The organism is Peribacillus sp. NPDC006672, assembly GCF_050274955.1.
In the GTDB taxonomy this organism is placed as follows: Bacteria; Bacillota; Bacilli; order Bacillales; family DSM-1321; genus Peribacillus.
The window spans coordinates 173,014-230,684 of sequence record NZ_JBNNOR010000008.1 but is presented as its reverse complement, the minus strand read 5'-3'; the positions used below and the strand labels follow the sequence as shown (position 1 = coordinate 230,684).

54 protein-coding genes and 4 pseudogenes (2 of these 58 only partly in view) are annotated in these 57,671 nt (G+C 38.1%); 11 read left to right on the top strand and 47 right to left on the bottom strand.

Going from position 1 to position 57,671, the window contains the following annotated elements:
- The 5 genes in view from chbG to ACQKKK_RS15300 are tightly spaced (at most 16 nt apart) and all read right to left on the bottom strand, a layout consistent with a single transcriptional unit that may run on beyond the window.
- Positions 1-206, bottom strand: partial view of a chitin disaccharide deacetylase gene (chbG, locus tag ACQKKK_RS15320; RefSeq protein ID WP_427617011.1) — the start only. The gene continues 526 nt to the left of window position 1, outside the view; 206 of the gene's 732 nt are visible here — the first part of the coding sequence; it begins with the start codon at positions 204-206; its stop codon lies beyond the left edge, outside the window.
- Positions 203-1,546, bottom strand: a complete 1,344-nt coding sequence (locus tag ACQKKK_RS15315; RefSeq protein ID WP_427617009.1) for a 6-phospho-beta-glucosidase — start codon at positions 1,544-1,546, stop codon at positions 203-205. Before ACQKKK_RS15315 ends, chbG begins: the two co-directional genes overlap by 4 nt.
- The gene (locus ACQKKK_RS15310) at positions 1,543-1,890 is read right to left on the bottom strand and encodes a PTS lactose/cellobiose transporter subunit IIA (protein ID WP_427617007.1); all 348 of its coding nucleotides are present in this window, start codon (positions 1,888-1,890) and stop codon (positions 1,543-1,545) included. Before ACQKKK_RS15310 ends, ACQKKK_RS15315 begins: the two co-directional genes overlap by 4 nt.
- A 16-nt stretch (positions 1,891-1,906) precedes the next feature.
- Positions 1,907-3,256 carry a PTS sugar transporter subunit IIC gene (locus ACQKKK_RS15305; protein WP_427617006.1) on the bottom strand — a complete coding sequence of 450 codons (1,350 nt, stop codon included), beginning with the start codon at positions 3,254-3,256 and terminating at the stop codon, positions 1,907-1,909.
- Between the two features lie 4 nt (positions 3,257-3,260).
- The gene (locus tag ACQKKK_RS15300) at positions 3,261-3,569 is read right to left on the bottom strand and encodes a PTS sugar transporter subunit IIB (RefSeq protein ID WP_427617004.1); all 309 of its coding nucleotides are present in this window, start codon (positions 3,567-3,569) and stop codon (positions 3,261-3,263) included.
- 289 nt (positions 3,570-3,858) lie between these two features.
- Between ACQKKK_RS15300 and ACQKKK_RS15295 the strand changes: the two genes are divergently transcribed.
- Together ACQKKK_RS15295 and asnB are read left to right on the top strand one after the other, a co-directional pair.
- A complete protein-coding gene (locus tag ACQKKK_RS15295) occupies positions 3,859-4,575 on the top strand; it encodes a GntR family transcriptional regulator (RefSeq protein WP_427617068.1) in 717 nt (238 codons plus the stop codon).
- Between the two features lie 361 nt (positions 4,576-4,936).
- On the top strand, positions 4,937-6,826 hold the full coding sequence (gene asnB / locus ACQKKK_RS15290) for an asparagine synthase (glutamine-hydrolyzing) (protein ID WP_427617002.1): 1,890 nt from the start codon (positions 4,937-4,939) through the stop codon (positions 6,824-6,826).
- Between the two features lie 69 nt (positions 6,827-6,895).
- Here the strand turns inward: asnB and ACQKKK_RS15285 are convergent, their stop codons facing one another.
- The 5 genes and pseudogenes from ACQKKK_RS15285 to ACQKKK_RS15265 form a co-directional block, all read right to left on the bottom strand.
- Positions 6,896-7,504, bottom strand: a complete 609-nt coding sequence (locus ACQKKK_RS15285) for a methyltransferase (RefSeq protein WP_427617001.1) — start codon at positions 7,502-7,504, stop codon at positions 6,896-6,898.
- Between the two features lie 127 nt (positions 7,505-7,631).
- Positions 7,632-8,077 (bottom strand): annotated as a pseudogene (locus ACQKKK_RS15280) (SDR family NAD(P)-dependent oxidoreductase).
- A gap of 102 nt (positions 8,078-8,179) precedes the next feature.
- Positions 8,180-8,317, bottom strand: coding sequence for a hypothetical protein (locus ACQKKK_RS15275; RefSeq protein ID WP_427616999.1), 138 nt, complete (start codon positions 8,315-8,317; stop codon positions 8,180-8,182).
- Between the two features lie 259 nt (positions 8,318-8,576).
- Entirely contained in the window at positions 8,577-8,942 is a 366-nt protein-coding gene (locus tag ACQKKK_RS15270; RefSeq protein WP_427616997.1) for a PqqD family protein, read from the bottom strand.
- Positions 8,932-10,824 (bottom strand): OPT family oligopeptide transporter, encoded by a 1,893-nt coding sequence (locus tag ACQKKK_RS15265; RefSeq protein ID WP_427616995.1) that lies wholly within the window; start codon positions 10,822-10,824, stop codon positions 8,932-8,934. The genes ACQKKK_RS15270 and ACQKKK_RS15265 overlap by 11 nt, the downstream gene beginning before the upstream one ends.
- Positions 10,825-11,177: 353 nt before the next feature.
- On the opposite strand from ACQKKK_RS15265, the pseudogene ACQKKK_RS15260 reads away from it, so the two are divergent.
- Positions 11,178-11,690 (top strand): annotated as a pseudogene (locus tag ACQKKK_RS15260) (cupin domain-containing protein); the annotation flags it as partial.
- A gap of 142 nt (positions 11,691-11,832) precedes the next feature.
- Here ACQKKK_RS15260 and ACQKKK_RS15255 read toward each other — a convergent pair.
- Together ACQKKK_RS15255 and ACQKKK_RS15250 are read right to left on the bottom strand one after the other, a co-directional pair.
- A complete protein-coding gene (locus tag ACQKKK_RS15255) occupies positions 11,833-12,102 on the bottom strand; it encodes an IS3 family transposase (protein ID WP_427616993.1) in 270 nt (89 codons plus the stop codon).
- Between the two features lie 313 nt (positions 12,103-12,415).
- A complete protein-coding gene (locus ACQKKK_RS15250) occupies positions 12,416-12,607 on the bottom strand; it encodes a hypothetical protein (RefSeq protein WP_427616992.1) in 192 nt (63 codons plus the stop codon).
- Between the two features lie 314 nt (positions 12,608-12,921).
- On the opposite strand from ACQKKK_RS15250, the gene ACQKKK_RS15245 reads away from it, so the two are divergent.
- Positions 12,922-13,167, top strand: coding sequence for a hypothetical protein (locus ACQKKK_RS15245; RefSeq protein ID WP_427616990.1), 246 nt, complete (start codon positions 12,922-12,924; stop codon positions 13,165-13,167).
- Positions 13,168-15,209: 2,042 nt separating this feature from the next.
- Here the strand turns inward: ACQKKK_RS15245 and ACQKKK_RS15240 are convergent.
- Positions 15,210-16,757: an HNH endonuclease gene (locus ACQKKK_RS15240; RefSeq protein ID WP_427616988.1), complete on the bottom strand. Its 1,548-nt coding sequence runs from the start codon at positions 16,755-16,757 to the stop codon at positions 15,210-15,212.
- Positions 16,758-17,044: 287 nt separating this feature from the next.
- On the opposite strand from ACQKKK_RS15240, the gene ACQKKK_RS15235 reads away from it, so the two are divergent.
- Positions 17,045-17,845 (top strand): SMI1/KNR4 family protein, encoded by an 801-nt coding sequence (locus ACQKKK_RS15235; RefSeq protein ID WP_427616986.1) that lies wholly within the window; start codon positions 17,045-17,047, stop codon positions 17,843-17,845.
- A 100-nt stretch (positions 17,846-17,945) separates the two neighbouring features.
- On the opposite strand, the gene ACQKKK_RS15230 is transcribed toward ACQKKK_RS15235, so the two are convergent.
- Positions 17,946-18,278, bottom strand: coding sequence for a peptidoglycan-binding domain-containing protein (locus ACQKKK_RS15230; protein WP_427616984.1), 333 nt, complete (start codon positions 18,276-18,278; stop codon positions 17,946-17,948).
- Here ACQKKK_RS15230 and ACQKKK_RS15225 point away from each other — a divergent pair.
- A pseudogene (locus tag ACQKKK_RS15225) lies at positions 18,278-18,448 on the top strand (IS3 family transposase); the annotation flags it as partial. The gene ACQKKK_RS15230 and the pseudogene ACQKKK_RS15225 sit on opposite strands and share 1 nt — an antisense overlap.
- Positions 18,449-18,474: 26 nt before the next feature.
- On the opposite strand, the gene ACQKKK_RS15220 reads toward ACQKKK_RS15225, so the two are convergent.
- From ACQKKK_RS15220 to ACQKKK_RS15205, 4 genes are all read right to left on the bottom strand, one after another.
- Positions 18,475-18,825: an HNH endonuclease gene (locus ACQKKK_RS15220; RefSeq protein ID WP_427616982.1), complete on the bottom strand. Its 351-nt coding sequence runs from the start codon at positions 18,823-18,825 to the stop codon at positions 18,475-18,477.
- A 638-nt stretch (positions 18,826-19,463) separates the two neighbouring features.
- Positions 19,464-20,348: a hypothetical protein gene (locus ACQKKK_RS15215; RefSeq protein WP_427616981.1), complete on the bottom strand. Its 885-nt coding sequence runs from the start codon at positions 20,346-20,348 to the stop codon at positions 19,464-19,466.
- Positions 20,349-21,151: 803 nt separating this feature from the next.
- Positions 21,152-21,394 (bottom strand): hypothetical protein, encoded by a 243-nt coding sequence (locus tag ACQKKK_RS15210; protein WP_427616980.1) that lies wholly within the window; start codon positions 21,392-21,394, stop codon positions 21,152-21,154.
- 59 nt (positions 21,395-21,453) lie between these two features.
- Positions 21,454-22,074 carry a hypothetical protein gene (locus ACQKKK_RS15205; protein ID WP_427616979.1) on the bottom strand — a complete coding sequence of 207 codons (621 nt, stop codon included), beginning with the start codon at positions 22,072-22,074 and terminating at the stop codon, positions 21,454-21,456.
- Between the two features lie 663 nt (positions 22,075-22,737).
- Here ACQKKK_RS15205 and ACQKKK_RS15200 point away from each other — a divergent pair.
- Together ACQKKK_RS15200 and ACQKKK_RS15195 are read left to right on the top strand one after the other, a co-directional pair.
- On the top strand, positions 22,738-23,193 hold the full coding sequence (locus tag ACQKKK_RS15200) for a hypothetical protein (RefSeq protein ID WP_427616978.1): 456 nt from the start codon (positions 22,738-22,740) through the stop codon (positions 23,191-23,193).
- Entirely contained in the window at positions 23,190-23,606 is a 417-nt protein-coding gene (locus ACQKKK_RS15195) for a hypothetical protein (protein WP_427616977.1), read from the top strand. Before ACQKKK_RS15200 ends, ACQKKK_RS15195 begins: the two co-directional genes overlap by 4 nt.
- 257 nt (positions 23,607-23,863) lie before the next feature.
- Here ACQKKK_RS15195 and ACQKKK_RS15190 read toward each other — a convergent pair whose 3' ends face one another.
- The 6 genes and pseudogenes from ACQKKK_RS15190 to ACQKKK_RS15165 all read right to left on the bottom strand — a co-directional run.
- Positions 23,864-24,418 (bottom strand): tyrosine-type recombinase/integrase, encoded by a 555-nt coding sequence (locus ACQKKK_RS15190; RefSeq protein ID WP_427616976.1) that lies wholly within the window; start codon positions 24,416-24,418, stop codon positions 23,864-23,866.
- Positions 24,419-24,832: 414 nt separating this feature from the next.
- A complete protein-coding gene (locus ACQKKK_RS15185) occupies positions 24,833-25,258 on the bottom strand; it encodes an ArpU family phage packaging/lysis transcriptional regulator (RefSeq protein ID WP_427616975.1) in 426 nt (141 codons plus the stop codon).
- 93 nt (positions 25,259-25,351) lie between these two features.
- Complete coding sequence (locus ACQKKK_RS15180; protein WP_427616974.1) at positions 25,352-26,509, bottom strand: helix-turn-helix domain-containing protein; 1,158 nt, start codon at positions 26,507-26,509, stop codon at positions 25,352-25,354.
- Positions 26,510-26,545: 36 nt separating this feature from the next.
- Positions 26,546-27,331: a DUF5986 family protein gene (locus ACQKKK_RS15175; protein WP_427616973.1), complete on the bottom strand. Its 786-nt coding sequence runs from the start codon at positions 27,329-27,331 to the stop codon at positions 26,546-26,548.
- Between the two features lie 77 nt (positions 27,332-27,408).
- On the bottom strand, positions 27,409-27,645 hold the full coding sequence (locus ACQKKK_RS15170) for an XtrA/YqaO family protein (RefSeq protein WP_427616971.1): 237 nt from the start codon (positions 27,643-27,645) through the stop codon (positions 27,409-27,411).
- Between the two features lie 495 nt (positions 27,646-28,140).
- Positions 28,141-28,722 (bottom strand): annotated as a pseudogene (locus ACQKKK_RS15165) (DnaB-like helicase C-terminal domain-containing protein); the annotation flags it as partial.
- Here ACQKKK_RS15165 and ACQKKK_RS15160 point away from each other — a divergent pair.
- Positions 28,699-29,139, top strand: coding sequence for a site-specific integrase (locus ACQKKK_RS15160; protein WP_427616969.1), 441 nt, complete (start codon positions 28,699-28,701; stop codon positions 29,137-29,139). The pseudogene ACQKKK_RS15165 and the gene ACQKKK_RS15160 overlap by 24 nt on opposite strands.
- 107 nt (positions 29,140-29,246) lie before the next feature.
- On the opposite strand, the gene mutL is transcribed toward ACQKKK_RS15160, so the two are convergent.
- The 3 genes from mutL to ACQKKK_RS15145 all read right to left on the bottom strand — a co-directional run bounded on the left by mutL (position 29,247) and on the right by ACQKKK_RS15145 (position 34,651).
- Complete coding sequence (mutL, locus tag ACQKKK_RS15155; protein ID WP_427616967.1) at positions 29,247-31,187, bottom strand: DNA mismatch repair endonuclease MutL; 1,941 nt, start codon at positions 31,185-31,187, stop codon at positions 29,247-29,249.
- A gap of 22 nt (positions 31,188-31,209) precedes the next feature.
- The gene (gene mutS / locus ACQKKK_RS15150; protein WP_427616966.1) at positions 31,210-33,837 is read right to left on the bottom strand and encodes a DNA mismatch repair protein MutS; all 2,628 of its coding nucleotides are present in this window, start codon (positions 33,835-33,837) and stop codon (positions 31,210-31,212) included.
- 274 nt (positions 33,838-34,111) lie between these two features.
- The gene (locus ACQKKK_RS15145; RefSeq protein ID WP_089364422.1) at positions 34,112-34,651 is read right to left on the bottom strand and encodes an outer spore coat protein CotE; all 540 of its coding nucleotides are present in this window, start codon (positions 34,649-34,651) and stop codon (positions 34,112-34,114) included.
- Positions 34,652-34,933: 282 nt separating this feature from the next.
- Here ACQKKK_RS15145 and ACQKKK_RS15140 point away from each other — a divergent pair, with 282 nt between their 5' ends.
- Together ACQKKK_RS15140 and ACQKKK_RS15135 are read left to right on the top strand one after the other, a co-directional pair.
- Positions 34,934-35,164: a hypothetical protein gene (locus ACQKKK_RS15140; RefSeq protein WP_427616965.1), complete on the top strand. Its 231-nt coding sequence runs from the start codon at positions 34,934-34,936 to the stop codon at positions 35,162-35,164.
- A gap of 867 nt (positions 35,165-36,031) precedes the next feature.
- On the top strand, positions 36,032-36,208 hold the full coding sequence (locus tag ACQKKK_RS15135; protein ID WP_427616964.1) for a hypothetical protein: 177 nt from the start codon (positions 36,032-36,034) through the stop codon (positions 36,206-36,208).
- Between the two features lie 62 nt (positions 36,209-36,270).
- Here the strand turns inward: ACQKKK_RS15135 and ACQKKK_RS15130 are convergent, their stop codons facing one another.
- The 20 genes from ACQKKK_RS15130 to ACQKKK_RS15035 all read right to left on the bottom strand — a co-directional run.
- Positions 36,271-36,699: a RicAFT regulatory complex protein RicA family protein gene (locus ACQKKK_RS15130; protein WP_289317090.1), complete on the bottom strand. Its 429-nt coding sequence runs from the start codon at positions 36,697-36,699 to the stop codon at positions 36,271-36,273.
- Position 36,700: 1 nt separating this feature from the next.
- A complete protein-coding gene (miaB, locus tag ACQKKK_RS15125) occupies positions 36,701-38,245 on the bottom strand; it encodes a tRNA (N6-isopentenyl adenosine(37)-C2)-methylthiotransferase MiaB (RefSeq protein WP_427616962.1) in 1,545 nt (514 codons plus the stop codon).
- A 387-nt stretch (positions 38,246-38,632) separates the two neighbouring features.
- On the bottom strand, positions 38,633-39,673 hold the full coding sequence (gene tdh / locus ACQKKK_RS15120) for an L-threonine 3-dehydrogenase (RefSeq protein WP_427617066.1): 1,041 nt from the start codon (positions 39,671-39,673) through the stop codon (positions 38,633-38,635).
- Between the two features lie 233 nt (positions 39,674-39,906).
- Entirely contained in the window at positions 39,907-40,215 is a 309-nt protein-coding gene (locus tag ACQKKK_RS15115) for a hypothetical protein (protein WP_427616961.1), read from the bottom strand.
- A 115-nt stretch (positions 40,216-40,330) separates the two neighbouring features.
- Entirely contained in the window at positions 40,331-41,197 is an 867-nt protein-coding gene (locus ACQKKK_RS15110) for a 2-oxoacid:ferredoxin oxidoreductase subunit beta (protein WP_057913339.1), read from the bottom strand.
- Positions 41,184-42,941, bottom strand: a complete 1,758-nt coding sequence (locus ACQKKK_RS15105; protein WP_427616959.1) for a 2-oxoacid:acceptor oxidoreductase subunit alpha — start codon at positions 42,939-42,941, stop codon at positions 41,184-41,186. The genes ACQKKK_RS15110 and ACQKKK_RS15105 overlap by 14 nt, the downstream gene beginning before the upstream one ends.
- Positions 42,942-43,156: 215 nt before the next feature.
- Positions 43,157-44,092 (bottom strand): dipeptidase, encoded by a 936-nt coding sequence (locus tag ACQKKK_RS15100; RefSeq protein WP_427616957.1) that lies wholly within the window; start codon positions 44,090-44,092, stop codon positions 43,157-43,159.
- 138 nt (positions 44,093-44,230) lie between these two features.
- A complete protein-coding gene (gene spoVS, locus ACQKKK_RS15095) occupies positions 44,231-44,491 on the bottom strand; it encodes a stage V sporulation protein SpoVS (RefSeq protein WP_029281188.1) in 261 nt (86 codons plus the stop codon).
- Between the two features lie 180 nt (positions 44,492-44,671).
- Entirely contained in the window at positions 44,672-45,469 is a 798-nt protein-coding gene (locus tag ACQKKK_RS15090; protein ID WP_427616955.1) for a TIGR00282 family metallophosphoesterase, read from the bottom strand.
- Positions 45,470-45,617: 148 nt separating this feature from the next.
- The gene (gene rny / locus ACQKKK_RS15085) at positions 45,618-47,177 is read right to left on the bottom strand and encodes a ribonuclease Y (protein ID WP_289317097.1); all 1,560 of its coding nucleotides are present in this window, start codon (positions 47,175-47,177) and stop codon (positions 45,618-45,620) included.
- 350 nt (positions 47,178-47,527) lie between these two features.
- Positions 47,528-48,574: a recombinase RecA gene (gene recA, locus ACQKKK_RS15080; protein WP_061462474.1), complete on the bottom strand. Its 1,047-nt coding sequence runs from the start codon at positions 48,572-48,574 to the stop codon at positions 47,528-47,530.
- A gap of 348 nt (positions 48,575-48,922) precedes the next feature.
- Complete coding sequence (locus tag ACQKKK_RS15075; protein WP_427617064.1) at positions 48,923-50,155, bottom strand: competence/damage-inducible protein A; 1,233 nt, start codon at positions 50,153-50,155, stop codon at positions 48,923-48,925.
- Between the two features lie 22 nt (positions 50,156-50,177).
- Complete coding sequence (gene pgsA / locus ACQKKK_RS15070) at positions 50,178-50,762, bottom strand: CDP-diacylglycerol--glycerol-3-phosphate 3-phosphatidyltransferase (protein ID WP_427616952.1); 585 nt, start codon at positions 50,760-50,762, stop codon at positions 50,178-50,180.
- 159 nt (positions 50,763-50,921) lie between these two features.
- Positions 50,922-51,830, bottom strand: coding sequence for a RodZ domain-containing protein (locus ACQKKK_RS15065; protein ID WP_427616950.1), 909 nt, complete (start codon positions 51,828-51,830; stop codon positions 50,922-50,924).
- Between the two features lie 8 nt (positions 51,831-51,838).
- A complete protein-coding gene (locus ACQKKK_RS15060) occupies positions 51,839-52,630 on the bottom strand; it encodes a DUF3388 domain-containing protein (RefSeq protein ID WP_427616949.1) in 792 nt (263 codons plus the stop codon).
- A 233-nt stretch (positions 52,631-52,863) separates the two neighbouring features.
- Entirely contained in the window at positions 52,864-53,121 is a 258-nt protein-coding gene (locus tag ACQKKK_RS15055) for a DUF3243 domain-containing protein (RefSeq protein WP_427616947.1), read from the bottom strand.
- Between the two features lie 81 nt (positions 53,122-53,202).
- Positions 53,203-53,928 (bottom strand): elongation factor P 5-aminopentanone reductase, encoded by a 726-nt coding sequence (gene ymfI, locus ACQKKK_RS15050; RefSeq protein WP_427616945.1) that lies wholly within the window; start codon positions 53,926-53,928, stop codon positions 53,203-53,205.
- Positions 53,929-53,947: 19 nt separating this feature from the next.
- On the bottom strand, positions 53,948-55,234 hold the full coding sequence (yfmH, locus tag ACQKKK_RS15045; protein WP_427616943.1) for an EF-P 5-aminopentanol modification-associated protein YfmH: 1,287 nt from the start codon (positions 55,232-55,234) through the stop codon (positions 53,948-53,950).
- Positions 55,234-56,514 (bottom strand): EF-P 5-aminopentanol modification-associated protein YfmF, encoded by a 1,281-nt coding sequence (yfmF, locus tag ACQKKK_RS15040; RefSeq protein WP_427616941.1) that lies wholly within the window; start codon positions 56,512-56,514, stop codon positions 55,234-55,236. Before yfmF ends, yfmH begins: the two co-directional genes overlap by 1 nt.
- A 201-nt stretch (positions 56,515-56,715) precedes the next feature.
- Positions 56,716-57,671: the 3' portion of an ABC transporter permease gene (locus ACQKKK_RS15035; RefSeq protein WP_427616940.1), read on the bottom strand. The gene runs 4 nt beyond the window's last position; only the last 956 of its 960 coding nucleotides appear in the window; its start codon lies off the right edge, out of view; the stop codon is at positions 56,716-56,718.

Here is a 57,671-nt window from a genome sequence, read left to right as displayed (position 1 = left end):
AAAGGTTTTCCCCATGTGAGCACTAAATGTATACCTACTTTCAACGACGGTGTCTTCTTTGCTAAATCAATCGCATGTTCCGTTGCTTTCGCATTCATCATGATGGTTGTTGAATTGACAATTCCATATTTGTGGCTATCCAAAATCCCATAATTCACCGCTTTAGTTAACCCGAAATCATCTGCATTTACAAGGACTTCAATCATGATAAATTATCCTGCAACTCCTTTTTTCCAAAAAACTGCGGCAGATAATCTTTATGTGCCTCAAGCATTTCGTCTAAGATAAGTTTCGCAACCCGATCACTTGGAACGAGTGGATTAATTGTCATGGCAAGCAACGCAGTATCATAGTCACCTGAGACTGCAGCTTCGATGGCAACCCTTTCAAAGGATTTGATTTGCTGAATTAAACCGCGAACAGCGACTGGAAGCTCTCCTACATTGATTGGCTTAGGACCATCCTTGGTTATCACGCAACTGGTTTCAATCGCAGATCCATAAGGAATGCCTTCAATCGCACCATGATTGACGGTATTTACCGCTTGTATATCACGTTTATCCGTATGCATCGAGCAAATCAACCTTACTGCCGCATCACTGTAGTACGCTCCTCCGCGCTCTTCAAGCTGCGGCGGCTTGATGGCCAAATCCTTGTCTTTATAAAGCTCGAATAATCCTGCTTCAAGTCTTTGAACGACCTCAGCACGTGTTTCCCCTTTTTCAGCATCCTTCAATTCCTGGGCCAGAACATCACCCGTTTTATAATAGTAGTTGTGGTATGGACACGGAAACAGGTTCAACGCTCTAAGGAATTCCGGCTCCCAGCCCATTGCATGGATATTCTTCATCGTGACGGCTTTAGCTGGATCTGTAATCAGTTTGATGATTTGATCTTTAACACTCTCCCCATCAACAAATACATCCAAACCGTAAACCATATGATTCAACCCAGCAAAGTCAATCCGGACTCTTGATGGCTCGACATCCATCAAATCAGCAACACCTCGTTCCATACCAATCGGCACATTGCAAAGGCCGATGATTTTGGAAATATTACTGTGACGCAGAACTGCTTCCGTTACCATACCAGCAGGATTCGTGAAGTTAATCAACCATGCATCCGGACATAATTCCTCCATTTCACGAGCAATATCCAGAATGACGGGAATCGTTCTAAAAGCCTTGAAAAGCCCGCCTGGTCCATTCGTCTCCTGTCCAATCACTCCGTGTTTCAACGGAATCTTTTCATCAAGAGCCCTTGCTGCAAGCTGGCCAACTCGCAGCTGGGTTGTTACATAATCCGCCCCTTTAAGCGCTTTCTTTCTGTCTAGCGTAAGATGGACATCAATATTCACACCAGCCTTATCAATCATTCTTCTTGCTAAATCCCCGACAATTTCAAGCTTTTCCTTTCCCGTTTCGATATCCACGAGCCAAATCTCACTCACGGGAAGTTCCTCATGATATTTAATGAAACCTTCGATCAGCTCTGGCGTATAGCTCGATCCTCCGCCAATCGTGACAATCTTCAGACCCTTGCTCATTCAGCAGTCCTCTCTTTCACTACATTTACATGTAAGAATTCTTCGCGCAAATCGATCATTTCTATTGCCAGATCCTTTACAGTCATCGCCGTCATTAAATGGTCTTGAGCATGGACCAGGAGAATGGGAAGATCAAATTGGTCCCCGCCCGCCTCTGCATGGATTAATTGAGTTTGGTATTTATGGGCTTGCAGTAATTCCGTTTCCGCCTCGGCGATTTTCAAACGAGCAGAATCAAAATTCTTTTTCTTAGCTTCCTGCATCGCTTCCATTGCAAAGCTTCTAGCATTTCCACTATATAAAATCAATTGAAAGGATAGCTGGTATAATTCTTCTTTTTCCATTTTCATCACTACTTTCTTAAACGCTTAGCGTTTCTGAATCTTTTGTAAGCTCTGTTTTATTTTTGGTATCTATCTTCACTTGAGCATAAACGAATGGTAAATAAATCACTGTGGAAATGACTAAGTTAACCGCAGCCAAGACCGCTCCGGATACATGTCCGCCTGTGGCTAGGAACCCGCCCACAATCGGTGGGGTAACCCATGGAATCTTAGCAACGATCGGGAAAACCATTCCGCTGCTTACAGCTATATACGAGATCACCGTTGTAATTACCGGACCGAGAACAAATGGAATGAACCACATTGGATTCAGAACGATAGGCAATCCGAATAGGATAGGTTCGTTAATCTGGAACACCCCTGGTGCCCCTCCAAGTGCAATCATCTGTTTATAACGTTTCCGACCGGCAATGATCATTGCGATGATGAGGCCCAATGTTGCCCCAGATCCTCCTAAATAAACAAATGCATCCAGGAAGGAACCTGCCAATACCCCGTATTGGTCCATGTCTTTGACGCCTTTTGCATATAAATCGATATTTTTCACTCCCGAACTTTCAAAAAGCGGTGTCGTTATCCCGCCAAGGATATTTGGTCCATGCAAACCGATCATCCATAATAAATGAACAAGAAATACTAGTAAAATAGCGAATGGCAATGAATCTACTGCACTTTGTAAGGGAGATACAATCACTTTACTCAGCCAGTCATTCAGTACCTGCCCTTCCGTAACTTTACGGAACAGCAGTCCGAATACACCAGCGGCAAAGATTGTTGCCATACCTGGCACTAACTTTGCAAATGAACGGGCTACCGCTGGAGGTACTCCATCAGGCAACTTAATGACTAAATATTTCACCCGGGAAAGTCTCACAAAGATTTCAGTGGCTATTAAAGCAACGACAATTCCTGTAAATAGGGCTGTAGCATTAAAATAGTTTACGCTTACAAAACCCCATGCCCCGCCTGTAACATCCTTATCATCGATAGTTAAAGTGACATTTCCGATTTGAGGTAATAATAAAAAGAAACAGGCTGCGGAAACCAGCATCGCTTCAAAACCATCGTCACCATATGATCTTGCTAGTTTATATGAAATGCCGAATACAGCGAAAACCGTCATAAATGCAAAGGTTCCAAACCAAATATCACCGCCAAGCGTATTCCATGCAGGACCGAAGATAGCCTCCATCATTCTTCCATAAGGCTTGATGACTTGCCCAAGATTATTGAACAGGACGGCAAATGACCCGATCATTGTAATCGCTATCATTCCAATCAATGCGTCACGAATCGCAAGCAAATGCCGGTTATTTCCTACCTTTACCGCCCCAGGCATAATATACTTATCAATAAAAGTCATCATATCCTTATTCTCCTTTTATTAAAGTAGTGGCTTGTTTTAGTACTTCTTCACCATTACATAGTCCATAGAACATTGGATTGATGGTTGCGACCGGAATTCCCTTTTCTTTTCCCGCTTCCTGTAACTTGGAAAGAAGATACCGAACTTGCGGACCTAATAAAATCACATCAGCCTTAGCCATTTCATTGTTCACTTCTGTAGAACCCACCGCCCATATATGACATTCTATCCCTTGTTTTTTAGCGCTTTCCTCCATCTTGGTAACTAATAAACTGGTAGACATCCCTGCAGAACAACATAATAAGATATTCATTGAAATTACCCCCCTTTTTAATGATTGATTATTCAGTATTTTTAAGAAAAATTAAACCATAATTTTATAATAGATGATGTTCCTTTGTTTTATCACTCCCCTTGAAAGGTATTTTTGAACTGGGTATTATTACCTCCATATATATATTGTAGTTACAAATTAAAAAAATATCAACACAATTTTTAATTTGTTATTACAAATTTTTGATTTAAAGTTGATTATTGAACTTATCCGATATAATCTATATGTATATATTGGAATGAGTATAGGGGGTATCACTGTGGAGACCATGAATAAAGAAGCGGCATTGCATTCCATCGTTAAGGAATCGATTATCGATCTCATAAAAAACGGCGAGTATCAAACAAATACAAAATTACCGACTGAAGCTGAGTTTTGTAAAATATACGGAGTAAGCAGGACAACAGTGCGCACGGCCTTACAGCAATTGACAGTCGAAGGTTACATCTACCGCATTCAAGGTAAAGGGACTTTCGTATCAGAAAATAAAGTGAAGCAATTTCTTACAAGCACGGTAGAAAAGTTCTCAGAGCAAATCACGATGCAAGGAAAAAATCCTTCTACAAAGGTCATTAGCTTAAAGGTGATTGAAGCAAATGCTAACCTTGCCAAGCTTTTCAAGCAAAATATTGGAGATCCAGTAAACAAACTGGAACGGATACGTTACGTAAACGATGTCCCCCTTCAATATGAAATTGCCTATCTCCCTTGGTATAAAACACCCGGGCTTAATATCGAAGCCTGTGAAAAATCACTCTTTACAGTACTTGAAACACAATTCAATTTAAAAGTAAAAAAAACGGTCGAACACTTGGAGTTTTCACTAGCCGACGATTCCATTTCTGACAAATTGGATGTACCCAACGGTTCACCTTGTTTTTCATTGGAAACTTACACATATGAGGTTGATGGATCGGTCATTGAATTCTCTAAAACTCTCTTTAGAGGCGATCGTGCACACTTTGTCATCGAACGGAACTATTGAATGATAATAAAAGAAAACGGATGCTTATTTCATTGAGGCAGCCCGTTTTTTGTGTGCTTCCCATTCAGCATTTCGATTTGGATTGAATCTATGTTTTTTTAAAAATATGCGTTCATTTAGAGGCAATCATTAACGATTGCCTCTTTTTATTGCGTGTTTGGATTCTTATACCATATTACTTACAAATCAATTCATTGTATGAGTAAAATTGACAAATATAGCATAATAAACTAACCTAGTAGACTAGAGATATTCTACTACTTAGATCAATATTCAACTTTATACCTATATATTTCATTGTAATCTTGATAAAAGTTACTAGGAAATCTCTTAATAATAAATAATTAGGCAGGTGGATTTTATGTGCGGTTTTGTAGGATGTATTCAAAAATATCCGAAAGCCATAAATTCAAATATGAAAGAAACGATCAAGAAGATGAACACGATCATTACCCATAGGGGTCCGGATGATGAAGGTTATTTTTTTGATGATTTTGTAAATTTTGGATTTAGGAGATTGAGCATAATCGATATAGATAACGGTAACCAACCTCTTTCATATGAAAATGAAAGATATTGGATCATTTTTAATGGCGAAATCTATAATTATATTGAACTAAGGAAAGAACTCATTGATAAAGGATATGAGTTCACGACGGATTCTGATACGGAAGTAATATTGGCTCTCTATAGTAGCCAAAAAGAGCAAACCGTCCAGAAACTGCGCGGCATGTTCGCTTTTGTCATTTGGGATAAAATCGAGCAAAAGCTATTTGGGGCAAGGGATCACTTTGGAATCAAGCCTTTTTTCTATTGTGAACAAGATAATGTCACATATTTTGCATCAGAAAAAAAGAGTATCTTGACAGCAATGAATGAAGAGTTGGACGTGAATTCATTACAGCATTTTCTCAGCTTTCAATATGTTCCCGAACCATCCACCTTATCCAATAACATTAAAAAGTTATCACCTGGGCATTATTTCACTAAAGAGCCCGGAAAGAAAATGGATATAAAAGAGTTCTGGAAACCTATTTTTCGCCCTTCCAATATAGAAGATTCAAAAGTCATAAAAGAAATACAAGAAACTTTAATTGACTCGGTGAACGTACATATGAGAAGTGATGTTCCGGTTGGATCTTTTCTATCAGGTGGGATTGATTCATCATTTATCTGCTCCATCGCAAAACAGATTAATCCTAAGATCAAAACCTTTTCTGTAGGATTCGAAAGAGATGGATACAGTGAAATAAATGTTGCACAGGAGACAGCAGCCGCTTTGAATGTAGAAAATATAAGTTATATTATAAGTCCTGAAGAATTTTTGGCAGAACTTCCAAAGATTATCTGGCATATGGATGACCCTTTAGCAGACCCCGCTGCCGTTCCGCTATATTTTGTCGCACGGGAAGCTAAAAAGCACGTTAAAGTCGCCTTGTCCGGTGAAGGTGCAGATGAATTATTCGGCGGATATAATATATACCGGGAGCCCCATTCCCTGCGTATGTTTTCCCATATACCTGCACCGTTGAACAACGTGTTGAGGACACTTTCCTCAATTTTGCCAGAAGGGGTTAAAGGAAAGAGTTTTATAGAGCGTGGAGTAACACCTTTAGAAGATCGATATATCGGAAACGCAAACATATTCGACGAGAAAGAGAAAAAACTTTTACTAGTGAATTATCTCAATGGTTTAGAAAATGAAAAAGTGACAAGTCCAATCTATTCAAGTTCTTTAGGTTATGATCCTATTACCCAAATGCAAAACATTGATATTCAAACATGGCTGAAAGGTGATATTTTATTGAAGGCAGATAAAATGTCCATGGCGAATTCTTTAGAGGTGAGAGTTCCATTTTTGGATAAATGTGTATTCAATACAGCTTCAAAACTTAGTATGGATCAAAAAGTAAGAAATGGAACGACCAAATACATGCTTCGACAAGCTGCCCGCGGGATTGTGCCAGAACATGTATGGAGCAGGAAGAAGCTAGGTTTTCCAGTCCCTATCCGCCATTGGTTAAAGGATGAATTATATGATTGGGCAGTAAGGTTAATCCAGGAGAGCCCAACTGACTATCTTTTTAACAAAACGCAAATTATGAAATTACTTGAAAACCATGTAAATAATAAAATGGACAACAGCCGGAAGCTCTGGACCATTTTGACTTTTATGATTTGGCATCAAATTTATATAGAAAAACAATATGAGCCACGGCCTCAAAAGACTTTACAATATGCTGTAAATTAAGCATCCATTGGCTCGTTTTTACTCATTTGCACCCAAGCATCAATGTAATAGGCTTGGGTGCTTTTACGTTTAAATTAACAATTGGTATATGACGAATTTCTCATAAGGATTAGATTCAGTCAAGCCTGGTAATTTCACTTCGTCCTTCAGCTCGAAGGCGGTTTGATTTTCGAGGAAAAAAATATAATCCTGTGACCCATAAAATAAAATCAGTTCGATTTGTCGCGGTTCTTTTTCAAAGGAAAGCAATATATTATTGATGATTTTCATAAAGATCTGTACTGAGAACGGATTAAAGAAATAAAACCGATTGTCTTTCGATTCAATATCATAGTCTTCCGCTAAACAACAGTGGAATTCTATATTGCCATTGTTGTTTTTCCTTTTCTTACTATAGTTATTCAGATTCCCGATCGCTTCTTTATAGAAGTTTTCATTCATCTCCACGCCAACCACAGATGATTGATATAAGTGATGGATAAAAAAATTCAATCGTCCTTTACCACATCCAAAATCCACAATGTGATCATTTCTTTTTAGTGGATATTTTTTGAATAAATGTTCTAATGCACTATATGGCGTAGGTTCGTATCGATGGTAATGCAAAGAATCATTGAAAATTTTTTGTTCACCTTCCGTCTTGATGTTTAGCATCTCATCATAACTTGTTTCTTTCATTGTTATATGCACCTGCTTCATGATTATTTCAAAAAGGGATCCCTAACTAAAAACCCCGAATAAGGTTGATCTTATCAAGGGTAAAGTTTTGTTATATGAATGTCCAGACAATTAATTGGATTTTGCTTTAGTTACAATCATTAAAATCAGATATGCTTGGGTTGGCCATATAATGACCGCCTTCCACCTGGATCGTCTGACCTGTAATGAATTTGGACCCATCAGATGCAAGGAATAGAACGGTATATCCGATATCATCCGCTTCACCATGATATGGCATTGCATTAAATGTGGCAAAAATATCGAGTACGGCCTGAGGCATATTCTTTTTCGCTGCAGGAGTTAAAATAAGGCCTGGTGCCAATCCATTACAACGAATATGATCTTTACCATACTGTGAGCGATATAACGGGTCAAATTCCCCGCTTTGGACACACCATATGCAGATCGTACGTAGTCACCTGTAAATCCAGCCATGAAGGCCGTATTGATAATCGAACCTCCTCCTGCTTTAAGCATGTGAGGAATCGCAAACCTACTCCCCAATAGAACACTTTTTAAATTCACATCCATAAGTCGGTCCCATTCTTCCAAATCTAAATTCACAACATCCAGATCTTTATGTAGGTTGTCAAACCCACATTATTAACAAGTACCGTAACCGTTCCATATTGTTCAATTGTAAAGTCGACTGCTGCCTAGATAGAAACTGCTTGTCCAGCATCCAAGATTACTCCAGCCGCTTCCCCCACCTTGTTTTTTAATGTTTTCCGCCGCTTCTTTTGCTCCTGCTTTGTTAAAATCAGCAATCACGACTTTACCTGAAGCTCCACTGTCACTAAGGCTACTTTACCTGGGTACTCTTCCCATAGTAACCCTCCTGCTCTACAAATATATCTGCCTTATTAATCATGACTAACAGTACAAGAATACAGCACATATAAAGGTATTACACTTATGGTCCATTTCTGTAAAATGTAGATTATTACAATGTCATAAACCTAATAAAAAAATTTTCACCAAATCAAAAACAAAAAAAAGCTGAAGCATCAAAAAGAGCTCCAACTTTTTTTCATTTTTCTTCTTCATCATCCCATATGATCCAATCATGGACCTCAAGGATTTCCAAAAATTTGATCAAACGCGGTAAGGCTGGTTCTGCTTCCTCACCAAAATGTTCACTCATCGCTTCAGAAATCTGTATGACATTGCTTTGGAACTCCATTTGTTTAATGGCAAATGCCCCAAACTTATCAAGCTTGATTTTACGGACTGATGGTTGTTTAAGGAAACGAATCGTAATTCGTTCCACAAAATTGGTCCGTTGAATGACTAAAAAAGTTGCTTCCAAAGATTCTTGTTCCATTGTGACGCGTTTTTCCAAAAGGGGAACCATAGTTAACAGGTTCCTCTTTTTTGATTGGCGTTTACGAAACATCTTCTTTTTTCCCTTTGCTGGATACGAACCATAGCAATCCAGCCAGAGCAAGGAATAGTAAGAATGGTATCAAATTGCTGGCTAATTTAGCCGCGGCCGGGACTTGGACACCTGCTGCAATCAAAATGGCAATAAGTACACCAATCAATGATTCACCTGCTATTAAACCAGATGCAAATAATACTCCTCTATCAACACGTGCTTTAAGCGCTTCTTTCGTTTTCGAGAAGAACTCAACGAAGAAACGAATAAATCCACCGATCATGATTGGGGTACTAGTATGAACCGGCAAGTAAATGCCGACTGCAACAACAAGTGAATTCAGACCGAAAAACTCTAATGTGATGGAAATAGCCGCACCGATAAAGATAAGGGTCCACGGTAAGTCTCCCCCAAGAACACCTTCAGCAAGTATTTTCATAAGTGCCGCTTTAGGTGCAGGTAGTTCTGCAGATCCCATCGTATAAGCGTTGTTCATTAGAACCAGGATAAAACCAATGACAGAAGCAGACGCAACGACACCGATCATCATGGCAACTTGTTGTTTCCATGGTGTTCCGCCCACAATATATCCTGTTTTTAGATCTTGAGAAACATCACCTGAAACCGCAAGAGCAGTACAAATGATCGCAGCAACGGTTAAAGCCGCTACCATTCCATTCGTACCAGTAAAACCAGTAGCTTTATAGACAATCGCTACAATCAATAGCGTGGCTATGGTCATCCCGGAAACAGGGGAAGAAGAACTTCCGACGATCCCAACAACCCTTGAAGCCACCGTCACGAATAAAAATCCAAAAAGCGCAATTGCAATCGCACCGATGATTCCTACATCTGTTATAGGTGCGAAAGCAATGATTAAAATAACGATGATCGTTCCCAACCAAACGTACTTAGCCGGGATGTCTTTTTCAGTACGGATCGAACCTGATTTAAGTTGCCCTTTATTGGCTTTTACGCCTTTAAGGGTATCAAGAACTGAACTGAAAAGTATAGGTAATGTTTTGATCAATGTGATCAATCCGCCAGTTGCAACAGCACCAGCTCCAATATAACGTATATAATTATCCCAAATTCCCCATGCATCCAATTCACCGATCGGTACATCAGAAGGGAAAATGGCTGTTCCATTGCTGCTGCCAAAGAAGCTGATTGCCGGTATGAGCACGACCCATGCTAATAACCCTCCACCTAGCATTTGTCCTGCAACACGCGGTCCAATGATATAACCTACACCCAAAAGGGAAGGAAAGGCATCAAGACCAACCACCGCATTTTTAAAATTTGTGATTCCTGTTTCAACCTCTGTTTTAAATAGCTTAAAACCATCACCAATCCCTTTAACCATACCGCCGATAACCAAGCCGGCTCCGATTAGTTTGGCACTTGTACCACCTTCTTCTCCTGACTTCAGAACCTCGGCACATGCCGTACCTTCAGGATATGGTAATGTTTCATGTTCCCTTACAATCAAAAGCTGGCGAAGGGGAACCATCATGAAGACCCCTAAAAATCCCCCAGTTAATACAACGAAAATGATGAATGCTTGACTCACGTCCATGTCCCACATGAATAATGCTGGAATGGTAAATACAGCACCGGCACCAATTGCCTCACCTGCCGTGGTCATCGTTTGCACAATATTGTTTTCTAATATTGAATCCCTGCGAAAAACCCCTCTTAAGATAGCCATTGAAATTACAGCTGCGGGTATTGAAGCAGAGACAGTTAAACCAATAAGTAGGCCTAAGTATGCATTTGCCGCACCGAATACGATTGCAAGAATGATCCCTAGAATGACTGCAGTTGCAGTTAATTCCGGTAGAGATTTTGATGCAGAGACGTACGGGACGAATTTACTTTCTTTCGAATTGTTCGACAATTTAGCCACTTCCTATGTTAAACTTTAAAATCACAGAGAACATTATATCACTGTAATTTAAAGTCATGCAATGGGAAAATTTCGTAAATTAAAAGTTTGATTATACCCAAAATTCAGATTAGTAGTTTCGGTTTTAAAGTATATAAAAATAATATTTTTCTAATTACCATCCGGTTTGATTCAATTGCTTTCCAACCAGCTATTAAATTTCCCTGTGTCCTTTAACGGATATGTAGCATTCATATACAATCATTAGGAACAATAAGCAAATTACCCACTGGGTGATTGCACATTAAAACAAAAACTAACATATCTTGGAAAAACCGAGTCTTCAGAAAAGGAATGATATATTCATGGTCTCCTATATGGACTATACTTCACCATCAACACAATACTTTTTCGATGTTAACAATAGCACCTTCGTTAAAAAAAACAATCAAAACTATATAAATGTATTAGGTATCAAACAATTGAACACACTCGAAAATGTTTCATTATTAGATATTTACCTTAGTAACGGCAATGTCATAGAACCGCATTATCACCAAAATGCTGCAGAGCTAGTGTACTGCATTTCTGGAGCTGCAACCGTTTCATTACTGAATCCATTTACAAAACAAATACAGAATTACCCTATAACACCTGGTCAAGTAGCCAACGTTCCACAAGGTTGGTGGCATTATGAAATAGCCAATACTGATAACACTCATCTGCTTGCCATTTTTAATGCACCAACACCTGAGGTGATCCTGGGTTCGGATATTTTGAAATTGACACCTTCGGATATTATGGCGCATACCTACTGCATGGATGAAAACCAATGGAAAAATGCAATTGCACCGATTCAACCATCATCATTCATCGGACACACTTGGATACAATTAATTAAAACTAGGATTTATCATACTCCGCCTAGTTTCTTCTATAATATATGAGAATCTCAAATTGATTCCTCTCTATAATTTTATCACTAGTTTTTATATACGCTTCAAACCTTCTTGAATACATTCAAAAAAATCGCATGCTCTGTATTAAAATTGATCTGACCCAATAAACGCCCATTTCGTTCATGAGGCGGTTGATGGTCTTTGGATTGTGAGAAAAACCATATTTTTTTATCTCTTTTGTAATACGACGATACCCGTAACGTCCTTTATGTTCATGATAGATAGACTGAATAGCGGCTTTTACCTTTGAATACTTATCTTCTCGATTCAAGCGTTTTTCCCAATAATAGTACGTGCTACGTGGAATACCAGCGACTGTAATTAAGGCCACAACCTCATAAATGGACGTTAGTTCATAAATTACTTGCGCAATTGTTAAGGGTGATAACTTTTATTCAATTGCTAAAAAGTATAGATACTTTAGTGCATACTATGAAACTAACGCACTCTTTAGTTGAATAAGAACAGAACATCCAGCTATTTTACTCATTTTCCAAATTATTCATCAACAAATTCAACTGTTACATATACAATCTTGGATCAGGGTTAATCCAGGCGCATTCAAACACGTAGGCCACTTTATAATTTTCGTTATCAGTATAAGTGACATAGCACATAGCACATTCCTGCTTGCTCCTCTGCACTTACAGGTTCACCACTCCCTTCAACTCAGATAAATGAATGGTTTGCAGCTGCGGAGCTAAATCATCAAAAGCGGTAATCGTTTTTCTACCTGTTGAATCGTCATAGAGGAATCGAACATTACGGCTCCAATAATTGGCTGCAACGGTACTTAGATCTTCCAGTGGCCCCCAAGATTTTTCTGCTTTTTTCAACGAATACCAACAGAAAAAGGTCCACTGTTAATGGTTTTTTTGGATTCATAGGCTAAACCCCTGATCTGTAGAATCAAGAGATCATTCCGTATTACTCTGGTACCTCATAGGGAAAAAATGTAACCGAGTTAAGTATAATCATGGAGCGGTTCCCTTGAAATAGGAATCAAATTAAAAAAAACCGACGAATACAGGTCGGCATAACAGAAGGCGCCATATCCGTAACACCGACGAATCCACTGGCATAACAAGACAAGACATATAGAAACACCACTTTATTTTTGTTCTAAAGAATATTAAATTGGGCATTACCTATGAAGTATTCCCTCAAATGGGGACTTCTGCATTCGCTTTATTCAATGGTGCGACCCAAATACCAGGTTCTAATTGGATCAGGCTCTGGTAACGAAACTTATGGTGGCCAAATTATCACAATATTAGCCGCAGGGGATATTATTACCTTACGCAACATTGATGGTGGGACTGTTTTGAAAAATATGGTTTCCGGTTCGGGTCCTTTGGTTGTAAGTGCATCTATTGTGATTGAAAAGCTAGCATAAAACAAAATGTAAGATATCGCTGAAAAGAATCACCTCCATTCCATCTAATTAAATGGTGATGGTTCTTTTTTTAGATAAAATATCCATTTAAAGGAAACGAATCATGCGGATGCAGAACTTGCCGCTATTGCCCGTTTCGTCACAGTAACAAATCCTTTATGTTCTTTAAGAGTATTACAAATATCAATTCCTAAAAAACATCACCACCATAAAAATTAACGGTAGTTATAAAGATAAATATAAAGATACAGATTCCTCAAGCAATTCTAAAAATGAACCTTTAAAGGAAGAAGTGTATCCATCATCGGGATACCAGGAATTCATTAATCGTGCCTTCCGTATTCCCATATTTTTAAGCACAACAAATACGTTAAATCCAAAACATAACAGTTTCCAAAACCGTCTTTTGAGAACGCATTGCTTTTTCCACGTACATTGCCTGTAATTGAACAAAATCCAGAACTATTTTAACAAGTATTCGTCGGTTGGTTTCATCAAGCTATGGAATGTTGGCAATCAACTTTCGTCGCTTCCTTGTTGAGATTCACTCTAAACCATACACTACAGCTACACTACTAACCGTGCCACTTGTAAACGATCATGTAGTTATGAATGTGCCGCAGTAGTTTTTATAAACAGCAGTAAACAAAGTTAAAATAATATTCAAAAGAACAGTAATCATCACATTTTGTCTGGTTTACAGTGAACAAGAAAGGTCGCTCGGCCATACTCCAAGCAACCACGAATAATAACCATTCAGGTAAAAAGGGAAAAGGTGCAACAGCTAAAAACCATCACACCTTATTTAGAAGTCTTCTTCAAAACTTCTGTACTCAGAACATACAGGAATCATCAGCAGAGAACTTTTCATAAGCTCTAAGTAAAAAGAGCCCTTAGCAATAAATGTAGTCACTTAGTGGTCATTTCATAAAAATAACACTGGAGAGTCCTTGTAAATAAGGGTTCTCCAGTGTTATTTATTACATGATCCTTTTAAAAAGCTGAATTCATTTAACCTCGTAACATCTCACATGTTGCGTTTGTTGATTTATTTGAATTTATCCATCCCTCGAATTCAGGATATTTCATTTCCTAATAGAAAATTTGTGGTCATTTTGGTGGTCAATCATATTTTGGTGGTCATCCAATGTGATTTATCGGCATAAAAAAACAGTACACACTTGGATACAATTATTCAATACTAATATTTTCTTTTCTATATTCCACCGAGTTTCTACTATTATAATATGAGTTCTAAATTGCTTAGTTTCTATTTCATTTTCATTTGGCCTATTCTAGATGTGAAGAACCGTTGTATCTTTTTTTCTCAAGACACTGGTAGCATTCCCTTCTATTATCAATGCCTGATAAAGTTCTAATACATGGACATATATTGTTCGCGTTCCCATGGGTGAACTTGTGTGCGGAACATATCTTATAGAATAATCAGGTATCATAAAACATCACAAATGCCTGTTTAAAAGCATTCTCAAAAAAAGAGTCGGCATGAACAACAGTAAAATATCATGAATTGGTGGGCAAGTTGGTGGGCAAAACAAACGCACTTATTTTGAGCAACTTGATATACACTATATATATAAATAAAAACGAAAAGAGCAAAATGAATGGACATACATATAAAAATTTACTTACATTCCAAAGGGATTAACTTTTTACAAAGCGGTGGCTTCCCTGTCTTAGCACCTGACTTCAAAAAAGACCCAGATTGAACAGCAGCCATTGCCGCATATGAATGGATCCATCAAATTAAAATTGATTTCGCCGCGAGTGATGATTTTCGAATAAATCAGGTGACTCATAATGAAGAAAAAGACATTACAGAGTTAGTAAAGAAGGTTAGGCTTATAGTTCAGGATGATTTGCCTTTTTAAAACGATAAAGCCCCTACTAAAACGAGTAAGAGTAGTGAATGAATATTAAGCAACTAATGCAAATAAAATATACCCCTCTCACTAAGAGAAGGGCTAATTTTATTTATATAATAAATTTCTTCTTTATTATTCTTATTCAATTGTATGGTTCTACAATTTACCCCATATCGATTTACCACCAGTATGACCAGTTTTTTTATGAATTGTATAATCAACCAATTGCATGTTTCCTCGTTTTTCGTGGTGATGCCATGTATATCCAACGGGATTATTTCCCTTTCGTATAGAAGCAATTTGTCCAGTTGTAAATTGACTCTTTAACTTAAAATCTTTTTCTATTTTTATCGCTAGTTGCTGATTACAATATCTAAATTGCCTATCATTAGATGATTTTATCATATCATAAGGCAATTTTATTTGTGATTTATACTTAAAAATTGGAAAACCCATTCCATTAAATTTCACTCCAGTAACAGGATGTACGCTATTAGCTAGTTTACCATTTTTAACGTCAATATTTTTATATGATTTTCTTAAAGTCTGTTTAACTACTCTCTTGGTTCCTTTTTTAGTTTTAACTATCTTAACTACTGCATCAAAAGCAGGTTTAAGCCAACCACGCTTAGTAGTATAAAATGAATTCTGGCTTAACCATTCTTGATATTCCTCATCAGTTTTAAAATCTTTTCTGGTAACGTTGTTTGTAGTGTCATCAAAATAAGAATAATCCTCAAATAAAACTTTTTCTACACTCTCTATTTCATCTTCAGGTATAACTTCATCTGGTTCAATAGTAGGTTTTGTAAATCCTGAATAAACCGTTTCGCCTAAATTATTATAAGCAGTAATTCTAAGCTTATAGTTTTTACTATCGGCACCATAATCTCCTTTTGAATTAACATATACTGGGCTAGGATCTATAGCTAGGTCTTCTCCCTCACCATCTGTATGTAATCTATATCTACCATTTGATATTTCTTCTTGTGTTGGCCATAATCCTTGTGCAAATGTACTCCATTGTGTAGTATCCCCTACATCAATACTTTGGTACGATTTTCCGTTAAAGATCCACACTTTATAACCAGTTGCATTTTCGACAGGTTCCCATTGTAAATCTACATATCCTGTAGGTCTTTCTGTATCTTCTGAAGTATTAGGATCGGCTTCGGGAGTAGTTGGCAAAATCATATTAGGCATGGTTTGCTTATAAAATTTTGTTGAGTAAGCACTTTCTCCTTCAGAATTATAGGCACTAATTCTAAAATAATAATTTTTATTAGTTCTATATGCAGTACCAGCATTTGCATATACATAAGATGGATTAAGAACTAATTCACTGCCTGGCTTAGAAGAATCTCTATGAAGGTTAAACTTTCCTTGTGAGATTTCTGTTTCAGTTGGCCAGATAGCCTTTCCCTTTGTTGACCAATTAGTCTTATTTCCAACATCAAAGGATTCATAAGTAACTCCGTTCCAAACCCATACTTTATAACCAGTTGCATGTGGGACGGAATCCCACGTTAAATCAACATACCCTTTACCGTCACCGTATGTAAAAAATTTACCTTCTGGTCCATTTGGAACGGTTGCGATAGTAGGTTCCGTAGCATAAGCTTCTTTGTTACCAATATTTAATGGCGATAGAACATTTAATAAAATAATGAGTGTAATTAATACGATACTAATTTTTTTAAACATGCATAAACTCCTCTTTAATTTCATTATTTAAATTAATTTACAAATTGTTACTTTTAACCCTAGCATCCCCTCCCCATTAAATTAATTCCATTACTAGGAAAATACTAATATTAATATTTATAGTTATAATGGTATATAGTTAAAAATACCTATTTTTTCTTTTTTTATAATTTATCAAGTTGTTATTAAACGGTATTTATACTAAAGTTACTTGGTAGACGAATTATCTAGTATAGGATTTTTTAACAAATTTTTATAACTTAGCAATTATTTAGGAGAGTGTACTTATGAAAAATATTTGGGAAGACTACGAAGATGACGAATATCAATTAGATAAATTAACCGTTGAAGATATAACGCTAGCCGAAAAAGAATTAAATATAAAAATTCCTAAGGAATATATAGATTTGTTAAAGGAAAAGAATGGAGGTTACCTCAAATATCAATCACTACCAGTTAATTTTAAGAACTCTTGGGCTGATGATCATGTTCCCATTAATGTATTATTTGGAATTAAAAAGAATGAAGGGATTTTTGAGTCTAAACTTTTATTAAACGAATGGGGTATAAAAGAAGAAAATTTTATAACCATCTCTGGCGATGGACATACGTGGATAGTTATGGATTATAGAAAAAATAAAATTGAACCAGAAATCACTTTTATAGACATTGAAGAGAATAAAACAACTGTAATCTTTAAGTCTTTTAAAGAAATGATTAATAACCTCTACGAACACATAGAAGATGATTTTGATGTAAGTGAATTTGAATATGAGATGTCTACCGAGCGTGCTAAAAAGTTAATGAAAAGTAATAATATAGAGGATATCGTCGAAGGTATATTTAATTGGACTTCTAGTTACGAAGATATGGATGAATTGATTTCAACTTTGATTAGTTTACTGGAAAACACCTCAGAAAAAGCTGTTAAAATGGCAGCTGCCGAGAATCTAGTGGGTTTAATCACAAGTGAATATTTATCTGATGAATCCCTAATTAATAAAGTCAAAAATCTTGTTAATACTCCTAGTGAAACTGAAATAAAAGTCTATTATGAAGTTCTAGTTGACTTCTTAAACGAGCAATAATTAATAAACCTAAAAGCCCCCTCAAATTGAGAAGGGCTTTTAGCAGTGGAAGAGTATACTGGAGGAAATAAAATAATATACTTTATAGCTATCTTCTATGTTATATAGCAAACAATTTAATGAAAGTAGCTTTACCTACCTTCTTATCTGTAGTAATCTTTTTAGCTTCCTGGAACTTTTCTAATGCGATTTCAGTAGCTTTTCCAAAGTTGGAATCCAGTGATCCAGGATAATACCCTTCTGTGTATAGTGCAGCCTGCAGAATCCATGTAAGATTGCCTTTTGCACCTTTTGCAACAGTGACAATAGCCGCCTTCGTCTTAGGTCCCCATTTGCCATCTACAACAAGTTTTTTATTGAACTGCTTGTTAAGTTCTATTTGTAATGCTTTGGTAAGGGCTGACTTAGTTTTAGGTCCAGTGATACCGTCCACAAGTAGTGTCCAGAAGGGGTAATTGTTGGGACAATGCCCCACAAGAGTCATTCTTTGGTCATTTTAAGGACGAGGCTTATATAAAGCCATGCCAGACTTTAGAGGCGTTAAAAAGAGAAATAAAAGAGTATATGACTTATTACAACCACCGCTCCCCGGGTAAAATATAAATAGCCTCTTTGCAAGGCGGGGGGTGTTACCACATCTCATCATCCCATCTTTTCTTTTTCTGGTCTCCAAATACTCGATCATGTATCTTGTTGTGGCATTTTAGGCATAAGGTTTCGAGGTTATCCAATGCCAAAGCTAATTGAGGATATTGTTCTATCTCATACTTATGATGCACATTCAACTCGACGCTTTTCCGTTCACCCTTCACTTTAACTGAATCCACATGGACCCTGCCTTCACGATTACACTGTTGGCATTCATGGTTATCTCTTCTCAAAGCTTGGAGCCTTAGCTTATCCCATGCACCCGACTTGTAGAACTTGCGCTTCTGTTCCTCTGTCTTGTACTCTACCAAACTAGCAACAACTTCTAGCAAAGACTAGTCTCGCCTTACGGTAGATATCTTGTGAATTGAAGTGCTGATTATTAATGCTTCTTTCCTTAGTAGCTAGATGTATTGGCTTTATATAATTAGATTCATGATTACTTAAAAATTCTTTAGTCTTCCCACTTCTGCTTGATCCATTCGATGAATCCCTTTAATGTTTTATAAATCAACAGTAACCCTTTGGCTAGTAAATCATAAACAATGTACATTTGTTCCACCTTCTTTCTTAATAACATTAAGTTTTCCCATAATTGAGATAATAGAATGGTGTGATAGATCATATCTGCAGGTGTTATCCGTTTCTTTCTATAACATTCCTGGCATAGATGATTGTCTCTTGCTAATACAACAGTACGACGCTTCTTCCAAGCAGAAGAGTTATAGAACTTCTTAGCCTCTTTATCACGCTTGTATTTAGTGAAGTAGGCTAGCTTATTACCCGTGCATTATCACGTTCATAATAGACCTTCACTGCAAACTCTTTATACTTTTGGTTTATTAAGCGTCTTGACAAATTGCTTTACCCATAATTTACTCTTCTAATATTTTTTTTAGTTTCAAATTCAAATAAAAAAGCCTTACAAGAAGGCTTAAAAATGTTACACCATATAATCTTTAATCTTTTGTTAAATGGTACGAACGTTTACAACTCTATAATTATCATTATTAACACTTACTTTTAAACTTGTTTCTAGTTCCCGTAAACTAATAATAGATTCAAAATTACCATAAGGATGAAGATAATATAAAAATTTACTTACTTTGCCTACTTCTAAATTACCCGATGGTATGCTTGCTTTTCCAACTTTATATCCATAATCTCGTAAAATAGTACTTATATCAGTATTTATCTCAATAGGGTCAACATCTTTAATAGCTCCAATATCAAGCTCCAACTGAATCAACATTTCATTTTTCCGGTTATTTTGAAAAGAGCTATTATTTAAATTGCTTACTACATTCTCTATTGAATCTAAACGTTCAATAAGATATTTGTTAACATTTATTTCAGATGGAGGACTTTGCTGAATAATCATCTGGGATTCAATTGCTCTATATATAGGGTTATCTGGTTGATCATCTTTCAATGATTCAAATATATATTTTTTTAGACCTTCTCCTAATTCTAAAACACCTTGCATATCATTGGAATAAAAAATAGTTCTTTCATCAACAATATCAAAAGGAAGTTTGGTACCATTCTCGCATATTTGAATAACTGGTTTTCTAATTGCATGTCTAATTGCTAATTCATACATGACATTCGGGTTAAGTTTTGTTAAATTAGCTATAACCAAATCATCCTCAATAATTCTTGTAATTAACTGTTTATTTATTGAACCAGCAGTGGATATCCTGTGAGCTACAGATATATTTCCCTCATTAAAACCTGCTTCGATTAATCTTGGAATTATTACTGCATCAATTACACCTTCTGCAGCTCTTCGAATATCTGTATTATCGCCTCCGATTGGGGTAACAATAAAAACTTTTTTTTGGCTATTATCCATTGGATGATCTCCTATCAGAAATAAAATTTTTTCACATCAAAAGTATATGTTATTAAAGCTTTCATTTGCAATCATTTCCTTTCTTAGTAAACAAAGGTTTGTTACATAGTTTTCTTCATTTATTTCCTCCTTATATATTCACCAATGTTTTAGAAAGTATCACGATTAGTTCCCATCAAATCAGGTATTACTTTTCGTCTGAACTCCTTCTCCGCTTATACTCATGACACACTACATTTAATTTAATTTAATCCAATCTAATCACGCTTATATAGCAGCTTATGCTTTTCTCTGACATGACCACATTTATATGCCAATTTGATCAATGCCCTTTTATCAGTCACTTCCTCACCTCTTTCTCCAAAAGAAAAAGCACCCGACTTTTCAGATGCTTTAAAACCTTATTTCTTTTTCATAACCTTAAAAGGCATATTGCAATCAGACATTTATATTTATAACCAACATGATCCCTCTTATAAAAAAGTGGCTTTACTTTCTCTATACGTTCACTTTTACAACCTCTACACAAGTGCACAGGCTTTCACCTCCTCTCTCTTTATCCATTAATACAGAGAGAGTGTACATTTTTCTCGGTAAATTTTTAATTCAGAGGGTTTTCTTTATATATTTTCTTTAGGAATCTTGTTCTAATGAAGGAAAAAATTTTAGAGTACTCTAGCGCACTGCAATTGGAGTACGGAACATTCGTTTGTTTTTTTAGGTAAATTTTAAAAAACTCACACATAGTGAGCGATTCTAATCTAATCAAACAGTTTCATTGCTTTTTAGTTGCTATCTTCTAATTAATTATTAGCCTTTTGAACTGTAATTTCTTCGTCTGATCTATTGTGAAGATATACATGTGTCTCGCCTTTGTATAGTATTGCGCTTCCTTTATGACTGAAATGTTTAGGGGAATGTTCCATTAATCTATTGAACACCTTAAGAGTAATAACAATAGCATATTCACTCTTATTATAATCTTCCAGCATGACATCAATTGCTGTTATATCCGAATTAGCTTTTACTGATTCATTTATCTCCATAATCTCAACTCACTTTCCCTAATTCAATTCGACAAAATTTGATAACATCCTTTTGTTAGCTAGTAGTTTTCTGGATCGTTTCTTCCATTTTCATAATCATCCATTGCCCGATCAGCTAAAGCATCAGAATTTCTATCATATTCGGTTTCTGGTTCTTCTCTGTCAATATTATTAAATTTACCATCGAAAACAGGAATATTTTCTTTAAAGAGATTTAACACTTTTTCAAAAGTGTTTCTCAGTAAATTAACATGGGCAGCAAATTCTTCATCATTTAAATTAACTGTGTAATGCATTAGGTGATTTCTAAACAATCTAATTGCATCTATTGAATCATTTAATTCTTTACTTACTTTAATCTTGGTATTGTTTGTTAGTCTTTTCAAAGCTGTCATTACATCAATGGTTTTTATTTCTGGATTTGCTTCAAAAACACTTTTTAACTTCTCTTTCTCCATCTGGCTTTTTGCTTCATAATACTGCCTTTCATTTGTAAAAATCAGCTTTTCATCTTTCTCTTGTAGTAAATATTTCATATTGATTTCTACACCATGCATAAAATGAAAAACAGCATCCTTTATTTGATATCCTTCAAATTCATTATCATAATAATAGTCTTTCAGAATATCCCCTACAGCTTTTAATGAGTCAATGCCATTATCCAATAAATCAAACCGCATTTTATTCCTCTCCTTGTATGATTAAAATACCACAAAAGTAGTTATGTTCCTCTATATAACCACCTCATTATGCTAATTGCTAAATGAGATATTTTTTTCTTTTCCCCTTGTTTTTTTTCTGAGTTTAATGGATTTAATGTACCCACGATCTGGTTTTGTATTTTTGTTATCAAAGGATGTGCTCCTAAAATACCAAAACACAAAAAAATAAAGGACTTAATCTTTTATTTTTGAAGCAAGGAAAATCACACATTTAAGATTTTAATTAATATTTCTACAGAGTTTTTCTCTGTTGTGTTTCTCGTCAAATGTGTTAGGCTATGTAATCATATCCGAACATAGTTTTATTCTTTTATTCCATTTTTCGCAATCATATGGAATTTTAAATCATCTCCAATTAGTCAAAATCATATCTTAAAAATATTCGACATGATTAGAGGGATACTCTTCTATATACCTATAAAGAAGACACTCTTAACATGAGTGCCACCCTTTTCTCGATGATATAAATTTAACATGTAAATTTAAAAAACACTTTTCATTTTAAACTTTTCTCTCTTTGTTTTCGTATGTATTTGCGATATATAAATTTATTAGATTGACCATTGTATTTTCATATACTAAAATTAAATATATTTCCAGAAAGAAGTGGTGGATGATTAAATGTCTAGCGATACAATGACTGTATGGGGATTTTGGATTACTGTGTTAGGTACTATCCTTGGTGTGGGTAGTTTTTTATTAACAATATACATAGGCGTGAATACAAATAAAATTAGAAATAATTTTATGAAAAAACATTTACAGGAAAAATATAATAAATCAAAAAAAACAATCTTATTAGACCTTCATACTTCCTATCTTTTTTTAATAGATGATATGTTTGTAGATGATACAAAGATAACCGAATCCATTATTTCTTTAGGCATTTATAACACAATTCTTACAAAAACCACAAAAATCAAACTGAAAAAATTAAATAAAAAGGTTGCTAAATCATCAAAAACAGATTCAAAAGATAAAAAAAGACAAATTCAATATTTGTTATACGAAGTTATCAAAAGGTTGGAAAACGAATTAGATGAGCATACAGAATATTTGAAGGAGGTAACAAAATGAGCTTAGAAAATGAACTTGATTTGAGAGAATTTGTAAAAAATTTAACTGAAAAAACTAAAACATCTGAAATAAAGTGGAAAAAGGTCTCAAAATCAGATTACACTAAATTGCTTGATCGATCAATAACATACAGCAGCATAAAGGATCCCTTTTACTCAGAAGGTAAAAACGGAATAGTGATTGTAGGTAAATATGAAAAAAAAGTTTATTACGAAGAAGACCAATATTATTATGAAGATTGTTTTTTTATAACAATTTCAAATCATTATTTTGAAGAACGAACATCTTTTCTGGAAACTGACAACGAAAATCCACTAGGTTTCAGTTTTGCGCTCACTTTATCGAAGCTTCATCGTTTGATTCAACTTAATACAAACGACATAAAAAACAGAATTGACAGTTGGTTTGATTGAGAAAAGGCACCAAGTATTTTGGTGCCTTTTGTTTCTTGATTATTACCTTCTTTTTTTCAATTTAATTAACATTTCTATTTCATATCGAATTCAGCTTGAAATCTAGCCAAAAACAGACCTCTGAGTTATCTTCACGCATAGGGAGTATAACTCGCCAACACCTTTAAAACGTTACTGTATGAAGCTTTCAGACCCCTTCAAAAAAGAGTTAAACAATAGCGTTTTTATGTCTAACTGTTTGTCCAAAAAAAGATTTTTTAGATTCTTAACCCTGTTTGGTATTTATTCTGCTTGTCCTGGGTGATGCCAATATACCTCATGGTAATCTCCGGATGACTATGATTTAATGCTTCTTGAAGAACGGCAACATCCTTGTACTGATTGTAATGATGATATCCATATGTTTTTCTCAACGAATGGCAGCCAATCCGTTCAAGATCAAATTCATCTGCTATTTCTTGCAATATAATATAAGCCATACCTCTTGAAATAGGTTTTACTCTTCCTTTTTTGCCTTTTTGCCTAATCTGAAAAAGAAATTCATTTTTATTTTTCTCTTGAACGAATTGTCGAATGGCTTTTTTAAGTTCTGGGGGCATTCTGACTTCTTTTGTTTTCTTTGTCTTACCTTCCTTTACAAAAACAGACCACCCTTGAACATCCTCCACTTTCAGTTTTAATATATCGGATATTCTCAAACCGGTTTGTATGCCGAATAAAAACAGAATGTAATTTCGCTCATTTCGCACTTTTAACATCGCCTTAATTTCTTGAATTGTATTCAAATTGCGAATTGGTTGTACAATATTCACCTTTCCCACCTACTCTAATCTTCTTTTGAGCAAAAAGAAAAAGCACTCCTAGGAATGCCCTTAGAATTACCACCTCATTATGCTAATTGCTTAAAAAGATGTTCCCGTTCTTATCAATCACCCGGGAGAATGGCTAGGATTGCAGTAACGGTCGCTGTACAAAATGACAGTCTGTCTTTACAAAGGAATTTCACACTTTGTAGCCCCGTAGCTATCGTTCGCAATACAGCTAGACTCCAGTTGTTCCCCCTTATTAGCCGGCAACCTTCTCAGTCATTCGATACACTCGAGTACACCATTGATATGGGAACGATGCATCTCCCATCAGGAGATTACCTGATAAGAAAATTCTACCTTCAGTGGTAAAAATAAAAATTCCCCTGTTTTATCCCTAATAAACTCCCTGTTTTTTTCCTACTTTTTGTCGTGATTTTGTTGGTAAAAAATAAATTGCACACAAATGATACCAAGTGCTGTAGCGATTAAAAGTATTGCTTGTCTCTTATGGGAGTAGTACCGGTCCTTTGTTAGCCCCATGTCTAGATATAAATTGATGTCTTTTACCCGGGTAGAGGAAAAGTATTTTTGCTTAATGATTTGGAGTTCTATTTCATCAAGAGCGTTATCTAATGCTCGATCGATTTGACGTACTTTCAATTCTTTCTCTTTTTCCTTTCGGCTAAATGAAGGGAAAAGGTCTTCGACGCCTTCTTGGTACCGTTCTGTTTTTTTTTGAATAGCGACTTTTAAAGCCCTATACTGTTTAAGCTCTTTAGCAATAATTCTCCGTACATCTTTTTCATTTACTTCCTCAAATACACTTAGTTGTTTTACTCCCATAAATAAATCCCCCTTCGACACAACAAAAAAGGACATTGAATAACGGTTAAACCGTTCATTCAATGTCCTCCAGATGTCTGGTAGAACAAATACTCATTTTTTTAAATCACTAAAATTAATAATATTTTCAGTTGTGGTTTCTGTTTTAAGATAACCCTTTTCTAATCCTAATAATGTTTCTACTTCTTCTCTAAATAGACTTAATTCATATTTACTAGATAATCCATCTAGAAATTCTTTTCCAGTTAATATGTCATTTTCTATCAGTAGCTCAACCGCTTGTCTTAATGCAATTGGTTCCTCTAGCTGCTTAGTTTTATCAAAAGGTTCAATTGTCCTCCATCCATTTTGACTAATCTGTCTTTGAAGATATGAATATTGATTAGAACTTATAACACCTAGTCTATGCGCTCTTACTACCATTGCGCTAATAGACACACACCATTTTTTCTTTAGAAATTTATAGTAATTCAACTCATTTGGATGCAAGGATACATCTTTAATAAATGCCTCTCTAGGTAATAACAAGGCAGAAGCAAATTCATTAGCCTCTTCTTCAATTTTCCTGAATTCGCCCTTGGTAATTTCTTCAATTTCTATTTCTGGATCATGAAGAATTTTATGAGCTAACTCATGCGCTGCTGTAAACTGCCTACGGTAATAAGATTTTTTGTCATTCCCAAGAACAATTGAGTAATAATTTTTATCTTCAATTTCTTGATTACTTCCAAAAGCGTCAATTGTATTTATGTTAGTTTCTAATGTAGTAACGACAAATCCATTTTCCTCCAAAAGGCGAACCATATTATTAATCGGTTTATCTCCTAATCCCCAATGTTCTCTAATCAGCATTGTAACCTCTTCGATGTTGGTCAAGGATTCTTCATCAATAACAGGTAAATTCATTTCTGGAAAATCGATAAATTCCTCCATAAAATAACGCATTACTGTTAGATACTTTACTCGATCATATTGCATTTCTCTTTCTTTTTTTCCAGTCGACAGTAATGATTTAAAATAAGTATTACCTGTTTTTATTTCTAAACCGGTCTGGTAAAAATAGTCCTTAGGAAATTTCAATATATCTATAAGTTTTAATACTGCTTCAAAGCTAGGTGATGATTTGCCATTTTCATACTTAGAAATCATTTGCTTGCTGACATCTAGTCTGTCAGCAAGCTCTGTAATAGAAATACCTCTATATATTCTACCCTCTCTCAATCTTTTCCCATTAAATTTATAATTGCTCATATTTTAACCTCCGTATTTATGAGGCAAAGTTAATATTTATTCTTTATTTTTTTCAATTGTATGCTTTCTTTTAGCCACAATCCTCTTCTCTTTGCCATTTCTTGATGAATTACTATATTGGGGTTTTAATACTGGTATTGACTTTTCTGTTTGCTTTTTGCTTGCGTTCTCTTTCTCAATTTCTTCAGAATCAACTTCCCTATCATTAAAAGCAGGGCGGATAAATGAACTCCAGTCTTCTTTATCAATTAACTGACAATCCGAGGTAAATAGACCTGCTTCTACTTTAACCGCCACGTTATTTTCTTCCGTTAAAGTAACTAGGATCACTTTATTTATGTCGCTATAATAATCACCTAAAATGTTAATTGCATCTAGCTTTCTTTGTGCATCAAACTCTTCAATTCCATCGATTTGCAGTGATAACTGAAAATCCTCATGCATTAAGCCAAAATCCTCATCATACTTTTTATTTAAAAATAACAAGGAATGGATATAATGAAGTTTTTCCTTTCCAAACCTTTTTATTACTTCATCTAAATTCTTTTCCTTTGTGAAAACGAATAATGTTCCTGACTCTATATTTAATAACATTGAAAATCCCCAAAAACCTCTTCTGGATGTAAGAGCTACTATGTTATTATCCCCATCTAGATCCTCAATCCTTGAATATCTTATATCCCAAGCAAGGGCATATTTTGAATTGAACTTTTTTAACTCTAATAACTTCCTAACCTCTTGTACATCTAATACCAAATTATCAGAAAAGGCTCTTACCACTTTCCTTATGATACCTGATTCAGCAAACTTTAATTCATTCATTAGTATACCCCCTTGACCTTATATATATAAACTATTTTACATTTAAAATATAAAAAGTCAACCGATATTACTAATTTCTAAAATTCCTCGCCTTCTTCTTTTCTCATTCTTTTTACCTTTCCTTGATGTGTGGTAATTTTATATTCTCCAAATGGCGGAAGCTCCCTTAATTTCACTTTCCCATTACAAAAGACAATTACGCAAGGATTATGCATTTCAATTATATTAACTTCCATTCTCACTGTATGAGGAACAATATCAACATTTTGTAATCTTGTAGTATTTTCATTACTTAGCCTGGCAGCTTCATTCATCAAGATTCCTCCCTGTGGTAAAATTAAAATAGGTTGAATAGAGAATTCTCGGATTCCTCGTTGACCGAATGGAGAATTTTTATTTATCAATGTCTTTGGCAAAGCAACTAAGGCGACAGGACCCTTTGTAATTCATTGTTAAATCGCTCAGAAAGAGCTCCTATTTGCGAAAGTATTTAAATCAATAATTTTTGATATTTATACCTCCTCCTAAAACCAAATATTAGAGATTAAACCATAACGTGTACCTCCACGAAATGATCCTCATGTCTCTATGATGCTGCTATAATGGACCGTCATATAGCTGACCCATAATTACTTCTCTGATATTCTTGCAACAGCTCCTTCATTCTCGGTCTATTATTCGCTTTGAAATAAAGATCGAGTACTGATTTATCGTCATTAAATTTCACCGTGTTTTTTTCATATACCAGAAATTCAATAAACAAACGTAGTGATGTATGCTTGTATTTGATGGACTCATGATAAAGGTCCCTAACCGTCATGTCTGCGCTCCAGATTGAGGAACACCCCATACTCTTTGATGAATGCTAGTGATATGGTTCCTATAGGGCCATTTCTTTGTTTGCCAATAATGATTTCGATAATGTTTTTGCTCTCCGATTCCTTATCGTAATAATCATCCCGATAAAGAAATCCAATCACGCCAGCATCTTGCTCAATTTGTCCTGATTCACGTATATCTGACATCATAGGCCGTTTATCTTACCTTTGTTCTACCGCCCTTGATAGCTGACTTAAGGCAATAACGCATACATCCAATTCTCTAGCCATATGCTTTAGCATCCGACTAATTTCGCTAATTTCTTGCATTCGATTCCCTTTATGTTTGGCTGAACCTGTAATGAGCTGCAGGTAATCAATAATGACCAGAATGTCTTTGTCTTCGTACTCCCTTTTCATCTTACGGACCTTCGCCCAGATTTGATTAACGGTAATACCAGGATTATCAAAGATTCTTAGATTCAGGTTGCTAACATCTACCATTGCGCCTGTTAGCTTTCCCCAATCCTTATCAACAAGAGAATTTTTGTGCAGCACTCCCTTTATTATATTTCAGGTCAAGGTCTTGTTTTACAAACCCCGAAAACACATAGCGGAAAAAGAAATATTTCTATTACTAATGAGATGATTGAAGAATTACAATCTTACAAAGTTAAGAAACAAGCACAACTACTAAAAGTGGGGTTGAAGTTAATAGAGGATCACTTTGTCGTTTCTGCTTTTGGTGGAGAGCCAGTCAATCCAAATACGATACACAAGCAGTTTCTTTATGATATTAAGCTTGCCGGCATGAAGAGGATTCGATTTCATGATTTACGCCATACACATGCAACTATAATGTTGGAGATTGGAGAAAATTCCAAAGTGGTATCAGAAAGATTAGGACATTCAAAAGTTTCTATCACATTAGATAAATATAGTCATGTTACTCAGAACATACAGGAATCATCAGCAGAGAACTTTTCATAAGCTCTAAGTAAAAAGAGCCCTTAGCAATAAATGTAGTCACTTAGTGGTCATTTCATAAAAATAACACTGGAGAGTCCTTGTAAATAAGGGTTCTCCAGTGTTATTTATTACATGATCCTCTTGAACATTTTCTCCATTTCATAAATGGAATAGGAGATGATGATAGGTCTTCCATGAGGGCATGTAAAGGGATCGGTTGTCCGTCTTAGTTCATCCAATAGTGCTTGAATTTCATCATTGCGCAGATGACGGTTTGCCTTAATGGAGGCTTTACAGCTCATCATGATTGCTGCTTCCTCACGCAGTTTTTTTATGTCTACCTTTTTCATCGATAGCAATTGTTCTATCATTTCTTCCAGTATGTCCTGTTCAATTCCTTTAGGGAACCATTGTGGATGCGCTCGCACAATATAGGCGTTATAGCCAAACTCCTCCAAAAAGACGCCGACTCGTTCCAACTCATGCCGATATTCATTTATCCGGATACATTGGTCAGTCGAAAATTCAAGCGTAATGGGTACCAGCATATCCTGTAGCTCGTTTTCGACTCGTCCGACTTTTTCTTTAAAATATTCGTATTTGATCCGTTCCTGGGCAGCATGTTGGTCTATGATATACAAGCCTTTTTCGTTTTGGGCAAAAATATATGTTCCATGCATCTGCCCAATTGGGTACATGGGAGGGATTCGACTCTCCGACTCATCCTCCTCGATTTCTTCCTCTTGCTCGACAGTGTAGGTTGTATATTTTTCAGCCGATTCGAAATATGGTTTTCTTTCATCTTCTTGTAAGACCGGTATATAGGCATCTCCCATTTGCTGCTGTTCATTGCTGTAGATTAATTCCTTTATCGGTTCGAGATTGAAATCTTCAACATGATCCTCATAATTCTTTTGTTCCTGCTTTTCCCGAATCAAGGTATCATTCAAGAGTGAAGCTTCTTTCTTGGCTTCTTCAAGGACGCGCTTCCCGTTTTCCACGACATGGTCCAAAGCCAGAGTAGTTTGCTCACTTTTCACCTGTTCAGGCTTTGGTGCAGGTGTATATCCACTAGGAATGAGAGATAGCTTTTTAAACGCAGATTTAATCGTTTCTGATACAAGACTGTAAAGTTCCTGTTCCTTGCTGAGCCTTACCTCCATTTTGGATGGATGGACGTTGACATCGACAAGAATCGGATCCATTTCAATATTCAGCAAAGCAATTGGAAAACGGCCAATTGGGAGAAGTGTATGGTACCCATCCAAGATCGCTTTCACGAGTGCATAGTTTTTTATGAAACGGCCGTTTATCATGGTTGATATATAATTCCTTGAAGCCCGGGTGACCTCAGGCATAACTATATATCCGGATAATTTGAAGTCCAAAGAGCTTGCCTGAATCGGAATCATCTTTTTGGCGATATTCGTCCCATAAATTGCGGCTAGCACCTGTCTGACATCACCGTTACCATTCGTATGCAGGATACGCTTATCATTGTGGGATAACCGTATAGAAACATCCGGGTGCGAAAGTGCGAGCCTGTTAGCGACATCCGTAATATTTCCTAGCTCGGTATGAATGGTTTTCATATATTTCAACCTTGCAGGAGTATTGTAAAACAAGTCGGAAACCAGGATATCCGTTCCCTTACGGCTGGATGAAGCCTCGAGTTCTTTAACCATGCCGCCTTCAAGAAGTATGCGCGTTCCTACACCTTCGCCAGTGCTGCTTTTCAATTCGAAACGGGAAACTGAAGCAATACTGGGCATCGCTTCTCCACGGAAGCCCAGTGTTCGAATTCGAAAGAGGTCATTTTCATCTTTTATTTTACTTGTGGCATGACGTTTAAATGCTGCCTCAATGTCATCAGCCAAAATCCCATCGCCATTGTCCACGATCCTAATGGAACCAAGTCCAGCTTCCACCAATTCAATCTCTATAATGGTACTGTTTGCATCTATTGCGTTTTCCACAAGTTCCTTAACGACTGAGGCTGGGCGTTCAACAACTTCGCCAGCTGCGATTTTATTGGATAAAGCCTCGTCAAGCTGTATGATTTTCCCCATTTTTATCGCCTCGCTTTTGTTCTCATTTTAGTTTCTTTTGTAATTTATAAAGGATATTCATCGCCTCAAGCGGCGTCATTTCAAGGATATCCAATGATTTTATGTCGTCCAGCACCTTATTTTCCTTAGGTGAAGAATTCACTCTTCCCTTAGGAGCCTCTTCCCCAAAGAAGGAAAGCTGTGCCTCATTGACGGATGTTACCGGAGGTGCTTCGGCAATAGGTGCTTTTACAACAGCAACAGGCTGCTCATGCATCCCCTTTTCTTGTCCATTTTCATTCTCTAACTTCGCTAAAATAGCAGCGGCCCGATCAATTAACAGCTTCGGTAAATCAGCAAGCTTTGCCACGTGAATTCCATAACTTTTATCTGCTGGCCCTTCTTTAATTTTATGAAGGAAAACAACATTTCCATTTTGCTCAATTGCACTGACATGGATATTTTTCAATTTAGGCAGTTCCGATGCCAATACCGTCAATTCATGATAATGAGTTGAAAAGAGGGTCTTTGCCCCAATTTCTTCATGAATATATTCAATGATGGCCTGGGCAAGCGCCATCCCATCGTAAGTTGATGTTCCCCGCCCGATCTCATCAAATAATATCAAACTGTTTTCAGTCGCATTCATAATGGCATTTCTTGCCTCAAGCATCTCGACCATGAATGTACTTTGACCGGAAATCAAATCATCAGCAGCGCCAATCCTAGTAAATACCTTATCAAAAATAGGCAATTCAGCTATACTTGCGGACACGAAGCATCCAATCTGCGCTAGAATCGATGTTAGTGCAATCTGGCGCATATACGTACTTTTACCCGACATATTGGGCCCTGTGATCAAAAGTAGCTCCCGTTCTCCATCCATGAAGCAGTCATTTGGGACATACTCCTGTGATTGAAGGACCTTCTCCACCACTGGATGCCGGCCTTCCTTCAGGACGATTCTTCGATCATCAGAAAAGACAGGTTTCACATAATGACGTTCTTCGCTAATCGTCGCAAAGCACTGCAGGACATCCAATTCACTGACGCCTTTCGCCAAATCCTGTAAGCGCGGGATATAGCTTTTGACCTCTTCACGAAGATTGAGGAATAGGTCATATTCCAAACTGATGCTTTTTTCCTCTGCTTGTAAAATCAAAGCTTCCTTTTCTTTCAATTCAGGTGTGATATAACGTTCGGCATTCGTTAAAGTTTGCTTCCTTTCATAGCGCCCTTCTTCAAGCAGATGCAAATTGGCTCGTGTGACTTCAATATAATAGCCAAAAACACGATTATAACCGATTTTCAATGATCTGATACCTGTACGTTCCCGCTCTTCACGTTCCAGCTGAGCAATCCAAGTTTTCCCGTTCCTGCTGGCATCCCTGTATATATCCAGCTCCTTATGGAAACCGTCCTGAATGATATTCCCTTCCTTGACGGACAATGGCGGGTTTTCAACAAGCGCCATTTCAAGCAAATCCGTCACTTCTTCACACGGATCCAATTTATCGGCAAGAATTGAAATATCCTGATTGGCAGCCATTGACTTCACAATTTCACGAATGATTGGCACCTGTTGCAATGAACGTTTCAATTGTATCAAGTCCCGAGCGTTTACATTCCCGAAGGCGACCCTTCCGGCCAGCCGCTCCAAGTCATACACTTCCTTCAGGCGTTCACGTAAGTCTTGCCGTTCGAAATATTGATTTTTCAGGGTTTCAACAAGGCTTTGCCTCCGCTCGATTTGTTTTTTATTAATGAGCGGTCTATCAATCCATTGCTTCAACATCCTTCCGCCCATAGCTGTTTTCGTTTCATCAAGCAGCCATAATAATGAGCCTTTTTTACCTTTGGAACGAATGGTTTCAGTCAACTCCAAATTGCGTTTGCTATAATAATCAATTTTCATATATTGTGACGTTTCATATGCAAGCACTGGCTGTAAATGATCCAGGCTGCGTTTTTGGGTACGGTATAGATAATTCAATAAACGTGAGGTCGTTGTCGCCAGTTTCTGGTCTTTTAACAGTTGAAGCAATGCAGCGAATGACTCGCTTTGAACCAAATTATTCTCTAGGGACAGAGCGGCAGCTCCCCGTTCTTGCAGTCTTTTTTTCCATTCTTCATTGAAATCTTCAGCGATGACCACTTCGCTAGCACCAAGGATGGCAAATTCATTCAGAACTTCTTCAAAACTCTCAATCAAAGTGACCTTATTTTCCCCTGTCGATAAATCATTGTATCCAAAGCCAAACTGACCATCCGTAAAATAAGTGATGGTTGCAATATAATTATTTTCCTTTTCTCTAAGACCCTTACTGTCCATTTTCGTTCCCGGAGTAATCAGCTGGACAACTTCCCTGCGTACCACACCTTTGGCTTGTTTGGGATCTTCAGTCTGTTCACAAATAGCTACTTTAAACCCTTTTTCTATCAATATATCAATATAATTAGGAGCCGAGTGATATGGAATCCCGCACATCGGAATTCGATCTTCACTACCACCTTCTCGGCTCGTTAATGTGATTTCGAGCTCCTGTGATGCGTTCAGTGCATCGTCAAAAAACATTTCATAAAAATCGCCTAAACGAAAAAATAAAAAGGCATCTTGATACTCTGCCTTAATTTTTAAATATTGCTGTATCATCGGAGTATATCCAGCCATTCCTTCAAAACCTTTCCAAACTAAAATCTATTACCCATTTATGTCCTTCATTATAACATACAGGTAAGCAACATTGCCTCTATTCGAAATTGAATGTAAATCAATTACCCTGTGGGATAACCTGTTGAATGCTAGTTAAGTATCTGCCAAAAATATGTACACGTATATAATATAAAATCATTTCATTCTTATTTTTTTGATAAGGGACCTGCCCCGCTTCAAATTAAATAAAACCGGATGAAGGGAATGTCATCCGGTAGTTACTTTCTATATTCTATTCGTCTTCGAATTCATCAAGGAAATCCGGATCTAAATCTTCAAATTCCTCATCATCGAAATCAGAGCCCCAGTCATCCTCACAGCGGCCATCTGGATTAACAGCGACACAAATTTTCGTTTCGCCGACGACTTCCACAAAGAATTCCCTTTCCACATGGACAATGATTTTTTGTCCACATGGGGAGATGCAAGCTTCTAAACAATTCGGCTGTTGGACAGCTTTTGCAACGATTTCATGGTCATCTTGACAATCGGGATCACGGTATTTCAGCGAAATCACGTCGGTATATTGCACTTTTTCAGTTACAACTTCCGTCTTTGAATTATGGTTATAAGAATACCAGACGTTGATTTCGTAGCTGCCGTGAATTTCTACCTTTTTGCCGACTTTCTTTGCATCGTATTTATGGTTGATGATCCAACAACCTAGAATGCTAGAAGGATGATGAGCCGGGCAAATGGTGTGAGAGGACTTTGTGAATTTACGTCCCTTTGCCACCACCGCTTTAGTAATTATCTCTCTATATTGTGACATGCTAGCGAACCCTCCTCATACAGTTTCCATTCATCCTATGCGTGGTAAAAGTCTAGTGTGCGTAGAATTTTAATTGTTTGAAAACTGCAGTAATGTTTTAAACCTAGGTTATTTTATGCGCATCTTTTGGGATATGTGTCACGAATGGGCGCTGTATAAGGATTTCCAAGTATTAAAAAAGCCCTCCTGAAATGAACTATCCCCCGGATAACGGACATACAAAAAAGTGTCCCTTATCCAGGTTATTTTCAATGGTGTAATGAGTATGGACGGAGGGTTTCTATGTGTAAGAATATATATACTGAATTTCAGATTAAAGAACTTGAAAAGAATCCAAATATCATAAGTGCTGCAGAGCGTTCTATTTCCTATAATCCTGAATTTAAAACAAAAGCTGTTAAGGAATATAAAAAGGGGAAATCCCCCTCTCAAATTTTCATAGTACATGGATTTAATCTCGAAATAATTGGTAAGGAACAACTTAAGCGATGGCGTGATACAAAGGTTTGGTGAGGAAGGCTTCCTTACGGAACGCCGTGGAAAAGGAAGTACAGGATGCCCTTCTTCCAACCCACAGTCTGCAGGGAATCAACTTAGGAAGGCCGAAGCGAGAATCAAATGAAGCAGAAAATGACTTCCTAAAAAAGCTAGAAGAGTTAGAAAGGCGGGCGTTGAAAAAGAAATCATTCTAACTGCAGCTGAGAAGTTCTATCTGATTGAAAGAACGATCAGGCAATGCCAGTTAAAGAAGGCTGGTTCCTATCTATGCAAATCGGCTGGTGTAAGTCGAAGTGGCTACTACGAATGGTTAAAGGCAGCTCCAACCCGCGAGCTACGCGAGGAACAGGATGATTTGAACATAGAATTAATTAAAAATATATTCCTCAGGAAAAAGGAAAAAGTAAGCGCCCTCCAGATCAAATTGGTTATGAAAAATGATTATTGGCCGTCATGAATCATAAGGAAATCAGACGCTTGATGGCAAAATATCATCTCTTCGCAAAAATCAGAAGGGCCAATCCGTATCGAAAGATGGCTAAGGCAACCAAGGAGCACCTTACTTGTCCAAACCTTCTTAATCGTGAATTCAAACAGAAGGATCCAGGGAAAATTCTGCTTACAGACTTTACCTATCTTTATTATGGAAAGGGTCAAAAGCCTATTTGTTACGTATCATTTATCCACGTTATTAGATAAGAATATCGTTTTTGAAACATTAAACAAGCTAAGGCAGGCTGGAATCACGAGTTCCATGCGAGTGCAATCCTGCATTCTGAGGCAAGGATTCCATTACACCCATCCGTTATTTCAAACAAAGTGAAGGAACTTTGGCTAACCCAATCCATGTCCCGTAAGGCAAAAAGTTAGGATAATGTGCCGATGGAAAGTTTTTTTGGCCACTTTAAAGATTTAGCAGAATATAAAACATCTACTAATTTAACGGATGTGAAGGAAGAAGTTAATCGAGTTATTGAAGAATACAATGAGTGCCGTTTATCAATGAGGACTAAAGAAAATGGCCCCGGTACAATACCGGGACCACCTATTAGCTCATAGGCACTTTTTTATGCTATCTGAAAAATGGAGCATAGTTCAAAATCAGAAGGGATTTTTTATATTCATGAACAACTTCCGCCGCCGGCTTGCACCTGTGAACCTGTCTCACCGCGAAGGACGTCGCCTTCAGTCGATTCAATGATCAGGTCCGTCACCTTATTCGATACTTGTGATGAGACCATTTGCAAAAGATCATTTACATCAACTTGGGATTGTTTGAATTCTTGGACAATCGGTAGTTCATCCAATTGTTTTTCCAGTGCATCGATTTTAGCCTGAACTTGGCTGTATGCTTTCTCTTTGCCGTAATGCTGGAAGTTTACCGCCTGTTTTTGCAAGCTCTTGATACTGGCAATCATTTCACGGATTTTTTGGTTTTCATTGATGTGAGCTTCTGCCCGTTTAAAGAAATCGACTTCTTCCGTGCTGGCAATCATTTCAGCAAGCTCTGCCGCTTTTGACAGTATGTCATCTTTAGTATATTTCGTCATATTACTCCACCTCAATCGCCGTTGCTTCTTCAACCATATCCCCATTTAATGACCATGTTTTCGTTCCAGTGATTTTCACTTTTACTATTTGGCCAATTGCTGATTTTGGTCCTTTGAAGTTCACGAGCTTATTTTTCGTTGTATAACCTGCTAATATTTCCGCATTCTTCTTACTTTCGCCTTCAACAAGCACTTCAACAATCTGTCCATCATACTCTTTCATTTTCAATGCACACGTTTCATTGACAAGGGCATTCAAGCGTTGCAGGCGTTCCTTTTTCACTTCCATCGGTACATTATCCTGCATTTTCGCAGCCGGTGTTCCCTCACGTGGTGAATAGATGTAAGTATATGCTGCATCGAAACCAACTTCACGGTATAAAGACATCGTTTCTTCAAAGTGCTCTTCCGTTTCATTCGGATAGCCTACAATGATGTCAGTTGTTAGCGATGCACTTGGGATAGCTTCCTTAATCTTCCTTACTAGCTCTAAATATTGTTCGCGTGTATATTTACGGGCCATGATTTTAAGTGTTTCCGTACTTCCCGATTGAACTGGAAGATGGATATGGTCAACGAGATTTCCGCCTTTAGCCAGCACTTCAATCAAGTGATCATCAAAGTCACGGGGATGGCTGGTCGTAAAACGAATACGCGGAATATCGATTTTGCGAATTTCATCCATCAAATCACCGAAACGATATTCAATATCCATAAAGTCTTTACCGTATGCATTCACATTCTGTCCAAGCAGGGTTATTTCCTTGTAACCCTGCGCCGCTAAATGACGGACTTCCTGTATGATATCTTCAGGTCTGCGGCTTCTTTCTTTACCCCTTGTGTAAGGTACGATGCAGTATGTACAAAACTTATCGCAGCCATACATGATATTGACCCATGCCTTCGTTTTGCCTTTACGCACTTTCGGTAGGTTCTCGATTACATCACCTTCTTTGGACCAAACCTCAATGACCATTTCCTTGGAAAGATAAGCTTCATTAAGAATTTGCGGCAGCCGGTGGATATTATGCGTTCCGAAAATCATATCTACAAAATGGTGCTTCTCTAGAATCCGCTTTACAACAGACTCCTCTTGTGACATACAACCGCAAACCCCAAGCAAAAGATCCGGCTTTTCCAATTTCAATGATTTCAAATGGCCTAATTCACCGAACACTTTATTCTCTGCGTTTTCCCGAATCGCACAAGTGTTAAGTAAAATGACGTTAGCATCATCCACCGTGTTTGTAGGCTCATAACCAAGTGCTGTAAAGATGCCCGCCATGACTTCTGTATCATGTTCGTTCATTTGACAGCCATATGTACGAATGTAAAACTTTTTGCCTTCTCCCATTCCACGGAAACCTTCAGGAATTGCAAAGTCATCATGGTATTCTACTTCTTCTTTTCCTCGCTTTTTCGCATCTTTTAGGGATGGCGGAATATAAACGGCTTGAAAGTACTTACTGAAGTCCTTATCGGATTTTTTGTCCGCTGAATTTTCAGCCTGTACTTGTTGTGATTCTAATCGTTGTTTCTCGTTCATAGTTAATCTCCTTTCAAAATAGTTAGTTTATTTCTTCACCAACTATTTCAAGACCTATCTTCTAATGGTTTTATACGGTTTTCTTTTTAAGAATTACCAGTAAATGTTAGTTGTTAAGTGTGATATATCCACATTAACTTAGTATAAAGCTTTTAACAGCAAGAAACAATCATTCTGTCGTGCCTTCTTCAATTGTAAGAAATTTTTCACAAACACGGAAAATAAGAACAAGAAAGAAGAGGCTTGATTCGTATATTCAATATGACGAAATTAGCCTCTTCTTCATCATTTATTGGATGATCCCTAGCCCCTTTTCGGACCTTTCAAATGCAAGCAATGCTATTTCCATTGATTCAAAATCCCTCATTTCCCTTCCTTTTCTGATGGTTAAGGGATCAGAAGCACCTTGCCACACTGACCTTTGATCATCAGTTCAAAACCCTTCTCAAAATCGCTTAGTGAAAATCGGTGCGTAATCATTGGTTTTACATCAACATTGCCACTCCCAAGCAAACTTGAAACCTGTTGCCAGGTTGAAAACATTTTCCTTCCGGTTATCCCTTGGACAGTAAGACCCTTGAATACAATATCTTCCGTTATATTAAGCGTAACCGGCTGAGAAGGCAGACTTAGAATTGATATCCTTCCACCATTCGTCGCCATCTTAAACCCTTGTTCAATAGCTGCAGGATTACCGCTCATTTCGCATACCACATCCACCCCATCCGAATTTGTGAGGTCTTTTGTGATTTCCAGTGGATTCTGATTAATTGAATGTATGAGGTCTGTAGCCCCCATCTTTTTGGCGAGCTGAAGCCGATAATCATTAATATCAAGAGCGATCACTTTATCGGCACCTGCAGCCTTTGCTACAGCAACTGCCATAAGCCCAATTGGACCACAGCCGATTATGGCCACCGCTTTACCCAGGACCTCTCCAGCAAGCACTGAATGAACGGCATTTCCCATCGGTTCTTGGATGGTAGCTATATCGAGTGGCATACCAATTGGATTTTTCCATAGATTCTTGGCGGGCAGTGCTATATACTCTGCAAAGCATCCCTGTTTATCGAGGCCGATAATATTTGTTTTTTTACAAATATGGAATTGCCCGGTTAAGCATTGCCTGCACGTACCGCAAACTATATGTGTTTCGGCAGATACACAATCACCAACTGAAACATTGCTCACATTTGCTCCTATCTCCATTACTTCCCCAGCAAATTCGTGTCCAAAAACGTATGGTGGATTCACTCTTCCCTGCGACCATTTATCCCATGTGAAAATATGAATATCTGTTCCACATATAGAGGTCATCTTTACTCGAATCAAGACCTCGTCCTCTCGAATATCTGGAATATCGACAACTTGTAATTGTGCCCCATATCCTCGGTGATGTTTGACGACTGCTTTCATTTTCCCTCTCAGCATATACACTCCCCCTGAAATAGGGCTGCTCTCACCTGCCTTAATATGTAAAGATATGAAAAACTAATTGAAAAAATACCTAATCGCCTTTGTACTGGTCTTTTGTACAAAAATAAAGTTGATTTTGGGGCATTCGTACATTTTTGTTAAATGGGTCATGTTTCTATAACATCTTGTCCGCTCTCGAATAAGATATCTTGTACAACAAAATAATTGAAGGAGTGACTTATATGTCATGTTCTGAAAACCAAAATCATGATCATCATGGTAACAGGAATAACGATAGAATCGCAGACGATTTTTGTCGTGCTGTGAGAGGCTGTAATAGGCGGGAAGGGAATCAGGAAAGCAATCGGGACCGCGAACAACACCATCACCACCATCATCATAACAACAACAACTGTTGTTGTAGAAGAAGGAATCGTTGTTGTTTCTTCGGTTTCGGTGGCGGTTTCGGTTGCGGTTGCGGTGGCCGTTGCGGTGGCCGTTGCGGTGGCGGTTGGGGCGGCGGTTATTAACCGTAACTTCGGCGGATGCAACAACGGTTGTTAAGCTAAGCCAGTCGTAAGTCTTCTAGCATGTGGCATATCTACTGGAGAGCCTAATCATTAACCACAAAAAAGGTTCACCCCATCTTAAGGGGTGAACCTTTTCACTTTACATAAATTCAGCAACAAGCTTATCAAAGTGCGCTTGATCCAGTGTCAAATCTGATTTATTTAACGCTTTTTCAGCATACCCTGGCACTAATTCCTGGTACGAAGGACGTGAAGAGTCTTGATAAATAATCCCTGTCACAAGGCTGTCATGTTTCATCAAAGTCTGCATGGCCTGTTCTTTATTTGATGAATCATAGCCTTCAATCGTGTTTAATTTAGTTAAGTTTTGTTTAAACCAATCATACGTATTAATCTTATTATATGTTACGCAAGGAGAGAAAACATTGATAAAGGAGAACCCTTTATGGTTTATCCCTGCTTCAATGATCGCTGTCAGGTCTTTCAAGTCAGTGGAAAAGCTTTGGGCGACAAACGTAGCGCCAGCTGACAAAGCTAATTCCATAGGTGAAACAGCCTGCTCAATTGATCCTTCTGGAGTGGATTTTGTCTTAAACCCAGCAGCTGATCGCGGAGAAGTCTGACCTTTTGTTAAACCATAAATTTGGTTATCCATGACAATATACGTAATATCAATATTACGACGGATTGCATGAATAGTATGTCCCATCCCGATTGCAAAACCATCTCCGTCACCGCCTGAAGCTATAACGGTCAATTCACGGTTGGCCATTTTCACTCCTTGGGCAATTGGCAGCGAGCGGCCATGGATTCCGTGGAAACCGTATGACTTGATGTAACCGGATATACGTCCTGAACAGCCGATACCGGAAACAACAGCCAGATTCTCCGGCTCCAATCCTACATTGGCTGCCGCACGCTGCATGGCAGCCTGAACGGAGAAATCTCCGCAGCCAGGGCACCAGTTAGGTTTTACATCATTACGAAACTCTTTAAACGTTGCCATATTCGAACATCTCCTTGCATTGTGTGTGAATTTCATGCGGGAGGAATGGGTTGCCATCATATTTTAGGATGCTTTTAATTTTATTAACATGTCCGACATTCATCTTGATAATATTAGCCAATTGTCCAGTCGCATTATTTTCAATAACTACTACTTTCTTAGCACTTTGCACCAACGGTAGGACTTCATCAGCGGGGAAAGGATGAATCAAACGGATATGCGCATGATTCACTTTCATTCCATCCGTTTCTAACCGGCCGATCGCTTCATCAATCGTCCCGCGTGTTGAGTTAAAGCCAAGAATTAATAAATCCGCTTCTTCATGCGGTGTGTTTTTGTATACTGGTGTTTGGAATGTGTTAGTTAAATTATTCAGCTTACGCATCCGTTTATCCATTTGCACTTTACGATTCAAAGCCGTCTCAGAAGGTCTGCCCGTTTCATCATGTTCAACACCTGTAACATGGTGAATTCCATTTTTCATACCAGGCACTACACGTGGTGAGACCCCGTCTTCCGTTACTTCATAACGCTTGAAGTAAGATTTGTTTTCAGACTCTTCAATTTCAAAGTCAACCAATTTTCCGCGTCTTATCTCCACTTTGCCATAATCAAGCGGCTGAACCGTTTGTTTACCTAATGATAGCTGTAGGTCGGATAAAACGATAACTGGGCATTGATATTCCTCTGCAAGATTGAATGCTTCTGCCGTATCATAAAAAGCTTCTTCGACTGTACTTGGAGCCATTACGATTTTAGGGATTTCACCATGAGTACCATAAATCATGGCCATTAAATCGGATTGCTCCTGTTTTGTAGGAAGTCCCGTAGATGGACCGCCACGCTGAGTATCGACAATGACAATTGGCGTCTCGGTAATGCCCGCTAAACCAATCGCTTCCATCTTCAAGGAAAGTCCAGGACCAGCTGAAGCAGTGATGGCACGTACACCGCCATAGTTTGCACCAATCGCCATTGTAGCTGCTGCGATTTCATCTTCAGTCTGTATGACCGTCCCACCCAATTGAGGAAGTTTTTTAATCAGGTATTCCATAATTTCCGAGGCCGGAGTAATCGGGTAAGCTGCCATGAAGCGGCAACCGCCTGCAACTGCACCTAGAGCGATAGCATCGTTCCCGATCATGAACAATCGTTTTTGGCCGTCTGCTTTTTCAAGCTCCATTGCGCCCAGTTTTTCTCCAAGCATCACTTCCATTGCCTTATAGCCTGAAGTAATGGCTTCCATATTTTTCTTTACGATTTCTTCACCTTTGCGGCCGAATATTTCATCAACCACATCGTTGAATACGGAAATTTCCATTCCTAGCACAGCACATGTCGCTCCGATAGCGACCATATTTTTCATTAAAGATGTTCCTAATTCGGCTGCTATTTCCGTAAATGGAACAATATATAATTCTGCCTTTGTATCTTCTGGGCAGACAGGTTTGAATTTTGCATCTGCGATAATGATGCCACCCTCATGTAATTCTTTATAATTGACGTCAATTGTTTCTTGGTCAAAAGCAACTAAGATGTCTAAATCATCAGAGATAGCACGAGTTTCCGTAGTACTTACACGAATTTTATTATTCGTGTGTCCACCCTTGATTCGGGATGAGAAATGACGGTAGCCATACAAGTAATAACCTAAGCGATTGAGGGCAATACAGAATATTTCTCCTGTACTTTCAATACCTTCACCTTGTTGTCCGCCAACTTTCCATGAAAGTTGATTGATCATGTCTTACACTCCTTTAGGACGTTCGTATATAAATGCATTTAACCGCACCTCCCTTCAGAACATTCGACTATGTATATTAATCGTTCTAATTAGGAAAGGTGTACTAAACGCTTTCAATTCTATCGGTTAAATCATTAAATTGCAACCTTTTTGCTTTTGTTTTTTATATTTTCAGAATATTTATTCATATCTATATAGTAAGAATTGAAAATCACTTAAGATAATTCCTGTTTAAGCGGAAAATTACGAGTGAAATTACCAAAAAGGAGACCTTTTACGAACTCACTTGAATAAAGCCTGTTAAGTTCATTGATAAAATTATGATAATCCTTATATGACATTAAATTTTCTACCATATGATCGATTCCATCGAAGTCAGACCCTAATCCAATTTGTCTTTCCCCGCCCAAACTGCATATATGTTCTATATGTTTCAAGATATCCTTTATCGAAGCCGATTCACCATTAGATAGGAATTGAGGGACAAAGGTTACCCCTATCACTCCATTTTTTTGCAAAAGTGCTTTTATCTGGCCGTCTTTTAAATTTCGCGGATTCGGACAAAGGTGATAGGCATTCGAATGGGAAGCAATTGGGAATTTTGCCTTCTTTAGGGTATCCCAAAATCCAGCTTCAGATAGATGGGATAAATCACACCAAATTGATTTCTCATTCAAAAGCGCGACCACCTCCGTTCCAAACCCTGTCAATCCGCCCCCTCTTGATTCTAATGCCCCATCTGCTACCAAGTTAGCGTAATTCCAAGTTAGACCTACAGAGGACACTCCAAGATGAATTAGTGTTTTCAGCTTCAACAAATCATTTCCAATGCAATCGCAACCCTCTAAGGTTAGCATCGCACCGATTTCCTTTTCTTTTAGAAAATCGATGTCTGCTTTGGTCTTTATAAATTTCATTTCCGGCTCTGATAAAATCTTTTCATGAAAAATATCCACCATCGCCAAAGCCGCTTGAAATCTCATATCCGGGTGGACATTCTCTGGAATATAAATCGCAAAGCATTGGACTTTTCCTCCTTCATCCAATAACCCCCGCTTTGTTATATGTAATTTATCACTATCTAAAAAAGAAATATCCGGATCTTTGAACATCTTCATCAACACATCACAATGTGCATCAAAAATCGCCAATGTAATCCCCCTTCCTATCCTTATCTATTTAAATATCATACATTCCATTATAAAGTGATTTCGATTTTTCGTCATTTGGATTTCAGGACAAAAAAGAGCCTGCTCGCCATCTGACAAACAGGACACCCACCCATGAAATTATCTTGGTTCAATGATTAGCTTTATAGCCGTTCGTTCTTCGCCATCAATAAGTATATCTGTAAAGGCAGGAATACAAATCAAGTCAACTCCACTAGGTGCGACAAACCCTCTTGCGATTGCTACTGCCTTGACGGCTTGATTTAACGCACCTGCACCGATTGCCTGAATTTCGGCTGCTCCTCTTTCTCTGAGCACTCCCGCTAGTGCGCCTGCTACAGAATTAGGATTAGATTTTGCTGAAACCTTTAATATTTCCATTCCTAGTCCTCCTTGTTTTCCCTGCCGATTATAATCTTTGGCTCAATAGTTATAACACTTTCCACTGCTACTATATTCATCAAGTAAAACTTGTATGACAAAGAAAACCTGGATTGTCCACCATTTATTAAAGAACGAAAAAAATGGATGGAAAGTCATTTGACTGTCCATCCATTCAAATCAATTATCAAAGGGATGATCTTCGTTAATCAATATTCTTTCAATTTTTTTAGCTTTGCCAGTTTTATCATCAATTTCAAGGTGAACCCCACTTAATAGCGTCCGCCCCTCTTTAGGCACTTCGAAACGAACAGGAAGGCTAGTTAGGAACCGGTGGATTACTGCCTCTCTTTCCATACCAAGGATGCCATCATACGGTCCTGTCATGCCTACATCTGATATGTAAGCGGTGCCAGCAGGTAAAATACGGTTATCGGCTGTCTGGACGTGTGTGTGTGTACCAACAACGGCTGTAACCTTCCCATCCAGGAACCACCCCATAGCTTGCTTTTCACTTGTAGCCTCTCCGTGAAAATCAACAAAAATGATTGGTGTCCTTTTTTGAGCCTCCGCCACTAGTTCTTCCGCCTTTTTGAACGGACAATCCAAGTCCGGCATGAACGTTCTAGCCTGCAAATTGATGACCGCTATTTCCTGTTGATTCAATTTTAAAAATTTCATTCCATCGCCAGGTGCTCCGTCCGGAAAGTTCGCTGGCCGAACGAGATATTTCGCTTCATCAATAAAATTGAAAATGTCGCGATTATCCCATGTATGGTTTCCCATGGTCACTGCCTGCGCTCCCCACTCTAAAAAACTACGGTAAATCTTTTCTGTAATTCCCCGGCCACTTGCAGCATTTTCCCCATTGATGACCGTGATATGCGGTCGATACTTTTCTTTTAACTTAGGAAGGTATTCTTGGATCATATCACGACCAGGAGACCCTACGACATCTCCAATAAATAGCAATTTCATTGTAAAACCCTTTCTAGATTCACATTTATAATTATGGATTATTCAAGTATGTATTGTAACATAATATGGGGTCATTATAGGAATCACGATTAATATTAGAAAAAGAAAAAACGAAGTGGTTTGCACCACTTCGTCTTTCATTATCAATTTATTTGGCGTATTCGACTGCTCTTGTTTCACGGATGACCGTGACTTTTATATGACCTGGGTAATCGAGCTCTTCTTCAATCCTTTTCCGGATATCACGAGCGAGACGATGGGCCGAAAGGTCATCAATTTGCTCTGGTTTCACTAGAATCCGTACTTCTCGTCCGGCTTGAATCGCAAATGATTTTTCCACTCCATCATAGGATTCGGAAATCTCCTCAAGTTTTTCAAGTCTTCTAATGTAATTTTCAAGCGTTTCACTTCTAGCACCCGGTCTTGCAGCTGATAATGCATCAGCGGCAGCTACAAGCACTGAAATGATGGAAGTTGGTTCAGTATCACCATGATGGGAAGCGATGCTGTTAATGACAGTTGGATGCTCTTTATATTTGGTTGCTAATTCAACGCCAATTTCAACGTGACTGCCTTCCACTTCATGGTCAATCGCTTTCCCAATATCATGCAATAAACCTGCACGGCGGGCAAGAACTTCATCCTCACCAAGCTCTGCGGCCAGTAAACCTGAAAGCTGGGCCACTTCAATTGAATGCTTAAGTACGTTTTGCCCATAACTGGTACGGAACTTCAAACGTCCTAGTATTTTGATAAGATCTGGATGGAGACCGTGAACTCCAACTTCAAAAGTTGTTTGTTCACCAATTTCACGAATATGTTCATCCACCTCACGTCTTGCTTTGTCAACCATTTCTTCAATTCGAGCCGGATGGATCCGTCCGTCCTGAACAAGTTTTTCAAGAGCCAAGCGTGCCGTTTCCCGTCTAATTGGATCAAATCCAGATAAAATGACAGCTTCAGGAGTATCATCAATAATAAGGTCAATACCTGTTAGCGTTTCTAACGTCCGGATATTTCGTCCTTCACGTCCGATTATCCGTCCTTTCATTTCATCGTTTGGAAGATTCACTACAGAAACGGTGGTTTCTGCAACATGATCAGCCGCACAACGCTGAATGGCAAGAGAAAGAACTTCTTTTGCTTTTTTATCAGCTTCTTCTTTGGCACGGGTATCACTTTCTTTAATCATAAGCGCTACATCGTGAGCCAGTTCGTTTTCCATTCGGTCTATAATGATTGCTTTAGCTTCTTCTCGAGTTAAACCGGAAACACGTTCAAGCTCTGTTTGCTGCTTACGAACCGTCTCGTCCACTTTGCTTTCCATCTCTTCAATATGCTGTTGTCTTTGGTTTAGAGAATCTTCTTTTTTCTCCAATAGGCTTTCACGTTTGTCTAACGTTTCATCCTTTCGGTCCAGATTCTCTTCTCTTTGCAATAACCGATTTTCTTGTTTTTGTAATTCGTTCCTTCTTTCACGGGATTCCCGATCGGAATCAGAACGAACTTTATGAATTTCATCTTTTGCTTCCAATAAGGCTTCTTTCTTAAGAGCTTCCGCTTCACGTTTTGCATCCTCAAGGATGTGTTCTGCAGAGCCCTTTGCCCCTGCTATTTTACTCTCAAATTTTGATTTGTGAATAAAATAACCAACAACTGCACCGACGATTAGGCCAAGCAAAGTGAAGATGATTGTCATGGGTTCCATCGTTTCACCTCCCCTTGCTATGAACTTTTTACATAAAATGTTGAACTGTCGGCAAGTACATTGCACATAAATTCAATATACAGCACTTAATTTTCAAAATTTTAGTTTGAAAAATTGTAAAATATACATATTAATTGTATAGTTGAGAATTTTTATTGTCAAGCGTTTGTCCCTTATGTATCAATGATTATTCAAGTTTTCTTTATATGAACCATCATTAAGCACAGCATTCATTATGGAAAATGTCTGTAAATCTGTTTTCACAGCCATTTAACCCGCTGAAAATTTCGCATTTTTCTCACAATATATAGAAAAGGCCTAAGCGAACAAGCTTAGACCTTTTCCTACCATTAATCAAGTAATTCAAAATGTTCTTCTGTTTCATTTTCTTCTGGTGGCAATTCATGCTCTCCATCAAGATTATAGTGATCTCTGATTTTCTGAGAAATTTCCAGAGCGATATCCTGATTTTCTTTCAAGAATAGCTTCGCATTTTCGCGGCCTTGTCCGACACGCTCTTCATTGTATGAGTACCATGAGCCGCTTTTAAGGACGATATCAAGATCTGCACCCATATCGATGATTTCACCTTCCTGAGAAATCCCTTGACCATACATGATGTCAACTTCTGCTTGACGGAATGGAGGGGCAACCTTGTTTTTTACAACTTTGATTTTAGTTTTATTACCGACAATTTCATTACCTTGTTTTAATTGTTCCGCACGGCGCACTTCCAGACGAACAGTTGAATAGAACTTCAATGCCCGGCCTCCCGGAGTCGTTTCTGGGTTCCCAAACATAACACCAATTTTTTCACGGACTTGGTTAATGAAAATGGCAATGGTGTTTGATTTATTAATGGCACCAGACAGTTTTCTAAGTGCCTGAGACATCATCCGGGCTTGAAGACCCATATGGGAATCTCCCATTTCACCCTCGATTTCAGCTTTAGGAACAAGTGCCGCAACCGAATCAATGACTATGATATCTACCGCTCCACTTCGAACTAACGCTTCGGCGATCTCTAAGGCTTGTTCACCCGTATCAGGCTGTGAAAGCAGTAACTCATCAATATTCACACCAAGTTTTTCTGAATATGCTGGATCTAGAGCATGCTCGGCATCAATGAATGCAGCCGTGCCACCAGTCTTTTGTACTTCTGCAATAGCATGTAATGCAACAGTCGTTTTACCGGAGCTTTCAGGTCCATATATCTCAATAACCCGGCCTCTTGGATATCCGCCTACTCCCAATGCTACGTCCAATGCTAAAGAACCGCTTGAAATCGTTGAAATCCTTCGATCAGACTGTTCCCCAAGTTTCATAATAGAACCTTTACCAAATTGTTTTTCAATTTGTTTTAACGCCATATCTAAAGCCGCTTGACGATCACTCACTCAATTTCCTCCTCTATATTCAAATAATCGGCTGTCCGATTAAAGGTGTTCTTACGTTAGCAATTATTTGAGATCAAGGTTTGTATCCTATCTCAAAACCTATCTTTACTATATACTCTTTTTACTATTTTGCCAAGCAAAAAGTCGAACATTCATTCGTTTTTTTCTTTCGGGATATTCTTTATAAAATAGCATTTTATCTTGAGGAAATCCCCATTTCCTTTCACTTACTCGCTTTAAAATTTTTTTTCATTGAATTAACTTTTTTCTTTTTCCCCGTTTTTTCAAGAAACAAACTTCTTCAACCAAATAAAAAAGCAGAGCCGTAAAAAGCCCTGCTTTTAGCGTTTATAAATCTCTTAATAAGTAATGACAGCCGTACTTCACACTGCGAATACGGTTCTGCGCCCTGCTTCCGGAAAGATTCAACTCTTTGAAATGAGTCTTGCCATCCCGATAAGAAATGCCAATGAATACTGTACCAACAGGCTTGCCTTCCTGTTCATCCGGTCCTGCGACACCCGTAAAGCTTATGCCTACGTCTGCATCGAGCTTTTTCCGGACATTAGAAGCCATTACCATTGCACACTCACCGCTGACCACCCCGTGCTCAGAGATGGTATCATCACTGACGCCAAGTACATTCGACTTCGCATCATTCGTATAACTGACAATGCCGCCTTTGAAAACTTTACCGGCCCCCGGGATGGTTGTCAGCTGTTCTTGGAACATCCCACCTGTCAAGCTTTCGGCTGCCGCAATTGAAAGCTTGCGGACCGTTAATTCTTTTACAAGTTCCTTTATTAGCGAGGTATTATCACTTCCATAATAGAACTTACCTACCCGGCTAAGGATTTCTTTTTCCGCTTCTAAAATAAGCTCTTCGCATTTTTCTTTGGATGAGTCTTTAGCGGTAATTCTTAACGTCACTTCCCCTTCGGCTGCCAGCGGAGCAATTGTCGGATTCGTTTGATTGACAAGAAGATCTTCAATAACCGTTTCCAGTTCGGCTTCACCTATCCCGTAGAACCGAAGAACCTTGGAATCGATCCGTTCGTGCTTATCCAATTTATTCATGATCGATTCATAACCATAACTTAAAAACATCGGCTCCATTTCACTTGGCGGACCAGGTAGAAGCATATATGTAATCCCGGATTTGGACAAGACCATTCCCGGTGCCATGCCATGATCGTTGGCCAACACTTCACTGCCCTCCAAAACAAGGGCCTGCTTCTTGTTGTTTTCCGTCATCGGCCGGTCCCGTTTTTGGAAGTAAGCTTCAATGGATTGCAAAGCGTCATCATTAAAAACAAGCTTTTTCCCTATATGGCGAGCAATCGTTTCCTTCGTTAAATCATCTTTGGTAGGTCCGAGTCCACCTGTAAAGACAATCAAGTTCGCCCTTGATTCAGCGATTTCTATAGCTTGTTGTAAACGACGGTCGTTATCCCCGACTACAGTATGGTAAAAAACATTGATTCCCATTTCCGCAAACTGCTGCGATAAGAATCTTCCATTAGTGTTATTGATTTGTCCTAAAAGAAGCTCAGAGCCCACTGCAATGATTTCTGCATCCATCTTTTCAAAACCACCATTCGTTTTACTTGGAATCAACAAATACTTCTTTGTTTTTTATAAAATAATCCAAACCTGACCATATTGTAAAGATTAATGCAATCCATAATGCGATATTAGCAAATGGAAGTGAAATGAGGGCAAATGGAAGGTTATGCAGCAATAATGCTGAAATAGAAACAATTTGTGCCCATGTTTTAATTTTTCCAAGCTGGTTCGCTGCAACCACTTCCCCTGTACCCGCTAGTACCAAACGCAAACCGGTCACAGCAAATTCACGACTAATGATCACGATAGCAATCCAAGATTGGCCGTACATTAAATCCAGATCAACCAATACAATTAGGGCAGCCGAAACCAGAAGCTTATCAGCCAATGGATCTAAAAATTTCCCTAAATCAGTAATCATATTATATTTTCTGGCAAAATGGCCATCGATCCAATCAGTAGTAGAAGCGATGATAAAGAGGATGGCACCAGCTAAATGCGCCACTGGCAAACTGTATTCTCCCCAAGTCAGCGTCCCCCAAGAAAAAGGAACGAGCATGATGATTAAAAATACTGGTATTAAACAGATTCTTGCTACTGTAATCTTATTAGGCAGATTCAAAACTTTTACCTCCAAAATTTACGCCTGCCTTTATGGCAATGCGTTATAGATCTAAAATAATGCATATATGTATAATTTAATCTAAAAACCAATCTTATGCCAGGTGAGCAAATCCCGTCTTAATATTGTATAGAGAAAAAATAGTCATCTATAAGATGACTATTCGGCTTTCGTAAATTGTATCGTTACCAATTGCGTATTCACTTCAGTCGGTGAAATGGAATACTCCAGCTTCTCATCATTCACAAAAATTTCAGTTTCATACGCTCTGCCAATAGTGATGACAGCTTCTTTTTCATTGGTGAAATCAATTTCCTGGCTTTCATTATTGTCGATGGTGCCCTGGAAAAGTAATTTACCTTCACCATTTTTTATGCCTACCCATGGTGAACCTTTGGAAGTCACCTTTAATTTAAATGTATCCGTATTTTTCAATTCATACGTACTATTTTTACCGCTGGAACTGATGACTGCAAGCTTTTGCTCTTTCTTTTCATCTTTAACATCTGCTTCATCTTTATTCTTCGAATCAGATGAATCTGATTTTTCTTCATTCTGTTTCTTGTCGTCATTCTCTCCTTTTTCGGTAAACCCATCACTTTTATTGTAGCCCACAGCTTCGTTCTGTTTAGCGCCCTTTTTATCATCAATATCTGGCTTACTCATATAGTTCGATACCAGGACCCATATCAATACGGCCGCACCAATGACTAAAACGGCAGCCAGGATCTTAGGTAACATTTCTACAACCTTGGAATTCCCTGCCGGCATCGTTTTCCGGGATTGGACCCTTGAAAGCTGTTCTGGCAATTCCTCGCTATAGACTGAAGGCACTTCACTCTTATATTGTTCGAAAATCTCTTCTGAATCCAGCCCGACCGCTTCACAATATTGCTTTATGAATGCCCGTACATAGAACTTTCCAGGCATCATACTGTAATTACCCTCTTCAATGCCAATGAGGTAACGCTTTTGAATCTTCGTTAATTCCTGTAAATGTTCTAGGCTAAGCCCTTTGGCTTCCCTAGCTTCCTTTAATCGATTACCTAACTCAGTCAAATAAAACACCTGCCATTTTAAAAGTCAAAGGAGCCAAAATCGGACCCTGAAAACTGGTCTTTTTGGTCGACAACTTCATATGTTATTTCTTCATCTGGATTGTTTCGCAATTCAATAATATAATCAAAGTCTTCGAGAGTATACTCCGTATTTTGGACAAAAACATCCGGGTGTTCGATGACTTTAACCGCATCAAGCCTCATGATTTCGCGAATCAACTGCCAATGACGCTCATTTGCACGGCGTGTGGAAACAATTCCATCTAAAATGAACAAATTATCATTATTATATTCATCATCAATAAGCTGACTGCGAATAGTCTGCTTTAAAAGGGTCGATGACACAAACAACCATCTCTTATTAGCACATACACTCGAGGCTACGATAGATTCAGTTTTTCCGACACGTGGCATACCCCGTATCCCGATTAATTTATGACCTTCCTGTTTAAATAGCTCGGCCAAGAAATCGACAAGTAAGCCTAGTTCATCACGTACAAACCTAAAGGTGTTTTTCTCATCAGCATCGCGCTGAATATACCTTCCATGCCTGACAGCGAGACGGTCACGCAATTTAGGTTCCCTAAGCTTAATGACCTTTATCGTATCCATCGTATGGAGGATTGATTCGAATCTTTCAATGTTACGGCTATCTTTCGCCATCAAAAGTAAACCACGCCTGCCTTCATCGACTCCGTTAATAGTGATGATATTGATGGACAGCATACCCAGCAGGGATGAAATATCCCCTAATAAACCTGGACGGTTGACTTGAATTTCATATTCAAAATACCATTCTTTATTCTCCACGATAACACTCCTTAAGCCTAAAAGCTTTTACGGGCAAAACTTATCCATCGTAAATTTCAAGGTCTGCACCCATTAATTATTATTGTCTAGCTTCTATAATATAGCATTTCGTGATAAGTTAAAAGGAAAAAACCCTATAAAAAGTATTCATTTTTATATAGGGGGATAAATTGTGATCAATATCAATCCAAAGGCCCTGTTAAATAATAACAGGGCCTTTGGATTGATATTTTTTACCTTGTTCCATTGTTCTCGACTAACTTGACCATAACGCTTGCCATGGCATGTTTTTCTTGATCGCTTGCGACTGACCAAAGATCAGCAAGTACTTTCTCTTGTTCATTCTGGGGCTCAACTTGCTTCGCAAGGTAATCACCGATTTCGAAAGCCAAGTCGTTAACAGCACCATCTGACAAACCTTGTTGTTCACCTTGATTTAATCTGTCGCCTAAGAAATTTTTCCATTGATCCCAATTGTCTAGTACAGACATGTATGGTCACCCTTTCCTTTCAAAATAGTACATAGATATTTTGTGAAGGAACCAAAGAAATTATACATGTCTAAAAAAAAATCATGTGTACCATCCACCATTTACGCCTAGTATTTGTCCGGTGATATAAGATGACTTGTCAGAAAGCAAATAGTATACGGCCTCGGCGACTTCTTTTGAATTCCCCATCCTGCCCATTGGGATATCACCTTTGATGATTTCCAAATCTTCAGCACTGAAAGATTCGAGCATGGAAGTGGAAATCGCACCTGGGGCAACGGCATTCACCCGGATTCCATTAAGGGATACTTCTTTGCTGAGCGCCTTGATAAAAGCATTTTGACTGCCTTTGACCATGGAATATAATACTTCACAGGATGCACCCGTCTGCCCCCAAATCGATGTGACTGCAACAATAGCAGCCTGTTCTTGATACATCAGCTTCGGAAGCAGTTCCTTTGTTAATTGGAAAGGGCTCGTTACATGCAGCTGAACCATTTCATTTACGATTTTCTCATCCATGTCCGATATGAGCCCATAATAGCTATTGCCACTATTAAGGACGATTGCATGAAGGGCGAAAATATTTTCCGCCAATTTCTTGTAGCCGTCCGGTGTAGCCAGATCCGCTTGAACAGGAATAAGTTCGACTTGATGAGGCTTCAGTTCTTCAATTAGTTCAAAGATCGCTTCTTCATTGCTGTTATAATGTAGATAAAGTGAATAATTCTCCTCGGCGAGCTTTATAGCGATTTCCTTGCCGATTCCTCCGCTGGCTCCAGTAATAAGGGCAAAACGTTTCCCCACATTCCCGCCCCCTTTAATATTATTTAGGATGTACCTGACAGACAGTCATCCGTTCATCGGATATCAAATCCTTGGCAATCTCCCTGATATCTTCAATCGTTAGTTTTTCCAATACCGGTACCACATCGAACAAGTTCATATCATTGAATGCATACCTGGTGAATTGATTCGCTATATATTCCGGCGAATTCAGAGAACGAAGGAAAGAACCGATTTTTTTCTTGATCGTCCTTTGCAGGCTTTCTTCATTCAAGCCGGTTCCGGCTTTTGATTTTTGCAGGATACTAAATAAAGACTCCGTCAACTCATCAGGTTTTGCACTGTCCCCGCCAATTAACGCAAACCCAAAACCTTGCTCCTGAGTATAATCATAAGAGAAGCTTTGATCGATCAACCCTTTCTCGTATAGCTCCTCATGCAATGGTGAACTTTTGCCAAACAGCATTTCCAAATAAATATTGGTTGCCAATTCCCTTTTCAAAAGCTGTAAACCGGATTGATGGACATTGATGGCCTTGATGCCCAGCATTACTTTTGGTGTATGGACATTCATTTTTAAGATTTCTTTATCCTTGGCAACGGTTTCCGGCTCTTGATCAAATTTACGTTCCACCTCAGGCTGTTGGTTGTAGTCTTTATTATTTTGATTATCCCGAATCAGCTTCATGGTACTTTCGACATCTACCGGTCCTACAACGAATAGGAGCATGTTGCTTGGATGATAAAACGTATTATAACATTCATAAAGCATATCTTTCGTAATATCAGCAATGGATTCTACAGTACCAGCAATATCAATTTTCACTGGATGATGATGATACATGTTGGCTATCGTCCCGAAATACAGCCTCCAGTCTGAATTATCATCATACATATTGATTTCCTGCCCAATGATTCCTTTTTCCTTCTCTACCGTCTTTTCTGAAAAGTAAGGCTCCTGGACAAAGTCGATTAAGGTCGTTAGATTCGTATCGAAATCGGACGTGCTTGAAAATAAATAAGCTGTACGGGTGAAAGAAGTAAAAGCATTTGCAGAAGCTCCCTGTTTTGAGAATTGCTGAAAAACATCCCCATCTTCCTTTTCAAAAAGCTTATGTTCAAGAAAATGGGCAATCCCATCGGGTACTTTTGAGAATTCCGTTTGATTCAATGGCTTGAAATGGTTGTCGATTGAACCATAATTCGTCGTGAAAGTCGCAAATGATTTATTGAAGCCACTTTTCGGGAGAATATACACTTCGAGGCCATTATCCATTTTTTCGTGGAAAAGTTCTTCTTTCAATTGAGTGAATGCTATTTTTTCCATTACCCTTGCACCTCCGCTTCTGTTAGGAAATAAATCGTATCAAGCTGAATCTTTTGACCCACTGCAATGATTTCTTCCTTTGTCGTCCGCTCTGTTTTGGCAAACCACTCGTCGAGTGATATATCCTGCCCGGAAACCACATTATGATATAAAATTTCCACAAGTCCTCTCGAAACGTCAATGGTTTCAAGGAGCTGGTTCTTAACGACAGCCTTCGTCTGTGCCAGTTCTTCTTCGGAAAAGTTCCCTTGCTTCATTTCCTTCATTTGTGAATGAATGATTTCCAATGCCTGCTTGTAGTTGGCATTTTCAATGCCCGCCATGACCATTAAGAGACCTTTATGACTTTCGAGCCTTGAAGCTGCATAATAAGCAAGACTTGCTTTCTCCCTGACATTAATGAAAAGCTTCGAATGTGAAAAGCCGCCAAAAATCCCATTGAATAGCTGAAGAGCATAATAATCCGGATCACCGTATGCGACCTGGGTTCGATAACCGATATTCAATTTCCCTTGTTTCACATCCGAATTCTCAATGATTTCTTTTTCCTTTTCCACTTCGTTACCCGTAATCCTTGTCAAACTCACCGGCACTCGTTCTTTTAGTGACACATACTTGTCAGCTAGAGCCCCCACTTCTGATTCATCGATATCACCGATCACATATAAATCGATTTCATCCTCAGTCAGCATTTTTTTATAATAAGCGAAAAGTGACTCAGGGGTTATCGTTTCCAAGTCTTGCAGATTACCGCTCGCTTCTAAAGCATATGGTTCGTTTTTGCACATTTCCTCTACAAGCCTTGTTGCTGAATAACGCATTTTATCATCGGAAATGGATTGAATCCGCTGTTTTAAAGAACGGATTTCATTGGAAACCGTTTTAGGGTCAAAGGCTTCGCCATTCTTCTTCGGATTAAAGATCACCTCTGATAATAATCCAAAAGCCTTTTCGAGAAGCGGCGTTGAATCACTAAGGAATTTTTCATTGACGATATCGATTGTAAAACTTATGATTTGATATTCACCTTTTTTAACGACATCGACATAAAACCCTGCCCCGTATAAATCATCAAGATAAGAACGAAGCTCGGGTGTTGTAGGATATTTACTTGTATTGCTTTGTAACACATATGGCAGCAATGCACGATATGTAACGTCCTCTTTTGTAAGCGGGGCTTTCATCTTCAGCACGAGAGTATTCGTTTTATATTTATCCGTACGGACCACGTGAAGCTTGTAGCCGCTTTTTTCCGTAATTGTATCGGAAGCAATTGACATGAATAATCCTCCTCATTATATAAATCACCTTTATTAGCTTATTGTTTGTAGATCGGAACCCTTTTAAACATCTACTTAAAATATACATGTGAAAGGAAAAATCATGCAAGTTACAGCTACTTTTTTTGTTTTATCAGCCCGATCTTCTGCTTATACAAAAGGAAAAACCGGCCAGCACAGTTTGCTGACCGGTTAAATAGCTTATCTTTTCCCTTTGATGTATGGCTGTCCGGATGCTTTCGGAGCATCTGCACGTCCAATGAAACCTGTTAGTGCAATGATCGTCAGAACATAAGGAGCGATCAAGAGATAAACCGATGGAATATCCTTAAAGAAAGGAAGGCTCGATCCAACGATACTTAAACTTTGAGCCAATCCAAAGAATAACGCTGCACCCATCGCCCCGATTGGGTGCCACTTACCGAAGATCATAGCGGCAATGGCCATGAATCCTTGACCATTGATTGTCGCATGGTTGAATTCATTCGAAAAGATGGTAGCATAAATCGCTCCCCCTATACCACCAAAAGCACCGGATAATAACACGGCGGCGTATCTGATTTTCGTAACATTGACACCCATCGTGTCAGCAGCCATGGGATGCTCCCCCACTGCACGGATCCTTAAACCAAATGGTGTTTTATATAGAACATACCAAACGACAAAAGATATTAGAATCGCTATATATACGATATAATAACCATTTGAGAAAAAGATAGGTCCTATAAATGGAATATCACTTAATATCGGAACATCAATCCTAGGGAATGTTTCTGTGATTCTATCAGTTTGACCTTTGTCAAAAATCAGTTTCACCAAAAACATGGTAAGACCTACTGCCAGCAAGTTGATGGCGACCCCACTAACCGTTTGGTCCGCCCTGAACGTAATGCATGCCACAGCGTGTAGAATGGAAAATAGCAAGCCAGCAATCATTGCGGCTAAGACAGCAAGCCATGGGGTCCATTCTCCAAAAACATCAGCAAGCATTAAGTTGAAAACAATCCCTGTAAATGCACCAATGACCATTAATCCTTCTAAACCGATGTTTATGACACCTGCTCGTTCAGAAAACACTCCTCCGAGTGAAGTAAAAATAAGTGGAGCAGCTAAAGCAATCATAGATGGAATAATAATTTGTAATACTTGGTAAAAGT

What these genes read in the sequence shown, in the direction of transcription:
- ACQKKK_RS15300 (WP_427617004.1), bottom strand. Translation starts at nt 3,569, where the DNA reads ATGAATATCTTATTATGTTGTTCTGCAGGGATGTCTACCAGTTTATTA.
- rny (WP_289317097.1), bottom strand. Translation starts at nt 47,177, where the DNA reads ATGGAACCCATGACAATCATCTTCACTTTGCTTGGCCTAATCGTCGGT.
- ACQKKK_RS15140 (WP_427616965.1), top strand. Translation starts at nt 34,934, where the DNA reads ATGTGTAAGAATATATATACTGAATTTCAGATTAAAGAACTTGAAAAG.
- ACQKKK_RS15055 (WP_427616947.1), bottom strand. Translation starts at nt 53,121, where the DNA reads ATGTCTGTACTAGACAATTGGGATCAATGGAAAAATTTCTTAGGCGAC.
- ACQKKK_RS15105 (WP_427616959.1), bottom strand. Translation starts at nt 42,941, where the DNA reads ATGATCAATCAACTTTCATGGAAAGTTGGCGGACAACAAGGTGAAGGT.
- ACQKKK_RS15240 (WP_427616988.1), bottom strand. Translation starts at nt 16,757, where the DNA reads ATGTTTAAAAAAATTAGTATCGTATTAATTACACTCATTATTTTATTA.
- ACQKKK_RS15210 (WP_427616980.1), bottom strand. Translation starts at nt 21,394, where the DNA reads ATGGAGATAAATGAATCAGTAAAAGCTAATTCGGATATAACAGCAATT.
- ACQKKK_RS15315 (WP_427617009.1), bottom strand. Translation starts at nt 1,546, where the DNA reads ATGAGCAAGGGTCTGAAGATTGTCACGATTGGCGGAGGATCGAGCTAT.
- ACQKKK_RS15295 (WP_427617068.1), top strand. Translation starts at nt 3,859, where the DNA reads ATGAATAAAGAAGCGGCATTGCATTCCATCGTTAAGGAATCGATTATC.
- yfmF (WP_427616941.1), bottom strand. Translation starts at nt 56,514, where the DNA reads ATGTCAATTGCTTCCGATACAATTACGGAAAAAAGCGGCTACAAGCTT.
- ACQKKK_RS15145 (WP_089364422.1), bottom strand. Translation starts at nt 34,651, where the DNA reads ATGTCACAATATAGAGAGATAATTACTAAAGCGGTGGTGGCAAAGGGA.
- ACQKKK_RS15075 (WP_427617064.1), bottom strand. Translation starts at nt 50,155, where the DNA reads ATGGATGCAGAAATCATTGCAGTGGGCTCTGAGCTTCTTTTAGGACAA.
- mutL (WP_427616967.1), bottom strand. Translation starts at nt 31,187, where the DNA reads ATGGGGAAAATCATACAGCTTGACGAGGCTTTATCCAATAAAATCGCA.
- ACQKKK_RS15135 (WP_427616964.1), top strand. Translation starts at nt 36,032, where the DNA reads ATGGAAAGTTTTTTTGGCCACTTTAAAGATTTAGCAGAATATAAAACA.
- ACQKKK_RS15200 (WP_427616978.1), top strand. Translation starts at nt 22,738, where the DNA reads ATGTCTAGCGATACAATGACTGTATGGGGATTTTGGATTACTGTGTTA.
- miaB (WP_427616962.1), bottom strand. Translation starts at nt 38,245, where the DNA reads ATGAACGAGAAACAACGATTAGAATCACAACAAGTACAGGCTGAAAAT.
- ACQKKK_RS15235 (WP_427616986.1), top strand. Translation starts at nt 17,045, where the DNA reads ATGAAAAATATTTGGGAAGACTACGAAGATGACGAATATCAATTAGAT.
- yfmH (WP_427616943.1), bottom strand. Translation starts at nt 55,234, where the DNA reads ATGGAAAAAATAGCATTCACTCAATTGAAAGAAGAACTTTTCCACGAA.
- mutS (WP_427616966.1), bottom strand. Translation starts at nt 33,837, where the DNA reads ATGGCTGGATATACTCCGATGATACAGCAATATTTAAAAATTAAGGCA.
- spoVS (WP_029281188.1), bottom strand. Translation starts at nt 44,491, where the DNA reads ATGGAAATATTAAAGGTTTCAGCAAAATCTAATCCTAATTCTGTAGCA.
- ACQKKK_RS15215 (WP_427616981.1), bottom strand. Translation starts at nt 20,348, where the DNA reads ATGGATAATAGCCAAAAAAAAGTTTTTATTGTTACCCCAATCGGAGGC.
- ACQKKK_RS15245 (WP_427616990.1), top strand. Translation starts at nt 12,922, where the DNA reads ATGAAGTATTCCCTCAAATGGGGACTTCTGCATTCGCTTTATTCAATG.
- ACQKKK_RS15110 (WP_057913339.1), bottom strand. Translation starts at nt 41,197, where the DNA reads ATGGCAACGTTTAAAGAGTTTCGTAATGATGTAAAACCTAACTGGTGC.
- ACQKKK_RS15170 (WP_427616971.1), bottom strand. Translation starts at nt 27,645, where the DNA reads ATGAATGAAGCTGCCAGGCTAAGTAATGAAAATACTACAAGATTACAA.
- ACQKKK_RS15130 (WP_289317090.1), bottom strand. Translation starts at nt 36,699, where the DNA reads ATGACGAAATATACTAAAGATGACATACTGTCAAAAGCGGCAGAGCTT.
- ACQKKK_RS15090 (WP_427616955.1), bottom strand. Translation starts at nt 45,469, where the DNA reads ATGAAATTGCTATTTATTGGAGATGTCGTAGGGTCTCCTGGTCGTGAT.
- ACQKKK_RS15175 (WP_427616973.1), bottom strand. Translation starts at nt 27,331, where the DNA reads ATGAATGAATTAAAGTTTGCTGAATCAGGTATCATAAGGAAAGTGGTA.
- asnB (WP_427617002.1), top strand. Translation starts at nt 4,937, where the DNA reads ATGTGCGGTTTTGTAGGATGTATTCAAAAATATCCGAAAGCCATAAAT.
- ACQKKK_RS15205 (WP_427616979.1), bottom strand. Translation starts at nt 22,074, where the DNA reads ATGCGGTTTGATTTATTGGATAATGGCATTGACTCATTAAAAGCTGTA.
- ACQKKK_RS15285 (WP_427617001.1), bottom strand. Translation starts at nt 7,504, where the DNA reads ATGAAAGAAACAAGTTATGATGAGATGCTAAACATCAAGACGGAAGGT.
- ACQKKK_RS15305 (WP_427617006.1), bottom strand. Translation starts at nt 3,256, where the DNA reads ATGATGACTTTTATTGATAAGTATATTATGCCTGGGGCGGTAAAGGTA.
- ACQKKK_RS15195 (WP_427616977.1), top strand. Translation starts at nt 23,190, where the DNA reads ATGAGCTTAGAAAATGAACTTGATTTGAGAGAATTTGTAAAAAATTTA.
- ACQKKK_RS15310 (WP_427617007.1), bottom strand. Translation starts at nt 1,890, where the DNA reads ATGGAAAAAGAAGAATTATACCAGCTATCCTTTCAATTGATTTTATAT.
- ACQKKK_RS15270 (WP_427616997.1), bottom strand. Translation starts at nt 8,942, where the DNA reads ATGTTTCGTAAACGCCAATCAAAAAAGAGGAACCTGTTAACTATGGTT.
- ACQKKK_RS15180 (WP_427616974.1), bottom strand. Translation starts at nt 26,509, where the DNA reads ATGAGCAATTATAAATTTAATGGGAAAAGATTGAGAGAGGGTAGAATA.
- ACQKKK_RS15185 (WP_427616975.1), bottom strand. Translation starts at nt 25,258, where the DNA reads ATGGGAGTAAAACAACTAAGTGTATTTGAGGAAGTAAATGAAAAAGAT.